Origin of the sequence: Pseudogracilibacillus sp. SE30717A (assembly GCF_037071985.1) — a bacterium.
Taxonomy (GTDB): domain Bacteria; phylum Bacillota; class Bacilli; order Bacillales; family Amphibacillaceae; genus Pseudogracilibacillus.
In genome coordinates this window covers 1-57,671 of record NZ_JAXHDF010000005.1, presented here as the reverse complement: position 1 = coordinate 57,671, position 57,671 = coordinate 1, and the positions used below count along the sequence as shown (strand labels likewise).

Sequence of the window (57,671 nt, the reverse complement as noted above, 5' to 3'; positions counted from 1 at the left end):
TTGAACGTTTCTGTAATACAAGTGAATTAGTGATTGGTGAACAGATAGAGGCACCAGAACAGTCAATGAGTGCAGTCATTACAGGAGCTGAAGTATTCTTGCCGCTAGAAGGGTTAATTGACTTTGATAAAGAAATTGCCCGTTTAGAAAATGAATTAGAAAAATGGAATAAAGAGGTTGCTTTAGTTCAAAAGAAACTTTCAAACAAAGGGTTTGTTGACAAAGCCCCTGAAAAGGTAGTAGAAGCCGAAAGGAAAAAAGAAGTTGAATATATTGAAAAGAGAGAAATGGTGGAGCAACGTTTGAAAGAATTAAAAGGTTAAATTAATAAGAGACAGGGACAAAAGTAGTTAATGCAAATGTGGCAATGTAAGAGATGTGTTAACGCTGCTCAAACAGTTATTGCCTATGGAAGAAGTGATTTCTTCATCTACCTTTGATTATCATTAATGTCCCTGCCTCTTATTTTTTTATAGAGCGATGAATTTATCCAACAAATGTCTTAGCTCTTTCTAATAAAGTGGTCTTGATAAATGCAATATATTTTTCCAGTAAGTTCACATCAGATACTTCACTTAATATGCGAGAACCAACGACATCCTCAATTTCATTAAATAATAATTCACCGTCTTTACTAATTAAAAAGTCAATTCCCACTAAACCAAAATCAAAATGATCGATTATCTTTTGAATCATAGATCTGTCTTTAGCGGAAAGTTGATAAGGTATAGCCTTTCCACCAAGTTTATAATTAGCTCTGAAATCTGTTTGATTCACTCGTAAAACGGCCTCAATAATTTCCTTTCCGATGACAAAGACACGGACATCTTTTCCTAGCTGAACAGGAGTAGATTGAATTAACAGGTCAGAAGAAGAAAGCGTAGCGATTGAATGATCCCATTGGTTTTCATTTTCTATATAAAAAACTTGTTTCCCACTTCTCCCGGTTGCTTCTTTTAAAATGAAAGGATATGGAAGTGGAGGGTGTTTTGGCAACATATGTTTATTATAAAAATAGGTTGGTGCCATAGGAATGTTAAGTTCGTTAATTTCTAGATGGGTTAACGATTTATGGTTACAAATTTGAGCAACTTCTAATGAATTAAAACAAATGATATGATTTTTTTTCATAAAAGATAGAAGAACCAGATCGATTGTACGATTGATAACAAATTCAGGTAACCTTATTTCCTCGTTTTGATAAAGTAACATATGTTTTTTACTAACGATTCCAATAGTTAAAAATTCACGTAGGACCAATTGTAATCGAATCCCTTGTTTATCTGCCTCTAAGATAAACCAATCAATGTAAGACTTGTTTTCTTTTGCAGCTTCCTCATCATAAATAAGCCATCCGTTCATGGTGTCACTTCCTTTAACTTCTGTTCAATATAATGGATGATATCATCAGCGGCATTTATTCCGGTACAATCCAATAAATTACGAAGATGTGCGTTTGAATTTATTTCACAAATAATAGGCGTATTATTTTTTCCGAACAATAAATCGACGCCTGCAAAGCCAGCACCAATTGCTTTGGTTGCTTTGATAGCAACTTCTTGTTCCAACTTTGTCGGTTGATAAGGTTGCATGGTTCCGCCTGAAGTCACATTTGCTCGAAAGTCATCCTGAGCTGTTCGTATCATCGCGGCAACCACTTTGTCTCCAACCACTTGTACTCGGATATCTTTCCCATAACTTGATTCGATGAACTCTTGAAAAACAAATGGTCGGTTGGAAATATTTTCACTAACCTTTTTCAATTCTTCCTCATTGTGAACGAGGTATACTTGTTCTCCAAAAGAGCCAAATGCCTCTTTAATAATGAAAGGGAAAGAAAATACATTCATTACTTGATTGAGGAACAATTCATCTTCGCGTATTGTTAACCCATATGTTTTTGGAGATATAATGGTTTTAGGGATTGGTAATTTTCTAGCTGAAAGGTATTGATACGTTAAAATTTTATCGTCAGAAATTTCAATTGCTCTTGAAGCATTAAATACTGGCAGACCTAAAAGTTCTAATTGTTTCGCTAAATAAATATCTTTATCCGTAAAAACGACATAATCAGGTAATGTTTTATGTGAATTGTTTAAAATGCTTAACTCGTTCGTTAATAAAGGTAATAAATCACTATTTTTATATAAAATTGCCTGATGTCCTCGTTTTATTGCAGCTTTTTGAAACATTTCCGCATAATCAATAAATTTATTACTTTTTAAAAACCCGTTATAAATGATCCAGCATGTAAGATTCAATGAGATAGTTCCTTTCCGAAAAATTGTTGAAGTGCGATTGTGTTGCTATAATTATTTTAGAGGAATTATGTTATTTTACAAGAAAAAGCGGTGATAATCGATGTTCCAATCCATCGAAGAGATAGAACTATTTTTAGAAGAAAGAAATAACTTAGGAATAAAGCCGGGACTTGAACGAGTTAACTATTTACTTGAGGAGCTAGGAAATCCCGAAAAAAAAGTAGCGACGATTCATGTTGCAGGGACAAATGGAAAAGGGTCAACGATTCAGTTTATTAATCAAGCACTTATAGCGAATGAATACAATGTAGGTATATTTACATCTCCGAGTTTTACAGGTATTCGTGGACATTTTATTAAAAATAATTCCGAGATGCCAAAAGCAGAGTTTATTAAGTTAATGAATATGTTGTTACCATTTGTTCTGCAGTTGGATAGTAACGACATGCAACCAACTCAATTTGAAATTATTACTGTTTTAGCATTTCTATACTTTAAAGATACCGTTGATATTCTATTAGTCGAGACAGGTATGGGAGGTCGGGAAGATACGACAAATTGTATTACCCCAATATTGTCCATTATAACAAATGTGGAAAAAGATCATATGCGTTTTTTAGGAAAAACATATGCAGAAATTGCTTCTCATAAAGCGGGGATCATTAAATACAATAGCCCAGTAATTTTAGGAAGAGTCAATGAAGTCAGTGAAGAAATAATCCATAAAGAAGCGATTGATAAATCAGCTGCTCTGTATCAGCTAGGTTCTGAATTCAACTATGATTTGGGCGGTAAAAATAAGTTTGTATGGGAAACTGTCGGAAAGAAATTAACTGTTGAACTGGACATGAAAGGTAGACATCAAATGGATAATGCATCTTTAGCTTTGATGGCTATTATTCTTATTGAGCGAACGGGCTTATCAATGAATTGGGAAAAGGTGCTAGAAACCATTAAGAAAACGAAATGTCCAGGTCGTTTTGAAACGATTTCGGATCATCCGACGATCATTTTAGATAGCGCCCATAATGTTGCAGGAATCCGTGCTTTTTTAAATACCGTACAAACTTATTATCCGTTTGAAGAGAAACATTTATTATTTGCAGGTTTTAAGGATAAACAACTAGACGAAATGTTAACAGAATTAAGAAAAGGTTTTTCGTATATTACTATTACAACATTCGAACATGAACGAGCAGCAACACTTGAAGATTTTCATTATTTTGATGTTGAATACGGTGACGAATATTCTCAAGATTGGCAAGAGACGCTGCAAAAAATAGTAAAAAGAGAAGAAGATCAAACTCTCTATTTTATAACAGGTTCGCTTCATTTTATAACATTAGTAAGAGAAAAATTGCTTAACAAAAAGATCGATTAATTTTATCGGTTTTTTTGTTGAATGTCTTCCGACAAAAGAATACGAATTTTTTATAGTAACTATGATATATTTTTGCTATTCTAGTATTCTTAAAAAGGTGCGTGTGTGTATGCATAATAATAGAAGGTGGTCGGAATTAAATGGAGAACAAAATAAACCAGTTACAATTAAGCAAAAACATCCGTTAACTTTTAGGCTCAGAAATCACCACCAATTTAAAAAGATAATCTTCGCCGTTTGTTCATCTTTATTAATTGGGTTAACATTCGGTTTTATTATCTTAAATATGCTCAAACAAGAGGATCCGGAGCAAGCAAGTATTCTTAACACTTCGACAGCAAATCAACAAGAAGATCAAGAAAATGGTGATACGAAACAGATTGATTCCGTTGAATTTTTTGTTGTTCAAGGTGGTGTTTTTAGTGAACAGGAAAATGCATTAAAATGGGCAGAATCATTTAATGACAACGGTTTTCCTGCTGTAGATTGGCAACGAGATGGGAACTACTATTTGTTTACCGGTGTATTTCAAACAGAAGAGAGCGCAAAGTTGGTTGCAAATCAAATGGACAAGCAGGGTCTTGATGCGTATGTAAAACAATGGGAAACATTAAACGGACAGCTTACGTTAACTGAGGCAGAAAATGCATTTTTACAATCGTTTATTGAGGCTTGGGATGAATCTTTACAATCTCTTGAAAAAGAGGGGGGTCTCTCCAATGAGAAATGGGAGGCTTTAATCAATACGGATCAAGCCTATTCACCTGAATTCAATCATTTTGTCGATCAGATTTCTACTGAAATAGAAATCGAAGGGAAAGAAGATAAGGAACGGTTTATTCTATTAAAATTGATAAAAGAATTTGAACAATTATTGGCAAGCTAAATTATGAGTGAAATTATAAAATCCTGTTTATATCCACCATTAAAATCAATAATTCATCTAGTGAATAATGATGTTTTTATGAACCTATTCGTATTTAAAATGCCATTTTGAACATTAGCAACCTTACTTGGAACGTCTTATGATAGAAGAAACAAAAGAAAGGGGAAGTATATTGACTAGCATTTCTATCAAAATGAGAGATGTTCCAAAAGAGGAACGACCAAGGGAAAGATTGATCAAATATGGGGAAAGTCATTTGTCGAACCAAGAACTACTAGCAATTTTGCTTGGCAGCGGCACCCAAAATGAATCTGTTATGGATTTATCCAATCGGGTATTAATGCACTTTGAAGGCTTGAAGCTGTTAAGCGATGCAACCATTGAAGAATTGACTTCAATCAAAGGAATAGGTAATGCAAAAGGCATTATTATTCTAGCAGCACTTGAATTAGGAAGGAGAATTAACCGTTACAAGCCGGAAGAAAAGTATATTATACGATCACCGGAAGATGGAGCAGATTATGTGATGGAGGAAATGCGTAATCTAAATCAAGAACATTTAGTTGTACTATTTTTAAATACAAAAAACCAGATTATTCATCGTCAAACTATCTTTATAGGAAGCTTAAACGCCTCAATTGTTCATCCAAGGGAAATCTTCAGAGAAGCAGTAAAACGCTCTGCAGCTTCAATCATATGTGCACATAATCATCCTTCAGGAGATCCTTCCCCTTCCAAAGAAGATATACATGTAACTCGAAGATTGGTTGAAGCGGGTAAAATTATGGGAATCGAATTATTAGACCATCTAGTTATTGGAAACAACTCCTTTACTTCCCTAAAAGAAAAAGGGTACTTATAATTAATTTTACTGGCTAAAAATGCTAAATAAACGTAAGGTTTCCTGTATTATTACACAATAGTTACAAGCCTATTAAAAATTTTTGCATCGATGGAAATCCTATCATTTTCTCTTTTTTTTTCGTATAATAAAAAGAGTGATTAAGGAAAAGCGCCATTTTTCTATTCATCCTATGGAAGTGGCGCTTTATAAATTTATGCACTTAATGCACTCACATAAATTATGATTTTTATGTAAAGCTATATAAAGCTCTATACATCATGAATTTCGGAAAGAGAAAGGAAGATTTTTCTTGGCAATGTTTCGATTAACTCAAGACTTAGGAATAGATTTAGGAACCGCAAATACGTTGGTATTTTTTAAGGGTAAAGGTGTTGTAGTCAGTGAACCATCTGTCGTTGCAATAAATAACGATACAGGAGATATAACAGCAGTTGGGAGCGATGCTAGAAATATGATTGGGAGAACTCCAGGTAATATAACTGTTATTCGCCCAATGAAAAATGGAGTGATCGCCGATTATGATACAACCGCTACAATGATGAAATATTACATACAAAAAGCGAGACATAAACGCTCTGGATTGGGCGCAAAACCTAATATCGTTGTTTGTGTACCATCTGGTATTACGAAAGTGGAAGAAAGAGCAGTAATTGATGCTACAAAATTAGCGGGTGCGAAAGAGGCATTCCCGATTGCTGAACCTTTTGCTGCAGCAATAGGTGCTGATTTACCTGTTTGGGAGCCAACTGGTAGTATGGTTGTTGATATAGGTGGTGGCACAACGGAAGTAGCAGTCATTTCCCTTGGCGGAATTGTTACAAGCAGATCAATTGGTGTAGCAGGAAATGATATGGATGAAGCGATTACTAATTATATTCGTAAAACATATAATTTAATGATTGGGGAACGAACAGCAGAAGCGATTAAAATTGAAATTGGTTCAGCTATTGAAACAGACGATATGGGTGAAATGGAAATTCGGGGCCGAAATTTATTGACCGGATTACCGGAGACAATTTCTATTTCTGGTAAAGAGATTTCAGTTGCTTTAAGTGAAAATATTGAGAAGATAGTACACGCAGTGAAAGTTACATTGGAAAAAACACCTCCAGAATTATCAGCAGATGTAATGAACCGCGGAATTGTTTTAACCGGTGGGGGAGCACTTTTAAATAATATAGATAAAGTAATAAGTGAAGAAACGGATATTCCAGTGTTTATAACAGAAAACCCATTGGAAAGTGTTGCAATCGGAACGGGTAAATCACTTGATTATATTCAACATTTTCGTGATCATCCCAATGTAGCTTCGCGTCCAACGATAGATTAAGTAGGTGTATATATGTCATTTTTTCGGAGGAAGTCTTTATTTATTTTATTAATAGGAATTATTGTCTTAGTTGTTTTGGTAGGTTATTCTTTATCAAATAATAATAATCTATCGACACCTGAGAAGTTTTTAAGCGATTCGGTAGGATGGGTGCAAAATTTTATTCATACGCCAGTAACCCTAGTTGTCAATTCAGTTTCAAATATAAAGGATATTAAAAACACGTATGAGGAGAACAAAATATTACGTGAAAAATTAGCTGAGTATAAGACGTTAGTATATGAAGTTCAGGAAATTGAAAAGGAAAATGAGGAACTGCGTAAAGCATTGGAAATCGTCGAATCGTCTAGAGATTTTGAACCAATAATTGCGAACGTTATATCCCGATCTCCAGAACGTTGGTTAGAACAAATAACAATAAATCAAGGCAGCAATGATGGGGTTAAGAAAAATATGGCAGTAATGACCGTTGATGGTATGATAGGGAAAGTAAAGTCTTTATCGACTTCAACAGCAACCGTCCAGTTAATTACAGGATTCGACCAATTAAATCGAATTTCGGCAACTGTATCAAGAGAAGATGCAGATAATATTTTCGGTTTAATAGAAGGGTATGATAAAGAAAAAGAGGCATTGATCTTTCGAATTATTGAACAATCTGATAAAGATTTAAAAGAAGGAGAACTAGTTGTTTCATCAAATATGGGGGGGCTATTCCCTTCTGGTCTTCCGATTGGTACAATAAAAGAAGTACAACCGGATCAATATGGATTAACGAAAACAGCTTATGTAACTCCATTAGCGAATATGTATGAAATTAATCATGTGATCGTCGTAGATCGTTCACTAAACGTGGATGACGATACAGATGAAAAAGAGGAAGAATAACGATGAAACGATTACTATTTCCGCTTATTCTATTTCTTTTGCTGGTGAGTGAAGGAGTTGCATTAGATCTGTTGCCCTCTTTCTTAACTTCAAGTGACACATTAATTGTTCCACATTGGGTTTTAATGTTTCTTATTCTAGTATGTTTATTTTATGATACAAGTGAAACTTTTTTTGCAATTGTATATGGCGTGTGCTTTGGATTGTTAGTGGATGTCGTCTATACTGGGGTATTAGGAGTATATATGTTCATATATCCGTTTTCTTTATATATTGTTCATTTATTAAAACGGTTTTTACAAACAAACTTATCGATGACGATTATTATTGCGTTTATTACCATTTCTATCACTGAGTTTTTATTGTTTTTTATCTTCACGATTGTAGATATTGTTGATGTTACGATGACGACTTTTTTATTACACCGTTTATTACCAACAATATTAGCGAATATTATTTTTTTAATACCGATATATTTGCTCTCTGTTAAACATTTACATAGGTGGAGCGATGAACATTTTGGTAAACATAGAATATAAGAAACGTCTAACAGCATACCAAGTTTAATATAGTAATTCTTCATTTGATAAGGAAATAAACCGTATAGTCTCTTAATGAGGTGAGTCGATTGAAGCAAAAGGAAATGCAATTAATAACAATTAAAGGAACAAAGGAAGGATTAACTTTCTACATAGAAGACGATAGTTCCTTTGGAGAAATAATAGAAGAGTTAGAAGAAAAATTAGCTGCCACACCTACAAGTGAAAAAAATGAAGAAGAACAGAGTCTCTCTGTTATTATTAAACTTGGTCATCGTTACATAACAAATGAACAAAAAAAACAATTAGAGAGCTTGATTGAAAAAGATAATCGTTTTTTTGTGGAACGTTATGAATCTGAAGTAATCGATAAGATCCAAGCAGAAACATGGATTGAACAAAGTGAAATAAAGACAATTAGTCGAATAATTCGTTCCGGACAAGTCGTAGAAGTAATAGGGGATCTTCTTCTTATCGGAGATGTGAATCCTGGCGGTCAAGTGAGGGCAACTGGTAACATTTTTGTGTTAGGTAATCTTCACGGTATTGCACACGCAGGAATTGATGGAGATGAGAATGCTGTTATTGCTGCATCATATATGAACCCAACTCAACTGCGAATTGCTAAGTACATAAGCAGATCACCCGATTACGAGTCTGAGGGAGTTTATATGGAATGTGGGTATTTTGATAAAGAAAAAGAAAAAATTATCATTGATCGACTTCAAGTATTACCCTATGTACGAAAAGAATTGCGGGGATTAGAGAGGAGAATTCTGAATGGGTGAGGCAATCGTTGTTACATCTGGAAAAGGTGGCGTTGGAAAAACTACTACAACTGCAAACCTAGGTACTGCACTCGCTTTAATGGATAAAAAAGTGTGTCTAATTGATACAGACATTGGTTTACGTAATTTGGATGTCATAATGGGCCTAGAAAACAGGATCATCTATGATATCGTTGACGTTGTCGAAGGTCGATGTAAACTTGCCCAAGCACTTATTCCAGATAAAAGATTTGAATCTTTATCTTTATTACCTGCAGCACAAACTAGTGATAAATCTGCGGTAACTAGAGAAGGTATGTTAGACATTATATCTGAACTAAAGCAAGATTATGACTATATTTTAATAGATTGTCCTGCAGGAATTGAGCAAGGATTTCAAAATGCGATTGCTGGAGCAGATGAAGCAATCGTTGTAACTACTCCTGAAAAATCGAGTGTAAGAGATGCAGATCGTATTATTGGACTTATTGAACAGAAAGAAATGAAACGTCCGCGACTTATTGTAAATCGAATTAGAAATCATATGATGAAACAAGGAGAAATGCTAGATATAGATCATATTGTACAAATGTTATCTATTGATCTATTAGGAATAGTTGTTGATAGTGACGATGTGATTAAAGCATCAAATAGCGGTGAACCTGTCGCACTTAATCCCAATAACAAAGCTTCTATAGCGTATCGTAATATCGCGCGAAGAATCCTAGGTGAAACCGTTCCGTTACAATCATTAGATGAAGAATCAGGCATGTTCAGTAAAGTTAAAAAATTCTTCGGAATAAAATCATAATGATTTATAAAAATAATATGGAGAAAAATGTTTTAGTCGAAGAGAAATCCGAACTGGTTCAGTTTGAATTTCTCTTTTCCTGTTTTAAAGACAAGGTTACAATGATATTTTCAAGTGGCCTTATATGTTATAATTTAGAAATTTGAATATTATTGATTATGTTTTCTATTCATAACTTGTCCTCCAAGCTCATATCTATTAAATAAATGACTTGTAAAGGATTGAAAATAATGGATAGAGGCATTCAAAAAGTAAGACAATCAATTAAACAACGTAAAAAAAACCGAGACCAACTTAATAAAGGCAAAATGAATCCTAACGTTTTACCTTTTACAGCTTCTGAAGAAGAAAAACATGGATTTTTTGATGTACCTGCATATGATATAAGCTCCAGCTTTAAAAAAGATAACCAAAAAACTATGTCTTTTAATATGTTTTTTAAAGCAGCTGCTTCTATCGGTTTATTTATTATCGTATCATTTTTAGCACAGACGAACTCCCAAAATTTTCACCAAGCTCAACAATGGACATATGAAGTATTACAGGAGGAGTTTCCCTTTGCGAAAGTAAATGAATGGTATGTTACAAAGTTTGGTTCTCCATTAGCCTTAACGCCACAAGACACTACAAAGCTGAATCATGAGGATACATCTGTATTACCGGTATTAGGTCCTATTGTGGAGACATTTTCATCTAATGGTACAGGAATTATGATATCTCCAACTGAAAAGACAAACGTGTCAGCGATTAGTAGGGGGGTTGTCATTTTTGCAGGGAATGATAAAAGCACAAACAAAACCATTATTGTCCAACATGCGGATGGAAGTAAAACTACATATGGTTTTTTAAGTTCAATCGATGTACATATTTATCAAAGTGTTCAGGCAAATCAAACGATCGGAACGTTTCAACCGTCAGAGAAAAATGAAATGGTTTATTTCTCAATTGAAAAAGATAATCAATTTATAGACCCTTCTCAGGTGATCCCGGTTGAAAATAGTCCTTAATTTTTTAAAACTTATCCACATACATCCGATCTTAGTTATTTTTATCTTTATATCTTTTATTACAGGTACATTTACTCAACTTTTTCTTATCTTTTTAATTGTTATTATTCATGAAGCAGGTCATTATTTAGCTGCATCCTTATATAAATGGCGCATTTATTCAATTGTTTTATGGATCTTTGGAGGAGTAATGAAAACAGATGAATCTAATAATCGAAAAATTAAAGAAGATATTATTGTAACTATTGCTGGTCCTTTACAACATATCTTCATTTTTTTATTACTGCTCTCGTTCGATTATTTAAATATTCTCCCAAAATCTGTTATAAGTCAGGGTCATTATTATAATGCTATGATTTTATTATTTAATCTTTTGCCTATCTATCCATTAGATGGCGGGAAACTGTTGTTTTATTTTTTATCGACAATTGTACCCTTCCGTAAGGCACATCAATTTACCATTGTCTTTTCTTTCTTAAGCTGTTTTTCACTTATACTCGTTCAAATAATTTTTTTCCCATTTACATTAAGTGCATTTTTATTAATCAGTTTTTTAATTTTTGAGAACTGGACAGAATGGCGTAATAAATACTATACATTTATGCGATTTTTGTTAAATCGTTTAAATCATCCACTGGAATGTAATAAGAGTGAAATACTTATTATTTCAGATGAATGCCGATTAATAGATGTATTTAAACAATTTAGACGAAATCGAATACATGAATTACAAATAGCAGAAAGTGAATATATATTGAGTGAAAATAAATGTTTGCGACTATACTTTAAGGAGAAGAAAGTAATGGAAACAATTGGAGAAATCATTCGGGAACCTTAACCTTATTTAACGAATAAGGGAATAGGTTGACAAGGAATTAAAAAGTATGCTATTATTTGAATGTTAAATGTAGCACCAAGCTACAACCGCACAGAACAGGTTATAAACTCTATTATGAGTACCTGTATGGCGAGTCTGAGTATTAGGAGGTGCAAGTGGAATGTATGCTATTATCGAAACTGGTGGAAAGCAAGTAAAAGTAACAGAAGGCCAAGAAATTTACGTTGAAAAAGTAAATGCAGAACTTGAAGAAACAGTTACTTTTGACAAAGTTTTGTTCGTTGGTGGAGATGACGTAAAAGTAGGTGCTCCTTACGTAGAGGGTGCAACTGTTGAAGCTAAAGTTGAAAAACAAGGCCGTCAAAAGAAAATTACTGTTTTCAAGTACAAGCCTAAGAAAAACTATAGCCGTAAACAAGGTCATCGTCAGCCTTATACGAAATTAGTCGTTGAAAAAATTAACTTTTAAGGATTGCTTGAATGATTAAAGTAAATGTATTTCGTAAAGATCGAGCAATACATCTCTTTGAAATAAGTGGCCATGCTAATAGTGGTCCATATGGATACGATTTAGTTTGTGCTGGAGTTTCGGCAGTATCTTTTGGTGCTGTTAATGCAGTCATTAAATTATGTGAGGTCGATTTGAAAATTGATCAGGGTGAGGATGGAGGATATTTATCTGTAGAAATTCCATCTTCATTATCTATAGAACAGTCGGAGCAAGTACAACTTATTTTAGAGGCAATGCTTATATCATTACAAACAATTGAACGTGAATATAGTAAGTTTATTCAGATTAAAGATTAGAAGGAGGTGCCTTTCAATGTTGAGACTTGATTTACAGTTTTTCGCTCAGAAAAAAGGTGCTGGTAGCACTAGAAACGGTCGTGATTCCCACGCTAAACGTTTAGGTGCAAAACGTGCTGATGGTCAATTTGTAACAGGGGGATCTATTCTATATCGTCAACGTGGAACAAAAATCTATCCTGGTGATAATGTAGGCCGTGGTAAAGATGATACTTTATATGCTAAAGTTGACGGTGTTGTTAGATTTGAAGCTTACGGACGCGATCGTAAGAAAGTTAGTGTCTATCCAGAGGCTTTAGAAGCGTAATTAAATATGCATAGTAAAAACTCCAATCCATTCATGGTTGGAGTTTTTTAATTACTTGTAAGTATTAGTGTAACTGGACAACTTTACTATTTACATATAAAAGGAATTATTATTTTAACTGGATATGATTAAATTTACGTTTAATATAAACACGATTTTCGTTTTAAATTATGCTTGAATAAATACAAATTTAGCTTCTTTTTGGGTGCATTTGTTAATGTAATTAGTAAAATCTAATGCGAGTGTAGTATAGTAACAAGAGGAAGGAAAGATGATATATTCAGGATCATTATTGCTTAAGTTTTCATTAACATCTTTTTAATTATTCGTACGCTATAGTATAGTAAAAGGTGTAAACAATAATTATTAACGATATGGTAAATCATTTATTTGAAAAAGTAAATGAAGTTGAAATAGAGGTGACACACAATGTTTGTTGATCAGGTGAATGTTTATGTAAAAGCAGGTGATGGGGGAAATGGTATTGCAGCCTTTCGGAGAGAGAAATATGTTCCGAAAGGTGGTCCAGCAGGTGGTGATGGAGGAAATGGAGGAGATATTATCTTCCGAGTTAATGAAGGATTGAATACCCTAATTGATTTTAGATATAATCGTCACTTCAAAGCTGAACGAGGCGAAAATGGAATGAGCAAAAGTAAGCATGGGAAAAATGCTGAGCCTTTAATTGTACCAGTACCACCAGGAACTACCGTTTATGATGCAGATACAGGCGAATTAATTGCTGATTTAACTGCACACGAACAACAGTCTGTTATTGTAAAAGGTGGAGCTGGGGGACGAGGTAACTTACGTTTTGCAACGTCAAGGAACCCAGCACCTAATTTAGCTGAAAATGGTGAACCAGGAGAAGAAAGAAATATTCGAGTTGAACTAAAGGTAATAGCAGATGTAGGTCTAGTTGGTTTTCCAAGTGTAGGAAAATCTACTTTATTATCTGTAGTTAGCTCAGCAAGACCTAAAATTGCGGAGTACCATTTCACTACGCTTTCTCCCAATCTAGGTGTTGTGGATACGGAAGATGGTCGAAGCTTTGTCATGGCAGATTTACCAGGTTTAATTGAAGGAGCTCATGAAGGAATAGGGTTAGGACATCAATTTTTAAGGCATATAGAACGAACAAGACTGATTGTACATTTAATAGACATGGCTAGTCTGGAAAGTAGAGATCCATATACAGATTATGTAAAAATAAATGAAGAATTAGTTCAATATGATAAGAAATTAATGGATAAACAACAGATTATTGTTGCAAATAAAATGGATATGCCTGATGCAGAAGAAAATTTACAATTATTCAAGGAAAAGCTACCAGAAGGTATTCGGGTTTATCCAATTTCTGCCCTTACAAGAGAAGGACTAAAAGAATTACTTTATGTAATTGCAGATACATTAGAGACGATACCAAAAACAGCAGAGACAGAAGAACAAGTTGTTATTCAACCAAAAGCAATTGGAGATTCATTTATAATAACGCGTGATGATGATGGTGCTTTTGTTTTATCAGGAAATAAGATTGAACGGTTATTTAAGATGACTGATTTTAATTCGGACGAAGGCACACAACGTTTTGCAAGACAACTTCGTCATCTAGGTGTAGACGATGCACTTCGTAAGCGTGGAGCTACAGATGGCGATACGGTCAGGCTATTAGATTTTGAGTTTGAATTTATTGATTAAGCCAAAACAGTGGCTATGCATACTTTAGTTTGATAATGTAGAATAGTATGTAAATAGAAATTTAAAAAAATTACTTTTATTTGGGTTTTATGCAAGGTTAGGGGGAACATAATTGTCAGACAAAATAGGATATTTAGGTCCAAAAGGAACTTTTACGAAATTAGCAGTTGATGCAGCATTTAATGGGGATGAAAAAGTTGCATTCAAAACAATTCCCCATTGTATAGATGCAGTAAATAACGAAGAAGTGAAAATCGGAGTTGTGCCGATTGAAAATGCAATAGAAGGTACTGTTCATTTAACGATAGATTATCTTGTTCATCAAGTTCGTTTACCAATTATTGCGGAGATCGTAGTTCCAATCCAACAAAATTTACTTGTTCATTCAAATTTTACCGGCTCCCTTTTAGATATCAAGGAAGTACATTCGCATCGACATGCAATTGCCCAATGCCAACAATATCTCCATAAAAACGTACCAAATGCTGAGATTCATTATTCAGATTCAACAGGAAGTGCGGCAGAAATGGTAAGTGCCAATGGCAATCCAATCGCAGCAATTGGGAATACTTTAGCAGCAAGGGAATATAACTTAACGGTATTTAAAGAAAACATACATGACTATCCTAACAATCATACACGATTTATTGTACTTACTAAAAATAAAGAAACTGTTCGTATCAATCACCCAGTTAAATTGGATAGGACAAGTTTATTAATAACTCTACCCGAAGATCGGGCAGGGGTTTTACATCAAGTATTATCGGCGTTTGCTTGGAGGAAAATGAATTTATCAAAAATTGAATCACGTCCAATGAAAACAGGCTTAGGAAATTACTTTTTCATCATTGATGTAGATGAACCTTATGATGATGCATTATTTCCAGGTGTGCAAGGAGAATTAGAAGCACTTGGATGTAATGTTACAATTTTAGGAACTTATCCTGTATACCAGTTTGAAGGAAACTAAATGAGAATATAGATATGATTAACGTCTTCAATTGAAGACGTTTTTCTCATTTAGACTGGGCGTTACCAGTGCTATCAATCGAGGGATGAATCGACTTTGATTAAAGGATAGCTTTAACTATTTCTGACGTATTATAATCTAGCTTAGTTACAAAATTCAGCTTAAAGCTGATTGGTATGGAGTGTTCGGTTTGTCGTACTCTCGAGATATGAATGCAAGCAAAAACACTTTAACCGAAGGTCTTAGATTATAAGCATAATCTTTAAAATAGAACCGTAAGGACTATGGGGATAGCTTGGTAAATAAGAGAAACCTCTGTTCTTGGTGTATGCTACTAAGGAGCAAACATGCTTTCTTCCCAAGAATCCCGTAACTTTAGTTGCAAGAAATTCATTCATATAATTTCATATTCAACAAGGACAACTTCTATGCATATCTTGTTAAGGAGACATATGCCTAATTTAACAGAAATGAAAGGAGTTTGTTTATTTTGAGAATTCACATCGTCCAAAAAGGTGATACTCTCTTTGATATCGCAAAAAAGTATAATGTAAACTTTGAGGATATTGTCAGGCTGAACTCGCAATTGTCAAGCCCTGATATGATAATGCCTGGGATGAAAATTAAAATTCCGTCCGAATCAAAACAAGTCCGCAGTGAAATGAGAGAGCCTAAGCAAAAAGAAGTAAGAACTCCAATGGCTTCAGAAGAAAAAAGTGGGCGTAAGGAGTTAAACGCACGGACGGCAGAGAGACCAATGGGGAGTACAGTTCGCCACGATGATAAAGAAAGAAGAGCAGTAAGACCGGAAATGCCAAAAAATATTGAACCACTGCTTCCGGCAACCCAGCCACCAAGAATGCCGACTAAACTTGAGACGGAAAAAGTTTTAAGTGAGGAAAAGAAAGGAACAGAATATAAGGCGACTCCACATAGGGAAAAAGAAGAAAGAAGAGAAGAAGTCCGGTCAGAAGTAAGGGAGGAAGTTCAATCAAAACCACATCATCGACCAATGGAGTGTCCAGAACCGATGTATATGACAAGTCCTGAAATGGGAATGGCTCCTTCCATGTGTAATAAAACTGAAATGTCAATGACAAGACCTATGGCAATGGGGATGGAATCTCCAATGTATGATCACAAGCCGATGCACCGTCCTATGCAGCAAGGAATGGAACAACCAATGTATAATCAAATGCAAATGCCGATGACTTCCCCAATGATGATGCCACAGCATATGCATTGTTGTTGCTGCTGTCATTCAAGAGAGCCAATGTTTGGTCCAAGACAACCATTTTCTCCAATGCCTTGGCAACGTAATTTCGAAAATAATAATATGTTTATGCCATAATGTTAAGTTGAATAATCGATGAAGAACGCCTTTAAATATTCCGGAAAAAATGAAAAAGTGTATAATGAAGGATGAAGAGACGATTTTTATGTTAAATCGTTCTCTTCCTGTTCTTCTTTCCACAACATATGAGAAAGTCTTCAAATTCGAGTAAAGGATGATAGTAATGGAGCATACTGTAAATACAATTACTAATTGGTTAAAAGATCAAGTAAAACAAACGAATGTGAAAGGATTAGTTGTTGGGGTAAGTGGCGGACTTGATTCCGCAGTAGTTGCGAATCTAATTAAACGAGCTTGTCCAGAACATTCACTAGGAGTCATTATGCCTATACAAAGTAATCCTGCCGATATTATTGATGCACAAAAAGTTGTCGACTCGTGTGGCTTGGCTAACTTAACAGTTGATTTAACAAATACGCATAAATTAATGTACGATAACATTCAAAAACAGATTAAAACTCGAAATGAGTGGCATGAAGAGCTAAATAGAATAGCGGATGCAAATCTAAGAGCGCGAATAAGAATGAGTACTCTTTATACAATAGCAACTATTTATCAATATTTAGTTGTTGGAACGGATAATGCGGCTGAATGGTATACAGGTTATTTTACCAAGTATGGGGATGGCGGTGTTGATTTACAACCGATTGTAGATTTAACGAAAGGCGAAGTAAGGGAGCTAGCTGCCTATTTAGAAATACCAGAAGAAGTAATTGCTAAACAACCTAGCGCAGATCTATGGATCGGACAAACTGATGAATCGGAAATGGGTACAACGTATGCAAATATTGATGCTTATGTAAAAGGTAAAGAAATTCCGGAACAAGATAAACAAATAATTGAGAAGTTACATGAGAGAACAGAGCATAAACGTAAGATTGCAACACAGTTGCGATTAAAATAAAACTAGAAAATAGTTGTTATCTTTTCTAATTGTAATTAGGAAGAATGAATGGCACATGTATTACTATCTTTAATAATAAGCGTTAATTTGCTATACTAAATAAGAATTTTCACAAGGAATTGAAAGAGGGGAACCATTATGGCAGGTCATTCAAAATGGCATAATATTCAACGACGCAAAGGAGCTCAAGATGCAAAAAGAGGAAAAATCTTCATGCATCATGCTAAATTTATTTATACTGCGGCAAAACAAGGCGGTGGAGATCCGGATATGAATCCGGCACTTAGATCTGCTATCGAAAAAGCAAAAGCAGACAATATGCCTAATGATAATATTGAACGTGCAATTAAAAAAGCAACGGGAACACTAGATGGAGCAAGTTATGAAGAAGTAACTTATGAAGGTTATGGACCAAACGGAGTCGCAGTAATTGTACATGTATTAACCGATAACCGTAATCGAACAGCTGCAGAAGTTCGTCATGCCTTTAGTAAGCATGGTGGAAATTTAGGTGAAACAGGCTGTGTTTCATTTATGTTTAATCGCAAAGGATATATCGTAATTGTTGATCAGGAAAATGCGATTGATGAAGATGAAATTACAATGGAAGCAATTGATGCGGGAGCTGATGATATACAAATAGAGAATGGTGTCTATGAAGTTTTCACTGGTCCCGATGATTTTGAACAAGTACGTCTTCATATGGAAGAACAAGGCTATACTATTGAAGAAGCGGAAATAACGTTAATCCCGGAAACATATAGTGAGCTTGACGAGGAACAATCAAGTAAAGTACTTCAGTTAATCGATATGTTAGAAGAAAATGAAGATGTACAAGATGTTCATCATAATTTGAAAGTGGAGTAGAGTGTGTAAAAGGGGAATACAATGATAGCTTATATAAAAGGAAAAGTTACTTTTATCCAGGAAGATTCAATCATTATAGATGTTCAAGGAATTGGATACGAAATTATTTGTCCAAATCCATTTGTTTTTCAATCTTATTTACAAAAAGAATTATTTATTTATACGTATCATCATGTACGAGAAGATATCCAATGTTTGTACGGGTTTAAAGATGAGGATGAAAAGCAACTGTTCACCCAGTTGATTTCTGTCTCAGGAATTGGACCAAAGAGCGCTATTGCTATTTTAGGAAGTGTCCATGTTCCGGATTTCGTCGCTGCTGTGGAAAGCGAAGATGAGAAGTATTTGACACAATTCCCAGGAGTTGGAAAAAAGACTGCTAGACAAATTATTCTCGATTTAAAAGGCAAACTTACTTCCATGTTCTTTATTGAAAATACAGTATCCGTATCAAATGAAGTAGCGGGTTCACATCATTTAGATGAAGCAAAAGAGGCATTAAAATCGTTAGGTTATTTGGAAAAAGAGATTAATCAAATAATGCCGACACTTCGGAACTCGAATATTCAAGAAGTAGATCATATGATACGGCATGCGTTATCATTATTAGTTAAAAATTAATAAATAGATTGTGAGGGGTCCTTCGTGGAAGAGCGCATTGTAACAGGCGAGCAGAGTGAAGAGGATTCTGTTGTAGAATTGAGCCTCCGTCCTACTATCTTAGCTGAATATATTGGACAAGATAAAGTAAAAGAAAATCTTAATATTTTTATACAAGCAGCTAGAATGCGTAATGAAGCTTTAGATCATGTTTTACTTTATGGCCCCCCTGGTCTTGGGAAAACAACATTAGCTGCAATTATTGCAAATGAAATGGGAGTTGCATTTCGGTCTACATCTGGTCCAGCGATAGAACGATCCGGTGATTTAGCTGCAATATTGTCTTCATTAGAACCTGGGGATGTGCTATTCATTGATGAAGTACATCGATTACCGCGGTCAGTAGAAGAGGTTCTCTATCCTGCAATGGAAGATTATTTTTTAGATATTGTTATTGGGACAGGACCGAGTGCAAGATCCGTACGAATTGATTTACCCCCATTTACTCTTGTAGGTGCCACAACTCGAGCTGGATTATTATCAGCTCCGTTACGTGATCGCTTTGGAGTGCTAAGTAGACTGGAGTTCTATGAAACAAAAGATTTATGTATGATTATAGAGCGAACCGCATCCATTTTTAATATGCCTATATCAAAGGAAGCGGCCCAGGAAATTGCTGGACGTTCAAGAGGAACACCTCGGATTGCAAATCGTTTACTTAAACGGATTCGAGATATCTCACAAGTTCGAGGCGAAAAAGAAATTTCAATTGAAACGACAAAATTAGCGTTAGATATGTTGCAAGTAGACCATGTAGGCCTTGATCATATCGATCATAAATTATTAAAAGGTATTATGCAGGATTTTGGTGGTGGACCAGTTGGTTTGGATACCATTGCGGCAACTATAGGAGAAGAACCCCAAACTATTGAAGATGTATATGAACCATATTTATTACAGATAGGATTTATTCAGCGAACGCCTAGAGGACGTGTAGCTACCGAAAAGGCATTCAATCATTTTGGGATTAAAAGGTGATTTTAGATGCATATTGGGAAAATGTTTTTATTAATAGGACTTATATTTATCATCATTGGAGCAATTTGGACGTTTATTGGTAAATTGCCCGGAGATATTAGTTTTAAAAAAGGAAATGTTTCTTTTCATTTTCCTATAATGACATCAATTGTTGTAAGTATTATATTAACTGCTATTTTTTATTTTATAGGTAGATTTCGATAAGAGAATAGGGAGAAGTAAACGAATGAGAATGGAAGATTATGATTATGACTTGCCAGAAAAGTTAATCGCTCAAACACCATTAAAAGATAGAACAGCATCAAAAATGCTCGTACTAGATCCCCAAACAAAAAACCTAAAACACGACGTCTTTTCAAATGTTGGAGATTACTTATCACCGGGCGATTGTCTTGTATTAAATAATTCACGAGTTATTCCCGTTCGACTTTTTGGGGTTAAAGCCGATACAAATGCAAAGATAGAAATTCTCCTACTGCATGAAATAGATAGTAATGTTTGGGAAGCTTTGGTTAAGCCAGCTAAAAAAGTAAAAAAGGGAACGAAAATTATATTTGGTGAAGGTAAGCTAATTGCAACATGTTTAGAAGAGAATGATGAAGGAGCACGTTTATTACAATTAGAATATGAAGGAATTTTTCTTGAAACATTAGAAGAATTAGGAGAAATGCCTTTACCGCCATATATAAAGGAACAGTTAGATGATGATAGCCGCTATCAAACTGTATATGCTAAGGAGAATGGTTCAGCAGCAGCTCCAACGGCTGGATTACACTTTACTAATGAACTGCTTAATGAATTAGAGAAAAAAGGGATACATATTGTCAATGTTACTCTTCATGTTGGTTTAGGTACATTTAGACCGGTAACAACTGATCGAATAGAAGATCATCATATGCACGCAGAATATTATCATTTATCAAAAGATAGTGCAGAAAAATTAAATGAAGTGAAAGCAATCGGCGGGAAAGTAATCGCTGTTGGAACTACATCTACAAGGGTTTTAGAAACAATTGCTAAAAAAAATGAGGGACAGTTTGAGTCTGCTTCCGGTTGGACTGATATTTTTATTTATCCACCATATACATTTCAAGCAATAGACGGATTAATAACTAACTTCCATTTACCTAAATCTACTTTACTTCTTTTAATCAGTGCACTTGCAGGTCGGGAAACTATTTTAGATGCTTACAGTATAGCAATTAAACATGAGTATCGTTTTTTTAGTTTTGGAGATGCAATGTTTATTTTACCAAAAAGGATGAACAATAAATGGCTATAACCTATGAATTAATAAAAACTTGTAAACAAACAGGTGCTAGGCTAGGGAAGGTACATACACCCCACGGTACATTTGATACACCGATGTTTATGCCGGTAGGAACATTGGCGACAGTAAAAACGATGAGTCCTGAGGAATTAGTTCAGATGGATGCACAAATTATTTTAGCGAACACATATCATCTATGGTTGCGTCCCGGAGAAGATATCGTAAAAGAAGCAGGAGGATTGCATACTTTTATGAATTGGGATCGACCTATTCTGACAGACTCAGGAGGCTTTCAAGTATTCAGCTTAAGTAAAATTCGAGAAATCAAAGAAGAGGGTGTGCATTTTCGCCATCATTTGAGTGGAGAAAAACTGTTCTTCTCGCCTGAGAAAGCAATGCAAGTTCAGAATGATTTAGGGCCTGATATTATGATGGTGTTGGATGAGTGTCCTCCGTATCCAGCCACGTATGAGTACATGCAAAAGTCAATAAGCCGTACATCACGATGGGCGGAAAGATGTTTAGAGGCACATCAGCGCAAAGAAGATCAAGCATTATTTGGAATTATTCAGGGAGGAGAATATAAAGACTTACGTAAACAAAGCGCCGAAGACCTTATTTCTTTGGATTTCCCTGGTTATGCAATTGGCGGTCTTTCTGTTGGTGAGCCAAAAGAAATAATGAATGATGTGCTGGAAGTGACGACGCCATTAATGCCAAGTAATAAGCCGAGATACTTGATGGGAGTAGGTTCTCCAGATTCATTAATTGACGGAGCAATGCGAGGAATTGATATGTTTGATTGCGTACTTCCGACTCGGATAGCCAGAAATGGTACATGTATGACCTCGAATGGTAGGCTTGTTGTTCGAAATGCTAAATATGCCCGTGACTTTACGCCAATCGATGAAAATTGTGATTGTTACACATGTAAAAATTATACCCGTGCATATATACGTCATTTAATAAATGCAAATGAAATATTTGGTTTTAGACTAACTACTTACCATAATCTTTATTTTCTGTTAGAATTAATGAAGCAAGTCCGAACTGCAATTAGTGAAGATCGACTTGGTGATTTCAGAGAAGCCTTTTTTGAACAGTACGGCTTCAATCAAGATAATCCGAAAAACTTTTAGAAAGGAGGAGAAATATGGATACGTTAATATCACTTTCACCAATTATTCTAATGTTTGTTATTTTTTACTTTTTACTGATCAGACCTCAGCAAAAAAGACAAAAACAAGTTAGAGACATGCAGACAGCACTCCAAAAAGGAGATGCAATTGTAACAATCGGCGGTTTACACGGTGTTGTTGATGCGATTGATGAGAACACAATTGTTATTAACTGTAATAATACGAAACTGACATTCGACCGAGCAGCGGTTCGTGAGGTAAAACAAGATTAATCCATGCAATACATAGGAAAAAAGCTATAAAATGACTAACGAAAATAATGAAAATGGTTTCTATCATTTTTGATGATAATAGAAACCATTTTTCCATTTTATTTAGTATTCAAGAATGTTATTTGTGGTGAAAATAATTCATTTTTTTAGATAGAAATAAGCAGTGATTCTTTCACAATTTTTAACTTAATAGGTGTTCTCTTTTTTAAGAAGCTCTATTATTAATAAAAAGATTTACACCGATAATACTGCCAATAATTGCTGCTAAGATATATGTTAAATGATAAATTATTTGTTGCGTTGAGAAAGCTTCATTAAATCCTAGGAATTGAATGAGGAAAGTTAATAGAGTGAATCCTCCACCTGTTAAAGCGCCAACAACCCATCCATTTTCTTTTCCTTTTAAACCCGCAATAATTCCTCCAATAAATAGGGTAACTAATCCGATGGTTAATGTAATATAAGATAGAGTGAACTCCGAGATGGTAGTAAATTTTACAACAAGTGATAAGAGTGAACTTGAAAATAAGATAAGTACTAGAATTGTGATCCAACCATAAATAATCGCTTTTAAAAATGAATTCATTAGACTTGACCCCCTTAACATATAACTATTCATTAGGTTAAAAAATAGACTTGTTTATCTTAATTTTTAATGAATTTATTTATATACGGTAATTGTTTCAATTCCTCTTTCGTGATAAATCTTAATAAGAAGAGTAGAAAGATATAAATAACAGATAAAATGACTAGAATAAAAATGAGACCGATAAAATCAGAATCTCCTTTAAATAACATTGTTTTTAATAAGATTCCAAAAGAGTAAGTTAGTATAAGTAGCGTAACCATTTTAATAATATCTTTGATTGGAATAGAAAAATTGACTGTTTTATGAAGCGTTGCTAAGTGTAACAAGGTTATTAGCACTACACTTATACTAATTGCAATAGCTACCCCCATTATTCCAATCTGTTTATTCGAAGCAAGTAAAATTAGGACAGCAAATTTAACAATAGAGCCGATTAAGCTATTCCACATGGCATATTTTGCTAAATCCATTGCAAACAATGCTGATTGCAAAGGAGACTGAATATATAGAAGGAGGAAAAAAGGTGCCATTAAAATGATATATTTACTTGCGTTACTTGTGTCATACATATATGTTAAAATAGGTACTGAAAACAAAACAAAAATAATTGTTGCAAGTGCCCCTGAGGCGAAGGAAATTCGTATCGCCTGATGAATTCTATAATGTACTAAGCGATCATCTCCATTTGCTTCTGCTTCAGAAATGGATGGTACTAACGCAATAGATAATGAGTTAGTAATAAATGTAGGTAAAAATAATAATGGCATCGCATAGCCTGTCAGCTCTCCGTATTGGCTTGTAGCAACCTTTGTAGTAATCCCGGCAAAGGCAAGACTTTGTGATACTAAAATAGGCTCTAAAAAGCCTGCAAAAGAGCTGATCAATTTACTGCCTGTATTTGGGAGTGCAATGGAGAATAACTGTTCTCTTATTGGTTTACTACCCTTTAAATAAGTGAAAAACCGATGTCGGACTTTGACTTTTTTGAGTTTTTTAAATGTATAAACTAAATAAAGTAGAGAGGCTAATTCTCCGATAACGACACTGATCATCGCACCTGTCGCAGCAAATTCCACTCCATAAGGTAGGAGAAGAGAAACAAGAAAATAAACAGCTGAAATCCGTATTACCTGTTCGATTACAATGGCAACACTTTGGGGTTTCATATTTTGCATCCCTTGAAAATACCCTTTTATGACAGATGTCATTGCGATAATTGGAACTACAGGACTTATAGCTAATAGAGGAAAAAGTGTACGCTCATCAGTTAGTAGATAATTTGAAACAACTGGAGCAAATGCAATCATACATGTAGTAAATACTATACTTGTACATGCTATAATAAGAAAAGATAATGTAATAATCTGTTTGATTTTATGTTTGTCATTCATTGCATTAGCTTCCGAAACCCTTTTAGAAATGGCAATTGGTAAACCAATTTGGGTTAAGGTGATGATTAAAAATAGAGAAGGCATGGCCATCATATACAGTCCTACACCTTCTTCACCCATTAATCGTGCGACAACAATTCGATTAATAAAACCTAATAATCTTGTTATCATCCCGGCGATAATCAGCACAATTGTTCCCTGGATAAAAGTTTGTTTTGTCAATATCATGCCCTACTTTCTAAATCATTAGATAGCTTTGTATTTATATATATGCTTGTATATCGTCCAAGCATGACAAGCAATATTTTATTATGATTGAGCTCTGTTTTTGAAAGAGATTTGGGATTGTATATAAATTGATTATTTTTCTGTTTGTAAATAAAACAGCAGGTAGACGTTTACTGGTGAAATGCATCCTGAAACTACGCCTACTTGACTAGCCGTAAACTATTTGTGCTCAATTAAGAAACGAATGTTGCTTTTTTAGAGTTTTGCTAAAAAGGTCGGCTAGAAAAAATTTGCTAAATAGAAATTTAATCATTTTTCGATTCATTTATAGAAATTTAGTGATAATATAGGAGGAGTGCCTGTGGAAGTAAAGACGGTAATGGAGTGGAAATCTCATGTAGCCCCTGCACTTGAGAGTAAGCAAAGTGAATTTAAATTAATCGGGTATCCGGAAGCAACTTTAGAAGAGATTTGGAAATGTTTAGAGGAAAAAGTATGGAAAGGAAACCCTCAAAAAAAAATACATGAGGTTGTCCAAGATATATTTCATTTACCGGCAACTACGTATATGAGTTTTATGACAATAAAGGCGCTTCAGGTAGAAGATGATGATTTAATGGCTTCTATTGAAGCGTTAACGAAACCGCATGATTGAAATAAATATTACTTAAAGAGAGGAAATGTTGTATGAAAAAAAGAGGTAGAATTATTGCCTTTCTGTTAATTGTTCTAATTTTTGCCGGAACAATAAGTACAACGGTTACGGGAATAAGTAAAAAAATAAATCTTGGTTTAGACCTTCAAGGTGGCTTTGAAATTTTATATGAAGTTGAACCAGTAGATAAAGATCAAAAAGTGGATAGGACTTTATTAGAGGCAACAGTTCAGACTTTAAATGATCGAGTAAACCGATTAGGTATTAGTGAGACAGTGATTGATATTGAAGGTGAAGATCGGATTCGTGTACAGCTAGCAGGTGTAGAGAATCAGGCAGAGGCACGTGAAATTCTTTCGACTTCAGCCCTTTTATCATTTAGAGATGTAAATGATAAAGAACATTTAAATGGTTCTGATATTAAAGAAGGTAGTGCAAGACAAGACTTTGATCCACAATCGAATCAGCCGATCGTTTCGTTACAGTTAAAAGATGCAAATAAATTCGGAGAAGTAACGACAGATATTATGAATATGGGGACACCAAATAATTTACTAGTTATTTGGATGGATTACCAAGAAGGTGATTCTTTTGCTGAGGAAGTACAGAAGGAAGAGCCTAAGTTTATCTCGGCACCTGCTGTGAGTGAACCACTATTTACAACAAATGTGCAAATTACTGGTAACTTTTCAGTAGAAGAGGCTCAAAGGCTTGCCGATATAATTAATTCGGGATCATTACCTGTTCACATGACAGAATTGTATTCTACTTCTGTTGGAGCACAATTTGGTGAAAAAGCGCTTAATCAAACGGTCTTTGCTGGAATTGTCGGTGCTATTATAATCTTTCTATTTATGATCGCCGTGTACCGGTTCCCAGGACTAATTGCTGGTATTAATATTGCAATTTATATTTATATTATCTTATTAGTATTTGAACTGATGAATGGGGTTCTTACACTTCCTGGAATTGCGGCGTTAATTTTAGGGGTTGGTATGGCTGTTGATGCCAATGTAATAACTTTTGAAAGAATAAAAGAAGAGCTTAAGAGCGGAAAATCTGTTTTAGCCTCGTTTAAGGCCGGAGGGAAGAATTCCCTTGTTACTATTTTAGATGCTAATTTAACTACATTACTTGCAGCAGCAGTATTATTTATATTTGGTACAAGTTCCATTAAAGGATTTGCTACCATGTTAATAGTAAGTATTTTAGTAAGTTTCTTAACCGCAGTTTATGGCACAAGGTTATTATTAGGTCTATGGGTAAATAGCGGATTTTTAACAAAACGTAAAAGCTGGTTTGGAGTCAAAAAAGAAGATATTCAAGATATCGCTTCAAATAAAGAAGTGGAACCAACGATTTTTAACCGCACAGTCGATATTGTTAAACATCGAAAAAAAATCTTTGTCACTACAATAAGTATTGTTATAATCGGTGCTTTGTCGCTAATCTTTTTACAACTTAATCCTGGTATAGATTTTACGAGTGGATCGAGAGTAGAAGTGTTATCAGATAATACTATATCTACAGAGGAACTCGAAGCGGATATTGAAAAACTTGGTTTTGAACCGAAGTCGATCGTTTTGTCGGGAGAGAACAATGAAATTGCTGTCCTGCGCTATGATACGATTTTGACCGAAAAAGATATTAATGAATTGAAAACAATTTTAATAGATAAATATCAGCATGAACCGAATATAAGTGTTGTATCGCCTATTGTAGGACAAGAGTTAGTGAAAAATGCTATTTATGCACTTGCCATTGCAGCAGTTGGTATGATTATTTATGTTACTTTACGATTTGAACTGTTTTTTGCTCTCACAGCGATTATTGCTTTGTTACATGACGTATTCTTCATGCTAGTAGTATTTAGTGTGACACGTATTGAATTTGACATTACAATTATCGCAGCGATATTAACAATTATTGGATATTCTATTAATAATACAATTGTTGTTTTTGACCGTATCAGAGAAAATATTCGAGCGAAAAATCGACTTGTAAAATCTTCAAAAGAATTGGCAGCAATAATTAATAAAAGTTTGATTCAGACATTTATGAGAAGTATTAATACAACAACAACAACATTAATTGCAGTTTTAGCGTTTTTAGTTTTGGGAGCTCAATCTATCTTTGGATTTGCAATCGCGTTAGTTATAGGATTAGTTGCTGGAACGTATTCATCGCTTTTCCTTGCCTCTCAATTATGGTTAGTATGGCGAGGCAAAAACCTGAATGAAAAGCCGATTGATTTTAGAAAGAAAAAGAGAGTTGAAGGACCACAAGTATAATAAGATAGGTGATGACCATGAAAGGACAATCGTATGTAATTCTAGCAATCGTATTTGTTATTTTAATATCCGTATTTGCGGTATTAAATGTAGGAGCTGTAGAAGTGAATTACTTGTTTTGGAGTGGCTCATCCCCACTTATTTTTGTCATTTTATTTTCCGTTTTATTGGGATGCCTTCTTACTACAGCTGTCGGTAGTAAAAAATACATTGGTTTAAAACGTAAAAACAAGCAACTGGAGAAACAAATTGAAACATTGACAATCGAGTTAGAGAGTAATACTGAATCACTCAATAGCGAAAATGAAAATGAACGTTAGACCTTGCTCTAAAACGTGAAAAATAGATACAGGGAGTGACCTTATGTTAAAGAGTAAGGCAACATGGAATTTAGAAGAAAGTGTTACAAAAAATTTGACTACTACCTCTATCATAGATCGTTTATTTCATGAAAGAGGTATTTATTCAAAAGAAGAACAGAAACAATTTTTGTATCCTAAATTAGAAGATGTTCAGAATCCGAAATATTTAGGAGATATGCAAAAAGTAAAAGAAAGAATTTTTCAAGCGATTGATAATGAAGAAAAAGTAATGGTGTATGGAGATTATGATGCGGACGGAGTTACCTCTACCGCTTTATTAGTAAGCGCATTAAGAGAGTTAGGTGTGAATTGTGACTATTATATCCCGAATCGTTTTTTAGAAGGGTATGGGTTACATAAAGAAGCACTTGAATCATTTTATTCAGCCGGAGTGTCGCTAGTAATCACTGTTGATAATGGAATAGCGAATGTGGTGGAAGCTGATTATGCAAAACGCTTAGGATTAGATTTGATTATTACCGATCACCACGAAGTTCAAAATGAAATTCCGGATGCCTATGCAATTATTCATCCAATTTTAGCTGAAACGTATTCATTTAAAAAATTAGCTGGGGTTGGAGTTGCATTTCAATTTGCTCATTATTTATTAGGTGAAATGCCAACTCATTTGCTAGAGCTTGTTGCGATTGGAACAATTGCTGACTTAGTTCCTTTAGTAAGTGAAAATCGTATATTTGTTTACCATGGTTTAAAAGAATTAGCTGAAAGTAGTAATATCGGCATTAATGCACTTAAGAAAAAATGTAACCTTGATGACAAAGAATTGACTGCACGGGATGTTGGATTTACCATTGCTCCACGACTTAACGCGGTAGGTAGGTTACAGAATGCAAGTCTGGCAGTGGAATTACTTTTAACAGAAGATGTAGAACACGCTCATCAGCTCGCCGAACAAATTGATGAGTTAAATGTTGAACGCCAGCAGATCGTCAATAAGATTGTGAAGGAAGCTGAAAAACAAGTAGACGAGGAAGACGGATTTATTATCCTTTTTGATGAAACTTGGCATGAGGGTGTATTAGGAATTGCTGCTTCCAGACTAGTGAGAAAATGGGATCGGCCAGTCATGATGCTTACGTATAAGAGAGAAACGAATGAATTAAAAGGATCGGCTAGGAGTATTCCAGCATTTAATATTTTTGAAAATGGTATGAAAATCAGGCATCTATTTACTGCATTTGGTGGACATTCACAAGCAGCTGGAATGACATTTCCATATGATAATCTTGAAGAAATCAAAACAATATTGAATCAGCAAATTTTTAATCAACTTACAGAAGAAGATTTTAACAAAGTCATTGATATTAGTAGTACTATAACAATGGAATTAATGACGGAAGAACTTGTTCAAAAAATATCCAGTTTTGCGCCTTTTGGTATGGGAAATGAGGAACCAAATTTCCATTTTAGACGAAAACCTGATCAAATCAGGCTAATTGGTCAAGATAACAAACATTTAAAGCTTCAATATTCCGGTACATCACGAATAGAAGCGATAGGATTTGGATTTGGCCATTTATATTATCGTCTCTCACCAAATTCTGAGATCGAAATCGTAGGAAAGTTACAGTTAAATGAGTGGAATGGTAATCGAACCGTTCAAATATTAATTGAAGATATGGCGGTAGAGGAGTTTCAATTACTTGATTTTAGGGGGAGAAACAGTGCCTCTACGATAAATCCGTATATTGATACATTTTCGAGTAATACAATTGTAGCTACTAATATGGAAAAAATTCAACAATTTATGAGTGATACAAAAAATATTCAACTTGTTTCTTATGACCAAGATCTAACAACTGTCACTGAAACGGACATTCTTTATATCCTCGATTTACCGGATCACATCGAAACGTTGAAAAAGATTATTGCAAAAACTAATCCAAACTTAATTCATACAAGTTATTCAATTACAGATGATGCATATTTACAATCGATTCCTAATCGAGAGGATTTTAAGTGGATGTACGCGTATTTATTTAAACATGCACCGATTCATTTAAATGTTGATTTGCCAACAATAATGCAAGTAAAACGCTGGACAAAGGATAAAATTGTTTTTATTTTAAAAGTATTTTTAGATTTAAAGTTTATTAATATTGTTGATAATGTAATTCGTATAAATGACGATGTCCCAAAAACGGAGTTATCGATGTCTAAAACATACCAACAAAGAATAGAAAAGGGTAAAATAGAGAAAGAATTATATTATTCTACATATGAGGAACTTAAACAATGGTTTGAAAAACACCTAAATGTTGGTGTCCCAATTAAGGAGGAAATTCCAAATGAATTATAAAGAACATATTACAATCGTAGATAATTGGCCTAAAGAAGGCGTTCAATTTAAAGATATTACACCTCTGATGGCAAATGGTGAAGCATTTAAATCAGCAGTTGATGAGATCAGTGCGTTTGCTAAAGAAAAAGAAGTAGATTTAATTGTAGGACCTGAAGCAAGAGGCTTTATTATTGGGTGTCCTGTGGCATACGAGTTAGAAGTAGGATTTATCCCGGTAAGAAAAGCAGGAAAATTACCTAGAGAAGTGATTCAAGTTGATTATGGTTTAGAGTACGGTAAAAACGTGCTTACCATTCACAAAGACGCAGTGAAAAAAGGACAGCGTGTTCTAATAACAGACGATTTACTGGCTACAGGTGGAACAATTGAAGCTACAATCAAATTAGTAGAGCAACTTGGTGGTATCGTTGTTGGTTGTGCATTTTTAATTGAACTGACGTATTTAGATGGAATAAGTAAACTTAATGATTATGATGTGTTAACATTAATGAAATATGAATAATTTTTCTGTGAATTAAGGTGATGACGTGTCAAAAGATAACAGAACAATTGAAGAAATTATTGCCAAGGCTGAAACGTATTTATCAGATGAAGAAGTTGAGTTTATTTATCATGCATATGAATTTGCAAAATTAGCACATGTCGACCAATACCGGAAGTCTGGCGAACCATATATTATCCATCCTATACAGGTTGCTGGAATATTAGTTGATTTAGAAATGGATCATGAAACTATCGCGGGTGGGTTATTACACGATGTAGTTGAAGACACGGATACAACATTAGATGAAATTGAAACTGCTTTTAATTCAGAAGTAGCTATGTTAGTAGATGGAGTTACCAAATTAGGGAAAATTAAATATAAATCAAAAGAAGTACTTCAAGCAGAAAACCATCGAAAAATGTTTGTAGCAATGGCAAAGGACATTCGCGTAATATTAATTAAGCTAGCCGACAGATTGCATAATATGCGTACACTGAAACATTTACCGGCAGAAAAGCAACGTAGAATCTCGAATGAAACACTTGAAATATTTGCGCCACTCGCTCATCGGCTTGGAATGTCAACGATAAAATGGGAACTGGAAGATACGGCTCTACGTTATTTAAATCCACAACAGTATTATCGAATTGTTCAGCTGATGAAACAGAAGCGAGATGAACGTGAATTTTATATTGACGAAGTAATGAATGCTATTGCCGAGGAATTAGCAAAAGTAAGAATCGAAGCTGAAATTTCTGGGCGCCCGAAACATATTTATAGTACGTATAGAAAAATGAAAACACAGAGCGTTGAATTTAATGAGATCTATGATTTACTAGCAGTTCGAGTAATTGTTGAAAGTATTAAAGATTGTTATGCTGTATTAGGAATCATCCATACGTATTGGAAACCGATGCCAGGTCGATTTAAAGACTATATTGCAATGCCGAAAGCTAATTTTTATCAATCGCTTCATACGACTGTTATTGGGCCAAAGGGAGACCCCTTAGAAGTTCAGATACGAACAAAAGAGATGCATAAACTAGCTGAATATGGAATTGCCGCACATTGGGCATATAAAGAAGGCAAAGAAGTAAAACCTCATGAAAAAACGTTTGTAGAAAAGTTATCATGGTTCCGAGAGATTTTAGATTGGCAAAATGATACGCACGATGCAGAGGAATTCGTTGAATCATTGAAAATAGACTTATTCTCAGATATGGTTTATGTTTTTACTCCTAAAGGTGACGTAATTGAATTACCTTCAGGTTCGATTCCACTTGATTTTGCATATCGCATTCATACGGAAATCGGTAATAAAACAGTTGGTGCACGTGTGAACGGAAAAATAGAGCCGTTAGATTATAAACTGAAAAATGGGGACATTGTCGAAATAATTACTTCTCGTCATTCGTACGGTCCCTCACAAGATTGGTTAAAAATTACTCAATCATCCCAAGCTAAGAACAAAATTAAACAATTTTTCAAGAAGCAAACAAAAGAAGAAAATATTGAAAAAGGCAAAGCGGAAATAGAAAAAGGGATTAAAGAGCTAGGCTTTACAGTAAAAGAAGTTTTAACGACTGAAAATATTAATAAAGTTTGTAAGAAATTTAACTTCGTTAACGAAGATGATTTATATGCTGCGGTCGGTTATCAAGGTATTACGGCAGCACAGATTGTTACTCGACTTACCGAACAGTTGCGAAAAGAAAAAGAAAATGAACAAAAATTGGAAGAGAAAATTGAAGAAGTACAGAGTAATGTCCAAAATAAATCCAATTCTCTTGTGAAAACAGATTCAGGAGTACAAGTAGAAGGAGTAGACAATGTATTAGTACGACTTTCTCGATGCTGTAATCCAGTTCCTAATGATGACATTGTCGGTTATATTACAAAAGGTCGCGGTGTTTCTGTTCATCGTAGTGATTGTCCGAACATCCAAAGTGATGAAGCAGAAGAACGTTTCTTGGAAGTAAAATGGAAAAATCCACACTATAGCAACAAAGAATATTATCTTGATTTAGAAATATCAGGGTATGATCGCAACGGATTATTGAATGAAGTTTTACAAGTAGTAAATGAAACGAATACGCAGATCAGCTCTGTCAGCGGCCGAGCGGACCGAAATAAAATAGCTCATATTCATATAACCGTTCTTATTAAAAATACAGATCATTTAAAACATGTAGTTGATCGTATAAAACAAGTTAAAGACATTTATGCGGTCACAAGGACAGTACATTAATTAAAGGAGTATTTTTCATTGAAAGCTGTTATCCAACGTGTAAAACATGCAAGTGTAAAAGTAAACGATAAAACTGTTGGAGAAATTCAACAAGGTTTGCTTATCTTACTAGGTGTCAGCCAAACTGACACTGAAAAAGATATTGAGGCTTTGGTTCAAAAAATTATTCATTTACGGATATTTGAAGATGAGAAAAATAAAATGAATAATTCTTTAATAGATGAGAAAGGCGATATCTTATCGGTTTCGCAATTTACTTTGTATGGTGATGTTCGAAAAGGTCGTCGTCCTAATTTTATGCAAGCAGCAGACCCGGAGTATGCTAATGAATTATATGAACTATTCAATGAGAAAATAAAAGAAGCTGGAGTTCATGTAGAAACTGGTGAATTTGGTGCAATGATGAATATTGAACTAATAAATGATGGTCCCGTTACTATTATTATGGAAACGATTGACGGGAAGATTATATAAATATACTTAGCTTGACATTCTTCAAATTTATCCTTATGATTATATCGATAAATTTTAAATAGTATATCCATTGAAGGAAAGAGTAGTTAGTACCACAATGAAAAGAGAGATAATAGCTTGGCTGAGACTATTATTGCATTTGTGCCTAATGAAGGACATTCTTGAGGATCTATATTGAAACATAGTAAATATAGACGTAAACGGCGTTAACGTTTAAGCGAATGCAGTAACTTGCATTAATCAGGGTGGCAACGCGGGTAAATCTCGTCCCTTAATTGAATTTGGAAATTAGGGACGGGATTTTTTTATTTACCGAATGAAAACATCAATAATTTGACAATAAGCTCAAATTTTCTAATTATATTTGGAGGTAGATAACATGAAAATGAAAGCCCCTCGGGGAACAGTTGACTTATTACCGGAACAAACAAGAAGATGGCAATATGTGGAACAAGTATTACGAAATCTAAGTAAATCCTTTAATTACGAAGAAATTAGAACTCCGCTTTTTGAACATACCGAAGTTTTTCAACGCGGAGTAGGAGATACAACGGATATTGTTCAAAAAGAAATGTACACATTTGACGATCGTGGAGGCCGAAGTATTACTTTACGTCCTGAAGGAACGGCTCCTGTCGTTCGAGCATATATCGAAAATAAATTATTCGGTTCACCTATTCAACCAACCAAATTGTATTATTTTGCCCAGATGTTTCGTTATGAACGACCTCAGCATGGCCGGATGAGACAGTTAAATCAATTTGGTGTAGAAGTATTAGGAAGTGCTGATCCAGCTGTAGATGCTGAAGTTATCGCTTTGGCGATGACAGCTTATCAAAAGCTAGGTTTACGTTCTATCAAATTAGTTATTAATAGTCTTGGTGATACGGAAAGTAGAAATGCACATAGACAGGCATTGATTAAACATTTTACACCACATATTGATGAGTTGTGTTCAGACTGTACCAATCGATTAACGAAAAATCCATTAAGAATTTTAGATTGTAAAGCAGACCGTGATCATCCTGCAATGAAAAATGCTCCTTCTGTACTCGATTATTTAAATGAAGAATCTGATGAATATTTTACTAAAGTAAAAACATATTTAGATGTGATGGATATTCCTTATACGGTTGATCCTACATTAGTAAGAGGGCTAGACTATTATAATCATACTGCATTTGAAATTATGAGCGAAGCAGAAGGATTTGGAGCAATCACGACACTGTTAGGCGGCGGTCGATATAATGGTTTAGCAGAACAATTAGGTGGGCCAAATACACCTGGAATTGGTTTTGGAATGGGGTTAGAGCGATTGCTATTAGCCTTAGAAAGTGAGAATATTGAACTTCCCGTTAAAAGAGAATTAGATGTATTTGTCGTATCTATTGGAGAAAACACTCAAACAGAAGTGGTCAAAATCGTTCAGCAAATGCGACTTGAAGGACTGAAAGTGGATAAAGATTATCAAGATCGTAAAATTAAAGCGCAATTTAAAGCAGCAGATCGATACCATGCAAAATATGTTGTCATTTTAGGAGAAGAGGAATTAGAAAATAAAATTGTTAAATTGAAATCGATGGACACAGGAGAAGAGACAGAAATATCGATTGATCAATTAGTATTAACAATGAAAGAAAAGTGTGGAGGTAATCAAAAATGAATGAAAGAAAGAATGCAGGAACATTACGTTTAGAACATGTGGATGAGACCGTTACTCTAAAAGGCTGGGTTCATCGACGTAGAGATTTAGGTGAGCTAATATTTATCGATTTACGTGATCATTCAGGAATTGTTCAAATTGTTTTTAATCCTGACTATTCAAAAGAGGCATTACAAATTGCTGAAACATTACGAAGCGAATTTGTAATTGAAGTGCATGGTAAGGTAATTAAACGAGACGAGTCAACAGTTAATCCTAATCTTCAAACTGGTGAAGTTGAAGTTACTGTTTCAGAAGTGACGATACTAAATAAATCTAAAAACTTACCTTTCCTCATTCATGAAGCACAAGATGTATCTGAGGATTTACGTCTTAAATATCGTTATATAGATTTAAGAAGAGAAGATATGCAACGTACATTTAAAATCCGCCATCAAATCACTCAGTCTGTACGTAACTTTTTAAATGAAAATGAGTTCTTAGAAATGGAAACACCTATTTTAACAAAAAGTACACCAGAAGGAGCTCGAGACTATTTAGTGCCTAGTCGTGTACATCAAGGAGAATTTTATGCATTACCACAATCTCCGCAACTTTTTAAGCAATTACTCATGATGAGTGGATTTGAAAAATATTATCAAATAGCTCGTTGTTTCCGTGATGAAGATCTTCGTGCGGATAGACAACCTGAATTTACTCAAATCGATATTGAAACAGCTTTTCTAACGAGTGAGGATGTTATTAAGTTAGTAGAACAAATGATGCAACGTATCATGAAAGATGTTTTAGATATTGAAATTAAAACACCATTTATTCGATTAAGTTACAATGAAGCTATGAATCGTTTTGGTTCTGATAAACCAGATACTCGTTTTGGAATGGAGTTAATTCATGTATCTGATATTGTAGAGAATATGGAATTTAAAGTATTTAGTGGCGCAGTAAAAAATGGTGGTAAAGTTGCTCTGTTAAACGTTAAAGGAAAGGCAGATCAATTTACAAGAAAGGATATCGATGCTGGCTTAACTGAATATGTTGCCACATATGGAGCAAAAGGATTGGCTTGGATCAAAATCGCTGAAGGAGATTTAACTGGACCGATTGCTAAGTTTTTCTCAGAAGAGGAAAGAGCCCAATTGATCGAACGATCAGAAGCGGAAGATGGAGACTTGCTGTTGTTCGTTGCTGATAAGTCAAAAGTTGTTTTTGACAGTTTAGGTGCACTCCGTTTGAAGCTAGGAAAAGATTTAGGCTTAATTGACGAATCACTTTATAATTTCTTATGGGTTGTTGACTGGCCATTATTAGAGTATGACGAAGAGGCAAAGCGTTATACAGCGGCTCACCATCCGTTTACCTCTCCAATTGTGGAAGACGTGGAAAAGCTAAAGAGCGATCCTGCATCTGTTCGTGCTAATGCTTATGATATTGTGCTAAATGGTTATGAATTAGGTGGAGGATCGATTCGAATCAATCAAAGTGAGCTACAAGATACAATGTTCGAAGTTCTTGGCTTTACAAAGGAATCCGCACGTGAACAATTTGGATTTTTACTCGATGCATTAGAGTACGGTGCTCCTCCACATGGTGGTGTTGCTCTTGGCTTAGATCGGATTGTTATGCTACTTGCAGGGAAATCAAATATTCGTGATACGATTTTATTCCCGAAGACAGCGTCTGCATCAGACTTATTAACTGATGCACCAAGCGAAGTAAGTGAAGCTCAATTAGAAGAATTAAACATTGAATTGGTAAATGACGAAGAATAAGCATACAAAAGAATTTTTAAATTAATACTCAACAGATAAATAAAGCATAGGAGTGTTAGGGAGTGGAGATTAATCCACTTCCTTAATTTACTTCGAAAGTTTGTATACAACTAATATTCCAAGGTCTTTTTAAAGTTGCATTTGATATAAACTACACAGTAACTACAATTTATGGATAAGCTGATTAACCGCTGCGGAAATATGTTTCGCTTTCCATGGGCGACTGGTCAGCCTCCTTGTGCTACGCACTTCGTAGTCTCACCTAGGCCTATGCTCCCATAGGAGTCTCCACATATTTCCTTCGCTAGGATGGTAACTGTTGACTCAATTTAGGAGCCGACTTTATTTCTATTGGATAAAATTCACATGCTAGCGTAGGGAAAATACGAAGAGTCCTGCAGGAACAGCATATGGTTCTCGATGGGACGAACGATAGTGGCAGTCCCACGAGTCCGAAGATCCCTGTATCTTCTTGTAAACGAGGAAGCTACAGAAGCAGATCGCCGTGCCTGCGGTAAAGGAGACACTGTGAAAGCAAGAGGTAGTGTTGCTTGAGCAGATGTCGCGCTTATGCCCGTGGTGAAAGCGAAATATTTTTCCGAAGCGACTTCCGGAAATTATAAAGTTGAGCCATTGCTGCACAGTTTATATCTGTTGTGCAAAACTGCTTTATCATGTTCAAGGTTGTCTAGGAGTGATTGGAAACATTCCCCGGTTTACCAGAGCATCTGTTTGAACTCACTTGGTTAAGTAAATAAGAATAAAAACATGAGAATCTACAAGGTCCTGCTGGTTAGAATACTACGTAAATCTCTGAGAATTTTGATGATTTACAGATAACTAGGGGATATCGAGTAGATTCTTTCTGTATAAAGTTCATAACAAAAATAAAATTCGACAACTTCTCCATTGATTAAAGCGCTTTCATGTGTTAGGATGATATTAGATTAATCATTAATCCTAATTTGTGCGTTAGATAAATCATTTTGACCTAACAGTCGGATATAGGGAGTTTGAAATTTTTGTATGGAGGTTATTGTCCTTCGAATCTGAAAAAAGATTTGCTCGTGACAATAATGCATACAGAATAAAGCACCCACCTGCAATATGCGGGTTCAAAATCGATGTTGGACGGCAGCATTGGGATTAATGATTCTTGGTTTTTATGGAATAGTCAAATCTTCTACCTAATGGTAGGAGATTATTTTTTTAAGTAATCGCGTTTAGCAGGGAAGTATATACTTTATAGATTTAAAGCGTAATTGACTTTTGAGACGAATAACTCTCTAGAATTTCCAATATTAAATCATGAAAAAAATACGTAGAACGTTCCTTCTAATACGTTACAAAATAATAAAAGAAAAACCCGAAGAATTATATTACTTCGGATTTTTCTATGACTAGAAACACATTGTTCTTATGTTAATTTGAAGAGCCATGTGCGAACTGTTCGAGATTACCGTTTTTATCCATTTTAAAGGTTGGAGAATTAATTGATCCTTGATCTTCTAGAACAGTCATTTTTCTCGCTCGCTCCATTATTTGAATGAAGGTTTTATAGTCCTCTTCTACGGTTGTTAATTTTTTCTTTGTAATACTCAATTCTCTTTCTAAAGCTATTATTTGCTCTCTTAATTCATTGTTTTCAGATTGAATTTTCTCTGCTCTTTTAATTGATTGATTGGAAGCATAATAGTCTTGTTGTAAATTTTGCAAAAAATGAACCACATGATCTATTGTTAATTCAGTTGTTTCGGGTGGTTCCATAACGAGTGACGATCTAGTTTCTGCAGGTTTTGAGAATGTCCTTGGTGAAGGATTCTTTTTCATTTGTACTGCTTGTGCACGTTTTCGTTCTTTCCTCTGTCTCTTAGCCAATTCAATCGCATCTATATATTTATTACGTACTTCGGCATTCCAACGAAATCCACAAGCGGCAGAAGTTCGATTCAGTTCATCACCCACTTCTTCAAAAGCATTTAATTGTGTACTTCCTTCTCTTATATGGCGTAAAACTGTTTCTGCTAATAATAAATCATCTTCGTGTGACCACGCATCTTGTCTTACTTTAGCCATCTCTTCAACTCCTTTTACCAAACGATCTTTTTAATAGAATTTAATAAAATTGCTTAGTAGTAGTCATGATATGTCTATCAGCTACATTATTTATTAAAGTTCTCCTGGTGTAGATTACATTACATTGAGGAATTAACAACTTGTTACGTATTATGACCGTTAGAAAAAGGAATTATACTTTTGTAAGCAAATCTTTTAAATAAAATTAAAATATATTAATAATATTAGAATAGATCAATATAGATTCACGGTATGCTTTGGATGACTTATTTGCTTTTATTTACTATATTCTCATATACGGTTTTTAAGGCACGCTCAAATTTACTATTTTCATTTGGTTTAAAATATTTTTTATCTTTTATTTCATTTGGTAGGTATTGTTGTTTAATCCAATTGCCCTCATAGTTATGTGGATATTTGTAATTCACTCCCCTGCCAAGCTTTGAAGCACCTTTATAATGAGCATCTTTAAGATGCAATGGTACGTCTCCTGTAGGTCGAGTTCTTATATCATTTAAAGCTTCATCAAGTGCTTTATAAGCAGTATTTGATTTTGGAGATAGCGCAAGTTCGGAAACGGCAACAGCTAATGGAATTCTTGCTTCAGGAAAACCGAGACGTTCAGCAGCTTCCACGGCTGCTACAGCCCGAGGTCCTGCTTGAGGGTTTGCTAGACCGATATCTTCATAGGCTATCACAATTAATCGCCTTCCAATGCTATCTAGGTCAGCCGCTTCAATTAATCGTCCTAAATAATGCAAGGAAGCATTCACATCACTACCACGGATCGATTTTTGGAACGCGGATAAAACGTCATAATGTGCATCCCCATCTTTATCATGTGTGAAGCTCTTTTTTTGCATACACTCTTCCGCAATTTCTAAAGTAATGTGGATGACATCTTCTTGATCAGGAGGCGTGGAGCTTACAGCTAACTCCAATCCATTTAAAACGGCACGTAAATCTCCGTTTGTGCTATAAGCAAAATGGTTGATTGCTTCATCAGTTATAAAAATATTTTTAGTACCATAACCTTTTTCTTTATCTTGTAATGTTTTTTGAATTGCATCTTTTATTTGCTCTGCGGTAAGTGGAAATAATTCAAATAAATGACAGCGACTTCGGATTGCCGGGTTAATCGAATGATAAGGATTACTTGTTGTACAACCGATTAATGTGATTAAATTATCTTCTAAATGGGGGAGAAGAAAATCTTGTCTAGCTTTATCCAGACGATGAACCTCATCTAAAATTAATACGATAGATCCAGTCATTTTTGCTTCTTCCACTACAATTTCCATGTCTTTCTTTTTGTTAATAACTGCATTTAATTTTCGGACAGGGAGTGATAAACTTTTAGCAATCGCAAAAGCCATCGAAGTTTTACCTGTTCCAGGCGGGCCAAATAAGATCATGGAAGCAATATTACCTGCTTCAACCATTCTTCTAATAATTTTTCCATTTCCCACCAAGTGTTCCTGTCCAATTATTTCATCAATATGGCTTGGTCTCATTTTAGCTGCAAGTGGTGTTTTAATCATTCATAATCGTCCTTTATGTGAATTTATAACAATTTTTAATTTAATAAAATTTTTGGTTCACATTTAAGCGTATGCATAAATGCGATAAAATGCAAGAATGACAATGTTCATGTTATAATTATTTGTGTATGACTTATTTTATTAATGAATCAAATACTAGAACATAATGAGAAATAAGGATAGAGTTTATTAAATGAGGTGTGTATATTGAAAATATCTACAAAAGGGCGTTATGGACTTACTGTAATGATTGAATTGGCGAGAAAATATGGTGAAGGCCCTGTCTCATTAAAATCAATTGCAGAAGATAAAAACTTGTCAGCCCATTATTTAGAGCAATTGGCTGCTCCACTTAGAAATGCTGGACTTGTAAGAAGTGTGCGTGGTGCATATGGGGGATATATATTAGCTGATGAACCTGAAAATATTACGGCTGGAGACATTATTCGAGTTTTAGAGGGTCCGATTACTCCTGTGGAAGGAATTGAAGAAGAAGAAGCGGCACAGCAAGCATTGTGGATGAGGATTCGTGACGTTGTTAAAGACGTTTTAGACACGACGACTCTGAAAGACTTAATTATAAATGATCATAAAGAACCACAAAAAGAGTATATGTTTTATATTTAAGATGGAAGGAAGATGGATGTGATCTACCTTGATCATGCAGCAACGACTCCAGTTCATGAAGAAGCCTTAGAAAAAATGTATGAATTAGAAAAAGAAGTATACGGCAATCCTTCCAGCATACATTCATTTGGAAGAAGAGCAAAATATTATTTGGATGAAGCGAGAAGATTTTTAGCTAAAAGTATCAATGCTAATGAGAATGAAATTATTTTTACTAGCGGTGGTACAGAAGCGAATAATTTAGCAATTATTGGCACAGCGCTTGAAAATGAATATAACGGAAATCATATCATTACATCTGCACAAGAACATCATGCTATTCTTCATATTATGCAATATTTACAAAGATTGGGCTTCCATGTAACTTATTTGCCTGTTAATAAGAATGGACAAGTTAATGTAGCAGATGTTGAGAGAACGTTAACTGATCAAACAATTTTAGTTTCCGTAATGACAGCGAATAATGAAACGGGAATTATTCAACCAATTGAGCAAATTGCCTCGTTGCTAAGGGATCATCAAGCATACTTTCATACTGATGCAGTTCAAGCGTACAGCATGTTGGATATAGATGTGAAAAAATCTGGTATTGATCTTTTAACAACTTCAGGCCATAAACTTAATGGGCCTAAAGGCATTGGGTTTTTATATGCTCGTGAAGATGTTCCCTTAAAGCAATTACAATATGGCGGATTACAAGAAAAAACAAAACGACCGGGTACAGAGAACTTAAGAGGTGCTGTAGGTTATTATACAGCAGCGAAAATCGCTATGGAAAATAAGCAACAAAATCGAGAAATATATTCTTTATATAAGCAAGCATTTTTAGATGCATTGAGAGAAGCAGAAATTGACTTTGATGTGAATGGGGATATTGAGTTGTCAATCCCTACAATTGTTAATATCAGCTTTCCTGGGACCAAAGTAGATGTCATGTTAACGAACTTGGATTTAGAGGGTGTAGCAGCTTCTAGTGGCAGTGCTTGTACAGCGGGTTCGTTAGAGCCTTCCCATGTATTAAAAGCAATGTTTAGCAGTCGTGATGAACGGATGTATAATTCGATACGTTTTAGTTTTGGCTCGGCAAATACGTTAGAGAATGTAAAAGACGCTGCGGAACGAGTTGTAAAAGTAGTGAAAAGGCTAACTGAATAGAAAAGAGGATTCGTATGAAAGAAAAAACTAGAGTTGTTATTGGAATGAGTGGAGGAGTAGATTCTTCCGTAGCAGCTCTATTATTAAAAGAGCAAGGATATGAAGTTATTGGAGTATTCATGAAAAATTGGGACGATACGGATGAATTTGGTGTCTGTACCGCAACAAAAGATTATGAAGATGTTATTCGAGTTTGTAATCAAATCGGCATTCCATATTACTCAGTAAATTTTGAAAAAGAGTATTGGGATAAGGTTTTCACATATTTTCTTGATGAATATCGTTCAGGGAGAACACCTAACCCGGATGTGATGTGTAACAAGGAAATAAAGTTTAAAGCATTTATGGATTATGCACTATCTATCGGGGCGGACTATGTCGCGACCGGACATTATGCACAAATTAGACGAGAAAACGGAAAAGTAGAATTATTACGTGGTGTGGACACTAATAAAGATCAAACATATTTTCTCAACCAATTGTCAGCGGAAGTCCTGGAAAAAGTACTTTTTCCTTTGGGACATTTAGAGAAACAGGAAGTTCGAAAAATTGCAAGGGAAAATGATTTGGCTACTGCGTCTAAAAAGGATAGTACAGGAATTTGTTTTATTGGCGAGAAAAACTTTAAACAATTTTTAAGTGAGTATCTACCAGCACAACCAGGAATTATGCAAACTCTTCAAGGAGAAATAAAAGGCAAGCATGATGGATTAATGTATTATACGATTGGACAACGGCATGGATTAGGAATTGGCGGAGAAGGTGACCCATGGTTTGTCGTCGGGAAAGATTTAAAAGAAAATATTTTATTCGTTGAGCAAGGCGACTCAAACGAATATTTATATTCAGATGCGCTTATCGCGACGAATTTAAATTGGATTAATGAAGTAAGTTCCTCATTCACATGTACTGCTAAATTTAGATATCGTCAAAAAGATAGCCAGGTCCATGTAACTGTGCTTGAAAACAATCAAGTTCGCGTTGATTTTAAGGGAGAAGAAAGAGCAGTGACACCAGGTCAAGCTGTTGTTTTTTACCAAGGTGAAGTTTGTCTTGGCGGAGGCATAATCGATCAAGTATTAAAAGCAAATGAAAGATTAGAGTATGTTGGTTAAAAAGACTATGTTAAGGGATCTTAAGATAGTCTTTTCATCATGTAAGGAGTTTGGAAATTGACAAAACAAGAAATTGCGATTCAATTTATCAAAGATAAGCAATATGAGGAAGCTGCAAAGTTATTAGTAGAATTAATCGAGGATCAACCAGAAGATCCAATTAACTATATTAATTTCGGTAATTTGTTGGAAATAACTAACCAGATAGAAGAGGCAGAAAGATTTTTTTTAAAAGCAATTGAATTAGATGAAAATTCTGCAACAGCTTTTGTCAGTTTAGGTAACTTATATTTCAATCAAAAGTTGTATGATCAAGCAGAGAAGATGCTGAAACATGCTATTCATTTAGGTGTAAATGATGGGGAAACTTTTTACTTACTTGGTATGGTGTACTATAAGCAAAAGCAACTGATGTTATCCATTCCATTTTTGCAGCGTGCAGTTGAGCTTACGGACGATGTGGAGAAAATGTTTCAATATGGGTTAGCTTTAGCACAGGTCAATTACCTTAAAGAAGCAAAAGAAGTCTTTGTCAAAGTGATTGATAAAGAGCATTCTCATGCGGATGCAAATTATAATCTAGGAATAATTTATGTACGTGAAGAAAAATGGGAAGAAGCTTTAGAATATTTAAATCGAGCATTAGTACACCAACCCGATCATAAAATGGCAAAGCAAGCAAGAGAAAATGTGTTAACCATGATAGATAGATAGCGAGGTTTTAGGATGGAAACAGACCAAAATAAAGACCATGGTTTTATTAAAGGTGAGATTATGTTTACGATTTATGAGAGTGTTTCTGATTATTTCTCAATCGTAAAAATAAAAGTACATGATACGAATGAAACGTTTTCTGAAAAAGAAATTGTCGGGAAAGGTTATTTTAGTAATTTACAACCTGGAGTGACATATCAATTTTTTGGTCAGTTAGTGACCCATCCAAAATTCGGTTTACAATACGATATAACTGCATATCAAACGTTTGTTCCAGAAACAAAAGAAGCTGTTATCTCCTATCTATCTAGTGATTTATTTTATGGCATTGGGAAACGGACAGCTGAGTCGATCGTCGAGAAACTTGGTGAAAATGCAGTAACCAAAATTTTAGAAGATCCGGATTGCTTAAATTCGATTCCTAATATTAATAAGAAAACTGTTCAAACTTTAGTAAACACATTACTGGAAAATCAAGGATTTGAACAAATCGCTGTTCAATTAACGAGATATGGAATCAGTCTTAAAATGGCGCAATTATTGTACAAGACATATAAAGAAGAAACATTGTCATTATTAAAAGAAAATCCATATCAGTTTATTTATGATATTGAAGGTTTTGGGTTTTTAACAGCCGATAAAATTGCGGATATAAATGGAATTAAAAAAACGGATGATAATAGATTACGTGCTAGTTGTATTTATGCTCTACAATTAAGTATCCTTGATGGACATGTATTTTTACCAATAGATGATTGCATTAAAAGTATGCAAGAAATTTTAAACATAAAGACACTTACCTATGAGGAATTGGTTAGCATTCTAGAGGAATTAGCGGGAGAGAAAAAAATAATCCTTAAAGAAGGCAACGTTTATTTACCAAGTCTATATTACGCAGAAGATCAATTCAGTTCTCATATTAAGCGGATAATGGAAAAGAAAATTGAGACGGAAACAACAGATGCAGAATTAATGAAACTCATCGGTGAAATTGAAGAAGAAGAAATATTAAATTACGGAGAAGAACAATTTTCAGCAATTAAACAAGCAATTCATTCAAAATTAATGATCTTAACAGGTGGACCTGGTACCGGGAAAACAACCGTAATTAAAGGAATTTTGAAGGTTTATGCTGATATTCATGGATTATCAATGAATCGACATGATTACGATAATGCGGCTGACTATCCGTTTGTTTTAACCGCCCCGACAGGTAGAGCTGCCAAAAGACTACAAGAATCTACTGGTATTAAAGCGATGACGATTCACCGCTTGTTAGGTTGGGATGGACATAATAGTTTTGAAAAAAATGAATATGAAAAACTTACCGGAAAATATTTAGTTATTGATGAATTTTCTATGGTGGATACATGGCTTGCAAATCATCTCTTTAAAGCAATTCCGAATGATATGCAAATTTTATTAGTTGGGGATGAAGATCAACTTCCATCTGTTGGTCCTGGTCAAGTACTGTCTGATCTATTAAGCAGTAATTTAATTCCTTATGTAAAATTAACGGAAGTATATCGGCAACAAGAAGGGTCTAAAATCATACAGCTTGCCCACCTAATAAAAAATGATCTTTGTAAACCTGTAGATTTAGAAAAAGATAAAGATTTCAGCTTTATTCCATGTAAAACAAATCAACTAATTGATGTAGTCACAACGGTATTTAAAAAGGCGATTGATAAAGGACTTCCAATAAATGATATCCAAATTTTGGCGCCAATGTATCGAACTGAAGCCGGGATTAATGCGATTAATAAAAACATTCAATCATTAGTCAATCCTAAATCTAAGAAAAAAAGAGAAAGATTTATAAATGATGCAACGTATCGTGTAGGAGATCGTGTAATCCAACTCGTTAATCAACCTGAAGATGGTGTATACAATGGAGATATTGGTGAAATTATACAGATCTTTCATGCAAAAGAAACGGAAGACAAGCAAGAGCAAATATTAATTGGATTTGATGAAAGAGAAGTATTGTATACCCGATCTAATTATCTTAATTTTATGCACGCGTATTGTATTTCGATTCATAAATCGCAAGGAAGCGAGTTCCCTATTGTTGTAATGCCAGTTGTTTCAGCTTATCGAAGAATGCTTAGGAAGAACTTACTTTATACGGCCATTACAAGAAGTAAACAGTCGCTTATTATTTGTGGGGAAACAGATGCTTTTATGCAAGGTATTCAAACGTTAGATACGGATAAGCGTTTTACAACCTTACAAAAACAATTGCAGCTAAAAATGGGTGATGGCGACCAAGGAGAAATAGTGGATCAAGAAGAGCTCCCTGTTCCCGAAGAAACCGAAGAACTCTCTCCATATGATTTTATGTAATACGTATATAACCTCCCTCGTTACGAATAATACAAAGGTACGAGGGAGGAGCCAGGATGAAAGTTCAAAAGAAAACTATTTATATATCACTTTGCATCATTTTAATTATTATATTATTATACTTACTCGTTAAATTATTTCCTATTTATAAAATTGTACTTTTTTTTATCGGACGGATCATAGCACCTTTCCTTATTGCTGCGTTTATTAGCTATTTACTATATCCGATTATACTAAAATTAAATCAATTTAAAATTAGTAAAGGTTTTGCAGTTCTCATTATTTATTTTCTGTTCTTTACATCTGTAACGCTTCTATTTTACAAAAGCTTTCCAGTTTTTGTGCATCAACTACAAGATTTGAGTGAACATCTCCCTCAATTTGTCTATATGTATGAGGAAATAATTTATTCTTTATATGAATCAACTTCTTTCTTACCTGAAATTGTTCACGATAAAATGGATGAATTAATAGTACGGATAGAAACATCAGTAGAAAAACAAATTGAAAACATATTAGAAAGAGTCGCTAATCTTTTTGATTTTATTATTACGATCACAATTATTCCAGTACTTGTTTTTTATTTTTTAAAAGACTTTACATTAATGAAGAGTTCTTTACAAAAAATAATACCACCGAAACAGTTCAGTAAGTTTGAAACAATCTTGTTAGCAATTGATGAAAGCTTAGGAGGCTATGTAAGAGGGCAATTAATTATTTCTTCTGCAGTGATGTTTATTGCATACGTTGTTTTTCATACATTTCAATTAAAATATGGTTTGGTGTTAGCAGTGATCATGGGGTTAATGAATCTTATCCCATATTTTGGACCGATCATCGGAACAGTTCCAGCTGTCGCTGTCGCTATGACCGTATCTTGGAAATTAGTTATCGTTGTCCTTGTTACTACAGTAATTGTACAAACATTAGAGAATAGTTTTTTATCACCATATGTTATGGGTAAAAATGTTAAGATCCATCCAGTATTCATTATTTTAACTTTAATCGTTGGAGCTGAAGTTGGCGGAATTATAGGAATGATTCTTGCTGTTCCTACCATAACAATTTTAAAAGCAATCATCGTTCAAATTTATTTAAATCGACTACATTGCGATTGACAATTTCTTAACAGTTCCTTATACTATTTTTAACTTTATATAATAAAACGTTGAAAGTGAAAAGTACATAGTCACTCATGTTAAAGAGAGGAATTTAATTTGCTGTGATAAATTCTAACATGATATTATGGAAAGCTATACTTGAGTACGGTTAATCCCCGTCGGTTTACAGACCGTTATGATGACGAAGAGATGAATTACTTGTTAATTCATAATTAGGGTGGTACCGCGAAATAAGATCTCGTCCCTGCAGATGCAGAGAGGAGTTTTTTTATTGTTTAGTAAAAATGGAGGCAGATCAAAATGAAAAAATTATCTTCATCCGAAGTAAGAGAATTGTTTTTGCAGTTTTTTAAAGAGAACGGGCATAAGATTGAGCAAAGTGTTTCTTTAGTTCCTAAAGATGATCCAAGTTTGCTTTGGATAAATAGTGGGGTAGCAACGTTAAAGAAATATTTTGACGGTACGATTATTCCTGAAAACCCACGAATTGTTAATGTGCAAAAATCTATTCGTACAAATGATATTGAGAACGTTGGCTTTACAGCACGTCATCATACTTTTTTTGAAATGCTAGGAAATTTTTCTATCGGTGATTATTTTAAAAAAGAGGCGATCATTTGGGCTTGGGAATTTTTAACGAGTGAAAAGTGGATTGGCTTTGATCCAGATTTGCTCTCTGTCACTGTACATCCTGAAGATGATGAAGCTTATAACATTTGGTTAAATGAAATAAAACTTCCAGAATCACGTATTATTCGTTTGGAAGAAAATTTTTGGGATATTGGAGAAGGACCAAGTGGACCGAATACCGAAATATTTTATGACCGTGGAGAAAGTTATGGAAATGACCCTAACGATACAGAACTTTATCCCGGCGGAGAGAATGAACGGTATTTAGAAGTTTGGAATCTTGTTTTTTCTCAATTTAACCATAATCCTGACGATACGTATACACCGCTTCCAAACAAAAATATTGATACAGGTATGGGACTTGAACGTCTAGTATCCATATTACAGAATGCAGAAACAAATTTTGACACAGATTTATTCGTCCCGATTATTGAAAAAACAGAAGAGTTTACATCTATTAAATATGGGAAATCAAAAGAAACGGATACCGCATTTAAAATAATTGCTGATCATATTAGGACTGTAGCGTTTGCTGTTGGTGATCACGCGTTACCTTCAAATGAAGGAAGAGGGTATATCTTACGCAGATTAATTAGACGTGCCGTTCGATATGCAAAGAATTTAGGCATAGAAAAACCATTTATGTATAAACTAGTTCCCACGGTTGGCAATATAATGAAATCGTACTACCCGGAAGTTAGTGAACAGGAGGAATATATCTCTAATATTATTCAAGTTGAAGAAGAACGATTTAATGAAACATTAAACGAGGGACTTGAACGATTACATGATATTATTGATAAAGAAAAAATTCGTGGAAATAAAATAATTCCAGGAGTAGAAGTTTTTAAACTGTATGATACGTATGGATTTCCTAAAGAACTTACAGAAGAGTATGTTGAAGAATTTGGTTTCTCGATTGATGAAAAAGGTTTTGAGAGTGAGATGGAAAAGCAGCGTAAAAGAGCGAGAGAAGCGAGAGTACAATCCTCTTCTATGCATGTCCAAGATGATGTACTTGCTCAGATTACAGAAGAGAGTCGTTTTTTAGGTTATGACGAGCAAAAAGTGGAAACTGAGGTTATTTATATTATTGGAGAACATGGTATAATAGATGAAGCATTTGTAGGAAATAGCGTTTCCGTTATCCTGCGAGAGACACCATTTTATGCTGAAAGCGGTGGGCAAGTAGCTGATATTGGCTGGATTTATACAGACGATGTTAGAGCGAAAGTCATCGATGTTCAAAAAGCACCTAATGGGCAACATATCCATCAGTTGGAAATTCAACAGGGATCCATTCAAAAAAACGTAAAAGTGACAGCGGTCATCGATGATATCTTCCGTAAGCAGGTCGTTAAAAATCATACAGCTACCCATTTATTACATCAAGCACTGCGAGATGTGTTAGGTGAACATATTCATCAAGCAGGATCACTCGTGACCCCTGATCGATTACGATTTGACTTTACTCATTTTGAAGCAACCAAAGAAGTAGACTTAGAAAAAATTGAGCGCATTGTAAATGAGAAAGTATGGGCAGGAATCCAGGTATTCATTGAAAACATGAAACAAGACGATGCGAAGAAAATGGGTGCGATGGCTTTATTTGGAGAAAAATACGGAGATATTGTCCGTGTTGTTCAAATTGGAGATTATAGTACGGAACTCTGCGGAGGATGCCATGTTGAAAATAGTGCTGAAATCGGTTTGTTTAAGATTGTATCTGAAAGTGGAATTGGCGCAGGTGTAAGAAGAATTGAAGCACTTACGAGTGAACAAGCATTTAATTGGCTGGAAGAGAGACTACGTTTATTAACTGGCACTGCAGAATTACTAAAGACAAAAGAAGAAAAAATTATTAGTAAAGTTGATTCTATACTTGACCACATTAAAGAAATTGAAAAAGAGAATGAATCTTTACAGACCAAATTGTCGAATCAAGAAACAGAAGAGTTATTAGCTAAAGTCAAAACAATTCATAATGTTCATGTATTAAGTGAAAAAGTAACAAGTAAAGATATGAATCAATTAAGAAATATGGTTGATTATATAAAGCAAAAGATGACATCTGGTGTTATACTATTAGCAGCAGAAAACAATGGCAAAGTTCTTTTAATCGCTGGAGTTTCAGACGATTTAATTAAAAGAAATCTTCATGCAGGTAAACTAGTTAGTCAAGCGGCTAACGTTTGTGGTGGAGGCGGTGGTGGAAGACCGGATATGGCACAAGCTGGAGGAAAAGACACATCTAAAATTAGTGAAGCGTTAAAAGTTACTGAAGAATATATTGAGGAGAATCTTAAATAAATTTTCCTAAAACATCGTGAAAAAAATGGAAAAAATTATTCGAAACGATGTAAACATGGTAAAATATAGACAAGCTAATAATGGAACGGGGTGTGTTATTGATGAGTTCAATAGATAAAACAATGAAATTCAACTTTCCAGAAGAATCGTTTGATCAAGATATTAAGGAAACGTTATTAACGATTCACGAAGCATTAAAAGAAAAAGGCTATAATCCGATTAATCAAATTGTCGGCTATCTAATCTCAGGAGACCCAGCTTATATTCCAAGATACAAAGATGCTAGAAACCTCATCCGAAAAATTGAAAGGGACGAGGTCATTGAAGAATTAGTAAAATTTTATTTAGCAGAGTTAAAAAAGGTAAATGAATGAGAATATTAGGATTAGATGTTGGATCCAAGACAATCGGTGTAGCTTTAAGTGACGCTTTGAAGCTCACTGCTCAAGGCGTTACGACGCTTGCTTGGTCAGAACACGATATGTCTTCAGCTGATAAAGAACTCCAAAACATAATTGAAGAATTCGATGTATCGGAAATCGTTGTCGGATTGCCTAAACATATGAATGGAACGATAGGTGAACGAGGCGAACTATCGAAAATTTATAGCAAACGTTTAGAGAGAAAATTCCATTTGCCCGTTCATTTATATGACGAAAGATTAACTACAGTTGCAGCTGAACGTGCCTTGCTAGAAGCAGATGTAAGCAGAAATAAAAGAAAAAAAGTTATTGATAAAATGGCGGCCGTAATGATTTTGCAAAGTTTTTTAAATCAGAATCAATAGGAGGATTTATATGAGTATCGAAGAACAAGAACGGATCATAATTCCTGACGAAAATGGAGAAGAACATTTATTTGAAGTTTTGTTTACATTTGATGTAGATGAAACAGGTCATTCATATATAGCACTTACTCCAGTCGAGCAGAGTGAAGAAGAAGAGGTAGACGTATATGCATTTCGTTTCGAAGATGATGGAGATGAAAATGAAAGTGATTTAAAATTATTCTCTATTGAATCTGATGAAGAATGGGATATTATTGAGGAGATGCTTTATACTCTAACAGAAGAAGAAGAGAATTAGTAAATCAAGCTGATTTTATCTGTCTGTTAGCAGGTAAAAGGAGATATTCGTTATGACAAAAGATAAAGAATCAACTGATCGTTTATCAACTCTAGAAATGAGAGCAAACGACGCTAAGATAGTTCGGAAAATCGTATTAATTATTTTGAGTTCCTTTACACTTATATTTGTGATTGGAATTATTTCCGGCTATTTCTATGTTAAATCAGCTATCGAGCCAGTTGATCCAGGGAGTAAAGAGAAAATAGAAGTAGAAATTCCAATGGGATCATCGACAAGTGAAATAGCTAGCATATTGGAAGACAATGGAATAATTAAGAACAGTAAGGTTTTCCGGTTCTATATTAAATTTAAGAACCATTCAGATTTTCAAGCGGGTGAATATACGCTTACACCTTCTCTCTCGCTAGCTGACATTGTAAAAGAATTACAGAGTGGTAAAGTTATGGAAGAACCTATTTATCGGATTACGATACCAGAGGGCAAGACAATTGAACAAATTGCCGATATATTGGCAAATAAACTGTCTTTCACACAAGAAAGTTTTTTAAAAACCGTAAATGATGATGAGTTTATTAATGAACTGATGAATCATTATCCTGATTTATTAACAGATGAAGTTTTAAATGAGGAATTATACATGCCGTTAGAAGGTTATTTATTTGCAGGTACATATGATATATATGAAGAGGAACCTTCTGTTAAGGCTGTCATAGATATGATGGTGCAAAGAACTGACCAAATCATTAAGTCAAAGAAAGGAGAAGTTGAGGAAAGCGGACTAACTGTCCACGAAATATTGACCTTAGCTTCTGTAATTGAAAGAGAATCTAAGTTTTCCAAAGATCGTCCTAAAGTCGCTCAAGTTTACTTTAATCGGATTGAAAATAATATGAAGTTACAGAGTGATATTACTGCATTTTATGGATTGAAAAATCTAAAACATAAAGCTGTAGTAACCTATGATGATATAGAAGTTAAAACACCATATAATACGTATGTCGTAGATGGATTACCGATAGGACCAATCGATTCACCAAGCGAAGAGTCTATAGACGGTGTATTAAATCCCGAAGGCAAAGATTTTACTAAATTGTACTATTTTTCAAGACCTAATGGAGAAACATTTTATTCAGATACATTGGATGAACATAACCAAATTAAAGAAGAATACCGCCATGAGTGGTATGAATTAGAAAACGAAAAATCAGAATCATAAAGAAACAGATATATATTTTGGAGATAGAACATATGGATAGTGTAAATCAATATTTATTAACATCAATTCCTCAACAGGAAAAGTGGATTCTTACTCTTGAGGAGTTTGCTCAAACACATCGCGTACCAATCATGGAACCAATAAGTATGAACTTTTTAACACAATTAGTCAGAATAAAAAAGCCGAAGTCTATATTAGAAATAGGTACAGCTATCGGATATTCGGCTTTACGTATGCATCAGGCATATCCGTTGACTAAAATTACAACGATTGAGAAAAACCATGAAATGTATGAGTATGCAAGTAAACATATTTTTGAACAACAGAAAAGTGAACATATTCAGCTTATTTTAGGGGATGCATTAGAAGCAATAAATGACTTAGGATCTCAAGGAAAAATGTTCGATTTTATATTTATCGATGCTGCAAAAGGGCAGTATAAAAACTTTTTTGAACTTGTACAACCATTGCTTCGAGACGAAGGAATCATTGTCTGTGATAATGTATTATTTAAAGGATATGTTGCTAATGAGAATAAAGCGGATAATATCCGCTTGAAAAAAATGGCTAATAAGATTCGGAGTTTTAATGAATGGTTGTTAAATCAAAAAGATTATCATACATCGATTATTCCAATTGGTGATGGGATTTCTATAAGTACTAAAATAATTTAATAATATACTATTAAAGACGTACTCCTTAGCGAGTGTGTCATTTTTATATGGTAGAATTCATATTTTTAAGGAGTGTTTAGAAAATGACAGAAGAAAAAAGTTATTATATGACTGAAGAAGGAAAAGAAAAATTAGAAAATGAATTGCATATTTTAAAAACTGAAAAGAGAAAAGAAATTGTTGAAAGAATTAAGATTGCTCGTGACTTTGGTGATTTATCCGAGAACTCAGAATATGATTCTGCAAAGGAAGAGCAAGCATTTGTTGAGACAAGAATCGCTCAATTAGAAAAAATGATCAGAAATGCAGTAATTATAGAAAATGACGAAAATAATGTAGACGTTGTCAGTCTTGGAAAAAAAGTAACATTTATTGAACTACCAGACGGAGAAGAAGAAACATATACAATTGTAGGTAGTGCGGAAGCAGATCCATTTGAAGGAAAGATTTCCAATGATTCACCAATGGCAAAAAGTTTGCTAGGACAAGAAAAAGGTACAGAGGTAATGGTGCCAACACCTGGTGGGGAAATAAAGGTAAAAATAATAGACGTTCATTAATAAAAGGAAGAAATGAGTTAATACTCGTTTCTTTTTTTAGCAGATGAATTTTTCGTTATAATGGGTAATGAGAGATTAAATCAATTATTAAGACAGAAGTTTAAAATCCGTTCCGAGGAGGGGAAAGACTTGAGAGAGAACAGAACGTTATCACGTACTGATCGCCATCAGAAACGTCGAGACAATAAAAGGAAATTAATATTCTTTTCACTATTAGCTGTTGTTTTTATTATTATATTATTTTCTTTAATTGCATTTGGGAACAACGATAAAACAAATAATAAAAATGTAGCTGAGGATGAAGCTAAAAATACGGAAGAAATAGACTTAACAGATGATAATGCAGAGGACTCGCAAGACGGCAATGATGAAAATGAAAACAACGAAGAAAATGAAGAGGAATATGATTTGGAAAGTGACGTGGATGTACAACAAGTTGAATCGGCCGACGATAATGTAATTGTTGCATATACGGGAAATTGGCTTCCTATCGGAACATCACAAGAAGGCCCCCACACCACAAATTATAGTGACGGATCAAATGACAGAATTGAAATAAAAAGAGCTGTTTCTAACGTCACTGGTATTGCAGAAGATGATATGATTGAATGGCGTGTTGAAAATGGTGGAGAGCAAAAAGTTGTCTCAATTATATCTAATAAAGAGAAAAGTGAATATTATCGATCTTACTTAACCTGGATAGATAATGAGGGCTGGCAAGTTATAAAAGTAGAGAGAATTAAAGAGTACTAACAGAATGTAAGCTGACCGGAGGTATATAATGAAGTTTGGTATAATTGGAGCAATGGATGAAGAAATTCAATTTTTAAAAGAGATAATGACTGATAAGAAGGAAACTACTATTGCAAATGTTCTTTTTGTTGAAGGGAAGATAGATGGAAAAGATACCGTTCTATTGAAGTCCGGGATTGGAAAAGTAAATGCTGCAATGGCGACATCAATTTTAATGGAAAGATTTAAGCCGACATTGGTTATTAATACTGGTTCAGCAGGAGGATTCAGTAAAGATCTAAACGTTGGGGATGTTGTAGTAGGTGAACAGGTTGTACATCATGATGTAGATGTTACCGCTTTTGATTACGAATATGGTCAAGTACCTCAAATGCCACCAGTATTTGAAGCAGATCAAAAATTAATTGCTAAAACGAAAGAAATCCTCAAGAATTTAGCGATAAACAGCGAAGTAGGACTAATCGCTACAGGGGATTCATTTATGAGTGATCCTGAAAGAGTGCAATTTGTTCGAAAGAAATTCCCTAAGATGTTAGCCGCGGAAATGGAAGGAGCTGCAATTGCTCAAATATGTTTTCAATACGATGTTCCATTTGTGATTATTAGAGCATTATCTGATATAGCAGGTGTAGAATCGTCTATTTCCTTTAATGAGTTTTTAGGACTTGCTGCACGAAACGCTGCAAATCTAATTACACAAATTATTAAAAGCAGTTAAAGAGATTGGTTTTATAAATCTAACCTAAAAGCCGTATGGAGATTGAGTCCATGCGGCTTTTGTTTCTGGTTTAATAATAACTCAACTATTGCATCGTGAAATAGATAAATAAGCCTTGGATGTTGATTCACTTGCTTAGTTGTATTTTAAATTAACTGGTTGCTTGAGAATACAGCTATATTCCAAGATATTTCAATGTAGTAACTGCATCGTTGATTTCCGCCTTCGGGCAGTTCGCTTTCACCCCAGGCATAAGAGCGACATCAGTGAAAGCAAGGTTACCGCTTGCTTTCACTGTGTCTCCTTTACCGTGGGCACGGCCTCAGCTATCAGGGATCTTCGGACTCGTGGGACTGCCACTATCGTTCGTCCCATCGAGAACCATTTACTGTTCCTGCAGGAGTCTTCGGATTTTTCCTACACTAGCATATAAATTTTATTCAATAGAAAGAATGCATTATTGTTGTCGGCTCCTAAATTCAGTCAACAGTGACCATCCTAGCGGAGGAAATATGTGGAGACTCCTATAGGAGCGTAGGCCTAGATGAGACTACGCAGTGCATAGCAGGAAGGGAGGCCGGGCAGCCGCCCATAGGAAGCGAAACATATTTCCGCAGCGGTTAATCAGTTCATTCCTAAATTTTTGTTACTGCACAGTTTAATTTTTTGTTCAAAACAGTTTTATCATGATAAGGTTGTCGTGATATCAAATGGAAACATTTTGCGATCATTACAGGATTTGGTCTTGGAGTAGCTGTATTTATTGTCGGTCTAATTGGAAAAGGGTTTATTATTGACCTGTTTCTCGAGTTAATCCACGTTCTGTTTAAACCCACTCTGGGTGTGAAAGATGAGTAATAATTATATATTTGAAGAAATATTATTTTTGAATAACTATATTTGATTTAAGACTGCTATTTTATCCTGATTAATTTTGGGATGAGTTTTGTTTTTCTTTGTTAAAATAAGCACGAAACACTTTCATTAACGCTCTTTTCTCGATTCTGGATACATAGCTACGTGAGATATTTAACAACTTTGCTATTTCTTTTTGTGTTAATTCTTTATTATTACTTAACCCATATCGATAAACTAATACAGTTCTTTCTCTTTCGTCAAGTACTTTAAAATGTTCACGCATTTTGTTTATTTGCATATTGAGTTGTAGATATTCAATTATATTTTCAGATTCGGCTTCTATAATATCAAGTAAACTTATTTCGTTACCTTCTTGATCTTGGCCTATTGGGCTATGTAAGGATACATCTTTACGTGTCTTTTTTAATGTTCTTAAATACATTAATATTTCATTTTCAATACACCTTGCAGCATATGTTGCAAGTTTTGTACCTTTTCCAACTTTAAAACTTTCAACTCCTTTAATTAAACCTATTGTACCAATTGATATTAAATCCTCGGTGTATTCTCCTGTATTATCAAATTTCTTTACGATATGGGCAACGAGCCGTAAATTATGTTCGATCAATTTATTGCGGGCATCTTCGTCACCTTCTTGCATTAACAACAGATATTTATCTTCTTCTTCTTTGGAAAGGGGTTGAGGGAATGTGTTATTTTTTACATAAGATACAAAGAATAATGTTTCTTTAATCAGTACAGTTAAAATAGATAAGAACGTTGACACGATATTCACCTCCATTAATAAGTCTATATCTACATCCTTATGTTTGGAAAATGAAAATCGTGTCTGTCCACGGAATAAAAAAGAAGACTTATAAAATAAGTCTTCT

The 57,671-nt window shown here is 34.5% G+C and carries 56 protein-coding genes, 1 other RNA gene and 3 other annotated features (1 of these 60 running past the window's edge); of the genes, 50 read left to right on the top strand and 7 right to left on the bottom strand.

From position 1 onward, the window contains the following. On the top strand, positions 1-323 hold the 3' portion of the coding sequence (locus tag SPD48_RS09050) for a valine--tRNA ligase (RefSeq protein ID WP_336257778.1). Its footprint begins 2,323 nt before the window's first position; only the last 323 of its 2,646 coding nucleotides appear in the window; its start codon lies beyond the left edge, outside the window; its stop codon occupies positions 321-323. Between the two features lie 163 nt (positions 324-486). Here the strand turns inward: SPD48_RS09050 and SPD48_RS09045 are convergent, their stop codons facing one another. Continuing rightward, positions 487-1,362, bottom strand: a complete 876-nt coding sequence (locus SPD48_RS09045; RefSeq protein ID WP_336257777.1) for an ATP-grasp domain-containing protein — start codon at positions 1,360-1,362, stop codon at positions 487-489. Then, the gene (locus tag SPD48_RS09040; RefSeq protein ID WP_336257776.1) at positions 1,359-2,261 is read right to left on the bottom strand and encodes an ATP-grasp domain-containing protein; all 903 of its coding nucleotides are present in this window, start codon (positions 2,259-2,261) and stop codon (positions 1,359-1,361) included. The genes SPD48_RS09045 and SPD48_RS09040 overlap by 4 nt, the downstream gene beginning before the upstream one ends. A 100-nt stretch (positions 2,262-2,361) precedes the next feature. Between SPD48_RS09040 and SPD48_RS09035 the strand changes: the two genes are divergently transcribed. The 24 genes from SPD48_RS09035 to yajC all read left to right on the top strand — a co-directional run bounded on the left by SPD48_RS09035 (position 2,362) and on the right by yajC (position 22,799). Continuing rightward, on the top strand, positions 2,362-3,642 hold the full coding sequence (locus SPD48_RS09035) for a bifunctional folylpolyglutamate synthase/dihydrofolate synthase (protein WP_336257775.1): 1,281 nt from the start codon (positions 2,362-2,364) through the stop codon (positions 3,640-3,642). A gap of 109 nt (positions 3,643-3,751) precedes the next feature. Next, on the top strand, positions 3,752-4,528 hold the full coding sequence (locus SPD48_RS09030) for an SPOR domain-containing protein (protein WP_336257774.1): 777 nt from the start codon (positions 3,752-3,754) through the stop codon (positions 4,526-4,528). A gap of 193 nt (positions 4,529-4,721) precedes the next feature. Further along, positions 4,722-5,390, top strand: coding sequence for a RadC family protein (gene radC, locus SPD48_RS09025; protein ID WP_442962140.1), 669 nt, complete (start codon positions 4,722-4,724; stop codon positions 5,388-5,390). A gap of 298 nt (positions 5,391-5,688) precedes the next feature. Next, positions 5,689-6,723, top strand: a complete 1,035-nt coding sequence (locus SPD48_RS09020; RefSeq protein ID WP_442962139.1) for a rod shape-determining protein — start codon at positions 5,689-5,691, stop codon at positions 6,721-6,723. A gap of 12 nt (positions 6,724-6,735) precedes the next feature. Beyond that, positions 6,736-7,611, top strand: coding sequence for a rod shape-determining protein MreC (gene mreC / locus SPD48_RS09015; RefSeq protein WP_336257771.1), 876 nt, complete (start codon positions 6,736-6,738; stop codon positions 7,609-7,611). Positions 7,612-7,613: 2 nt separating this feature from the next. Further along, positions 7,614-8,150, top strand: a complete 537-nt coding sequence (mreD, locus tag SPD48_RS09010) for a rod shape-determining protein MreD (RefSeq protein ID WP_336257770.1) — start codon at positions 7,614-7,616, stop codon at positions 8,148-8,150. Positions 8,151-8,239: 89 nt separating this feature from the next. Continuing rightward, positions 8,240-8,938 (top strand): septum site-determining protein MinC, encoded by a 699-nt coding sequence (gene minC, locus SPD48_RS09005; protein WP_336257769.1) that lies wholly within the window; start codon positions 8,240-8,242, stop codon positions 8,936-8,938. After that, positions 8,931-9,728, top strand: a complete 798-nt coding sequence (gene minD / locus SPD48_RS09000; protein ID WP_336257768.1) for a septum site-determining protein MinD — start codon at positions 8,931-8,933, stop codon at positions 9,726-9,728. Before minC ends, minD begins: the two co-directional genes overlap by 8 nt. Positions 9,729-9,958: 230 nt before the next feature. Continuing rightward, positions 9,959-10,735: a M23 family metallopeptidase gene (locus SPD48_RS08995; protein WP_336257767.1), complete on the top strand. Its 777-nt coding sequence runs from the start codon at positions 9,959-9,961 to the stop codon at positions 10,733-10,735. Next, positions 10,719-11,573, top strand: coding sequence for a M50 family metallopeptidase (locus SPD48_RS08990; protein WP_336257766.1), 855 nt, complete (start codon positions 10,719-10,721; stop codon positions 11,571-11,573). The genes SPD48_RS08995 and SPD48_RS08990 overlap by 17 nt, the downstream gene beginning before the upstream one ends. A gap of 74 nt (positions 11,574-11,647) precedes the next feature. Continuing rightward, positions 11,648-11,720: a sequence feature (ribosomal protein L21 leader region), on the top strand. 13 nt (positions 11,721-11,733) lie between these two features. Beyond that, positions 11,734-12,042: a 50S ribosomal protein L21 gene (gene rplU / locus SPD48_RS08985; protein ID WP_336257765.1), complete on the top strand. Its 309-nt coding sequence runs from the start codon at positions 11,734-11,736 to the stop codon at positions 12,040-12,042. Positions 12,043-12,053: 11 nt separating this feature from the next. After that, positions 12,054-12,380, top strand: a complete 327-nt coding sequence (locus SPD48_RS08980; protein WP_336257764.1) for a ribosomal-processing cysteine protease Prp — start codon at positions 12,054-12,056, stop codon at positions 12,378-12,380. A gap of 16 nt (positions 12,381-12,396) precedes the next feature. Beyond that, positions 12,397-12,687 (top strand): 50S ribosomal protein L27, encoded by a 291-nt coding sequence (gene rpmA / locus SPD48_RS08975; RefSeq protein ID WP_336257763.1) that lies wholly within the window; start codon positions 12,397-12,399, stop codon positions 12,685-12,687. Between the two features lie 429 nt (positions 12,688-13,116). After that, the gene (gene obgE, locus SPD48_RS08970; RefSeq protein ID WP_336257762.1) at positions 13,117-14,385 is read left to right on the top strand and encodes a GTPase ObgE; all 1,269 of its coding nucleotides are present in this window, start codon (positions 13,117-13,119) and stop codon (positions 14,383-14,385) included. Positions 14,386-14,497: 112 nt separating this feature from the next. Further along, positions 14,498-15,355, top strand: a complete 858-nt coding sequence (gene pheA / locus SPD48_RS08965) for a prephenate dehydratase (protein ID WP_336257761.1) — start codon at positions 14,498-14,500, stop codon at positions 15,353-15,355. A gap of 490 nt (positions 15,356-15,845) precedes the next feature. Next, positions 15,846-16,706: a SafA/ExsA family spore coat assembly protein gene (gene safA, locus SPD48_RS08960; RefSeq protein WP_336257760.1), complete on the top strand. Its 861-nt coding sequence runs from the start codon at positions 15,846-15,848 to the stop codon at positions 16,704-16,706. A gap of 166 nt (positions 16,707-16,872) precedes the next feature. Then, positions 16,873-17,613: an NAD(+) synthase gene (nadE, locus tag SPD48_RS08955; protein WP_336257759.1), complete on the top strand. Its 741-nt coding sequence runs from the start codon at positions 16,873-16,875 to the stop codon at positions 17,611-17,613. 138 nt (positions 17,614-17,751) lie between these two features. After that, on the top strand, positions 17,752-18,480 hold the full coding sequence (locus SPD48_RS08950; RefSeq protein ID WP_336257758.1) for a YebC/PmpR family DNA-binding transcriptional regulator: 729 nt from the start codon (positions 17,752-17,754) through the stop codon (positions 18,478-18,480). 21 nt (positions 18,481-18,501) lie between these two features. Beyond that, complete coding sequence (gene ruvA / locus SPD48_RS08945; RefSeq protein WP_336257757.1) at positions 18,502-19,101, top strand: Holliday junction branch migration protein RuvA; 600 nt, start codon at positions 18,502-18,504, stop codon at positions 19,099-19,101. A 24-nt stretch (positions 19,102-19,125) separates the two neighbouring features. Next, positions 19,126-20,118 carry a Holliday junction branch migration DNA helicase RuvB gene (ruvB, locus tag SPD48_RS08940; protein ID WP_336257756.1) on the top strand — a complete coding sequence of 331 codons (993 nt, stop codon included), beginning with the start codon at positions 19,126-19,128 and terminating at the stop codon, positions 20,116-20,118. A gap of 6 nt (positions 20,119-20,124) precedes the next feature. Further along, positions 20,125-20,322 (top strand): DUF2905 domain-containing protein, encoded by a 198-nt coding sequence (locus SPD48_RS08935; RefSeq protein WP_336257755.1) that lies wholly within the window; start codon positions 20,125-20,127, stop codon positions 20,320-20,322. A 22-nt stretch (positions 20,323-20,344) separates the two neighbouring features. Continuing rightward, positions 20,345-21,400: a tRNA preQ1(34) S-adenosylmethionine ribosyltransferase-isomerase QueA gene (queA, locus tag SPD48_RS08930; RefSeq protein ID WP_336257754.1), complete on the top strand. Its 1,056-nt coding sequence runs from the start codon at positions 20,345-20,347 to the stop codon at positions 21,398-21,400. Beyond that, complete coding sequence (gene tgt, locus SPD48_RS08925) at positions 21,391-22,527, top strand: tRNA guanosine(34) transglycosylase Tgt (protein ID WP_336257753.1); 1,137 nt, start codon at positions 21,391-21,393, stop codon at positions 22,525-22,527. The genes queA and tgt overlap by 10 nt, the downstream gene beginning before the upstream one ends. A gap of 14 nt (positions 22,528-22,541) precedes the next feature. Then, a complete protein-coding gene (gene yajC, locus SPD48_RS08920) occupies positions 22,542-22,799 on the top strand; it encodes a preprotein translocase subunit YajC (RefSeq protein WP_336257752.1) in 258 nt (85 codons plus the stop codon). Positions 22,800-23,004: 205 nt separating this feature from the next. Here the strand turns inward: yajC and SPD48_RS08915 are convergent, their stop codons facing one another. Together SPD48_RS08915 and spoVB are read right to left on the bottom strand one after the other, a co-directional pair. Further along, a complete protein-coding gene (locus SPD48_RS08915) occupies positions 23,005-23,385 on the bottom strand; it encodes a TIGR04086 family membrane protein (RefSeq protein ID WP_336257751.1) in 381 nt (126 codons plus the stop codon). Between the two features lie 59 nt (positions 23,386-23,444). Further along, positions 23,445-25,001 (bottom strand): stage V sporulation protein B, encoded by a 1,557-nt coding sequence (gene spoVB / locus SPD48_RS08910; protein ID WP_336257750.1) that lies wholly within the window; start codon positions 24,999-25,001, stop codon positions 23,445-23,447. A 367-nt stretch (positions 25,002-25,368) separates the two neighbouring features. Here spoVB and SPD48_RS08905 point away from each other — a divergent pair, with 367 nt between their 5' ends. The 10 genes from SPD48_RS08905 to ssrS all read left to right on the top strand — a co-directional run bounded on the left by SPD48_RS08905 (position 25,369) and on the right by ssrS (position 38,427). After that, positions 25,369-25,662 carry a post-transcriptional regulator gene (locus tag SPD48_RS08905; RefSeq protein WP_336257749.1) on the top strand — a complete coding sequence of 98 codons (294 nt, stop codon included), beginning with the start codon at positions 25,369-25,371 and terminating at the stop codon, positions 25,660-25,662. A gap of 32 nt (positions 25,663-25,694) precedes the next feature. Continuing rightward, entirely contained in the window at positions 25,695-27,953 is a 2,259-nt protein-coding gene (gene secDF / locus SPD48_RS08900) for a protein translocase subunit SecDF (protein WP_336257748.1), read from the top strand. A gap of 17 nt (positions 27,954-27,970) precedes the next feature. Continuing rightward, positions 27,971-28,273 (top strand): LapA family protein, encoded by a 303-nt coding sequence (locus SPD48_RS08895; RefSeq protein ID WP_336257747.1) that lies wholly within the window; start codon positions 27,971-27,973, stop codon positions 28,271-28,273. 43 nt (positions 28,274-28,316) lie between these two features. Next, complete coding sequence (gene recJ, locus SPD48_RS08890) at positions 28,317-30,635, top strand: single-stranded-DNA-specific exonuclease RecJ (protein ID WP_336257746.1); 2,319 nt, start codon at positions 28,317-28,319, stop codon at positions 30,633-30,635. After that, on the top strand, positions 30,625-31,140 hold the full coding sequence (locus SPD48_RS08885) for an adenine phosphoribosyltransferase (protein ID WP_336257745.1): 516 nt from the start codon (positions 30,625-30,627) through the stop codon (positions 31,138-31,140). The genes recJ and SPD48_RS08885 overlap by 11 nt, the downstream gene beginning before the upstream one ends. A 25-nt stretch (positions 31,141-31,165) precedes the next feature. Next, positions 31,166-33,370, top strand: coding sequence for a RelA/SpoT family protein (locus tag SPD48_RS08880; RefSeq protein ID WP_336257744.1), 2,205 nt, complete (start codon positions 31,166-31,168; stop codon positions 33,368-33,370). Positions 33,371-33,388: 18 nt separating this feature from the next. Continuing rightward, complete coding sequence (gene dtd, locus SPD48_RS08875; RefSeq protein WP_336257743.1) at positions 33,389-33,844, top strand: D-aminoacyl-tRNA deacylase; 456 nt, start codon at positions 33,389-33,391, stop codon at positions 33,842-33,844. Positions 33,845-33,905: 61 nt separating this feature from the next. Continuing rightward, positions 33,906-34,119, top strand: a binding site (T-box leader). A gap of 104 nt (positions 34,120-34,223) precedes the next feature. Next, positions 34,224-35,507: a histidine--tRNA ligase gene (gene hisS / locus SPD48_RS08870; protein ID WP_336257742.1), complete on the top strand. Its 1,284-nt coding sequence runs from the start codon at positions 34,224-34,226 to the stop codon at positions 35,505-35,507. Then, complete coding sequence (gene aspS, locus SPD48_RS08865) at positions 35,504-37,276, top strand: aspartate--tRNA ligase (RefSeq protein WP_336257741.1); 1,773 nt, start codon at positions 35,504-35,506, stop codon at positions 37,274-37,276. The genes hisS and aspS overlap by 4 nt, the downstream gene beginning before the upstream one ends. A 954-nt stretch (positions 37,277-38,230) precedes the next feature. Next, positions 38,231-38,427, top strand: a non-coding RNA gene (gene ssrS, locus SPD48_RS08860) — 6S RNA. 271 nt (positions 38,428-38,698) lie between these two features. On the opposite strand, the gene SPD48_RS08855 is transcribed toward ssrS, so the two are convergent. Beyond that, positions 38,699-39,352, bottom strand: coding sequence for an RsfA family transcriptional regulator (locus tag SPD48_RS08855; RefSeq protein ID WP_336257740.1), 654 nt, complete (start codon positions 39,350-39,352; stop codon positions 38,699-38,701). A gap of 266 nt (positions 39,353-39,618) precedes the next feature. Then, the gene (locus tag SPD48_RS08850; RefSeq protein WP_336257739.1) at positions 39,619-40,893 is read right to left on the bottom strand and encodes a replication-associated recombination protein A; all 1,275 of its coding nucleotides are present in this window, start codon (positions 40,891-40,893) and stop codon (positions 39,619-39,621) included. Positions 40,894-41,100: 207 nt separating this feature from the next. Here SPD48_RS08850 and cymR point away from each other — a divergent pair, with 207 nt between their 5' ends. The 15 genes from cymR to mtnN all read left to right on the top strand — a co-directional run bounded on the left by cymR (position 41,101) and on the right by mtnN (position 55,920). Next, a complete protein-coding gene (cymR, locus tag SPD48_RS08845) occupies positions 41,101-41,520 on the top strand; it encodes a cysteine metabolism transcriptional regulator CymR (RefSeq protein ID WP_336257738.1) in 420 nt (139 codons plus the stop codon). Positions 41,521-41,532: 12 nt separating this feature from the next. Continuing rightward, on the top strand, positions 41,533-42,675 hold the full coding sequence (locus SPD48_RS08840) for a cysteine desulfurase family protein (RefSeq protein WP_336257737.1): 1,143 nt from the start codon (positions 41,533-41,535) through the stop codon (positions 42,673-42,675). A gap of 8 nt (positions 42,676-42,683) precedes the next feature. Further along, positions 42,684-43,790 carry a tRNA 2-thiouridine(34) synthase MnmA gene (gene mnmA / locus SPD48_RS08835; protein ID WP_336258069.1) on the top strand — a complete coding sequence of 369 codons (1,107 nt, stop codon included), beginning with the start codon at positions 42,684-42,686 and terminating at the stop codon, positions 43,788-43,790. Between the two features lie 57 nt (positions 43,791-43,847). Beyond that, positions 43,848-44,504, top strand: a complete 657-nt coding sequence (locus SPD48_RS08830) for a tetratricopeptide repeat protein (RefSeq protein ID WP_336257736.1) — start codon at positions 43,848-43,850, stop codon at positions 44,502-44,504. Positions 44,505-44,516: 12 nt separating this feature from the next. Then, entirely contained in the window at positions 44,517-46,850 is a 2,334-nt protein-coding gene (gene recD2 / locus SPD48_RS08825; RefSeq protein WP_336257735.1) for an SF1B family DNA helicase RecD2, read from the top strand. 56 nt (positions 46,851-46,906) lie between these two features. Further along, the gene (locus SPD48_RS08820; RefSeq protein ID WP_336257734.1) at positions 46,907-47,968 is read left to right on the top strand and encodes an AI-2E family transporter; all 1,062 of its coding nucleotides are present in this window, start codon (positions 46,907-46,909) and stop codon (positions 47,966-47,968) included. A gap of 41 nt (positions 47,969-48,009) precedes the next feature. Next, positions 48,010-48,220: a binding site (T-box leader), on the top strand. 51 nt (positions 48,221-48,271) lie between these two features. Next, positions 48,272-50,911 (top strand): alanine--tRNA ligase, encoded by a 2,640-nt coding sequence (gene alaS / locus SPD48_RS08815; protein ID WP_336257733.1) that lies wholly within the window; start codon positions 48,272-48,274, stop codon positions 50,909-50,911. A 101-nt stretch (positions 50,912-51,012) separates the two neighbouring features. Beyond that, positions 51,013-51,285: an IreB family regulatory phosphoprotein gene (locus tag SPD48_RS08810; protein WP_336257732.1), complete on the top strand. Its 273-nt coding sequence runs from the start codon at positions 51,013-51,015 to the stop codon at positions 51,283-51,285. Further along, positions 51,282-51,698, top strand: a complete 417-nt coding sequence (gene ruvX / locus SPD48_RS08805; RefSeq protein ID WP_336257731.1) for a Holliday junction resolvase RuvX — start codon at positions 51,282-51,284, stop codon at positions 51,696-51,698. The genes SPD48_RS08810 and ruvX overlap by 4 nt, the downstream gene beginning before the upstream one ends. 10 nt (positions 51,699-51,708) lie before the next feature. Then, complete coding sequence (locus SPD48_RS08800) at positions 51,709-51,996, top strand: DUF1292 domain-containing protein (protein WP_336257730.1); 288 nt, start codon at positions 51,709-51,711, stop codon at positions 51,994-51,996. 52 nt (positions 51,997-52,048) lie between these two features. After that, entirely contained in the window at positions 52,049-53,215 is a 1,167-nt protein-coding gene (gene mltG / locus SPD48_RS08795; protein WP_336257729.1) for an endolytic transglycosylase MltG, read from the top strand. 32 nt (positions 53,216-53,247) lie between these two features. After that, entirely contained in the window at positions 53,248-53,889 is a 642-nt protein-coding gene (locus SPD48_RS08790; RefSeq protein WP_336257728.1) for an O-methyltransferase, read from the top strand. 83 nt (positions 53,890-53,972) lie between these two features. After that, positions 53,973-54,449, top strand: a complete 477-nt coding sequence (gene greA / locus SPD48_RS08785; RefSeq protein WP_336257727.1) for a transcription elongation factor GreA — start codon at positions 53,973-53,975, stop codon at positions 54,447-54,449. A 129-nt stretch (positions 54,450-54,578) separates the two neighbouring features. Next, on the top strand, positions 54,579-55,202 hold the full coding sequence (locus SPD48_RS08780) for a YrrS family protein (RefSeq protein WP_336257726.1): 624 nt from the start codon (positions 54,579-54,581) through the stop codon (positions 55,200-55,202). A 28-nt stretch (positions 55,203-55,230) separates the two neighbouring features. Next, positions 55,231-55,920, top strand: coding sequence for a 5'-methylthioadenosine/S-adenosylhomocysteine nucleosidase (mtnN, locus tag SPD48_RS08775; RefSeq protein WP_336257725.1), 690 nt, complete (start codon positions 55,231-55,233; stop codon positions 55,918-55,920). Between the two features lie 928 nt (positions 55,921-56,848). Here mtnN and sigK read toward each other — a convergent pair. Next, positions 56,849-57,565: an RNA polymerase sporulation sigma factor SigK gene (gene sigK, locus SPD48_RS08770; RefSeq protein ID WP_336258068.1), complete on the bottom strand. Its 717-nt coding sequence runs from the start codon at positions 57,563-57,565 to the stop codon at positions 56,849-56,851. Positions 57,566-57,671: the final 106 nt, after the last annotated feature.

Excerpts from the sequence above, each read along its gene's own strand:
- nadE (WP_336257759.1), top strand. The coding sequence starts at position 16,873 with ATGGAGCATACTGTAAATACAATTACTAATTGGTTAAAAGATCAAGTA.
- ruvX (WP_336257731.1), top strand. The coding sequence starts at position 51,282 with ATGAGAATATTAGGATTAGATGTTGGATCCAAGACAATCGGTGTAGCT.
- ruvA (WP_336257757.1), top strand. The coding sequence starts at position 18,502 with ATGATAGCTTATATAAAAGGAAAAGTTACTTTTATCCAGGAAGATTCA.
- mtnN (WP_336257725.1), top strand. The coding sequence starts at position 55,231 with ATGAAGTTTGGTATAATTGGAGCAATGGATGAAGAAATTCAATTTTTA.
- mreC (WP_336257771.1), top strand. The coding sequence starts at position 6,736 with ATGTCATTTTTTCGGAGGAAGTCTTTATTTATTTTATTAATAGGAATT.
- SPD48_RS08855 (WP_336257740.1), bottom strand. The coding sequence starts at position 39,352 with ATGGCTAAAGTAAGACAAGATGCGTGGTCACACGAAGATGATTTATTA.
- rpmA (WP_336257763.1), top strand. The coding sequence starts at position 12,397 with ATGTTGAGACTTGATTTACAGTTTTTCGCTCAGAAAAAAGGTGCTGGT.
- minD (WP_336257768.1), top strand. The coding sequence starts at position 8,931 with ATGGGTGAGGCAATCGTTGTTACATCTGGAAAAGGTGGCGTTGGAAAA.
- yajC (WP_336257752.1), top strand. The coding sequence starts at position 22,542 with ATGGATACGTTAATATCACTTTCACCAATTATTCTAATGTTTGTTATT.
- SPD48_RS08995 (WP_336257767.1), top strand. The coding sequence starts at position 9,959 with ATGGATAGAGGCATTCAAAAAGTAAGACAATCAATTAAACAACGTAAA.
- SPD48_RS09045 (WP_336257777.1), bottom strand. The coding sequence starts at position 1,362 with ATGAACGGATGGCTTATTTATGATGAGGAAGCTGCAAAAGAAAACAAG.
- greA (WP_336257727.1), top strand. The coding sequence starts at position 53,973 with ATGACAGAAGAAAAAAGTTATTATATGACTGAAGAAGGAAAAGAAAAA.
- hisS (WP_336257742.1), top strand. The coding sequence starts at position 34,224 with ATGAAAATGAAAGCCCCTCGGGGAACAGTTGACTTATTACCGGAACAA.
- secDF (WP_336257748.1), top strand. The coding sequence starts at position 25,695 with ATGAAAAAAAGAGGTAGAATTATTGCCTTTCTGTTAATTGTTCTAATT.
- SPD48_RS08840 (WP_336257737.1), top strand. The coding sequence starts at position 41,533 with ATGGATGTGATCTACCTTGATCATGCAGCAACGACTCCAGTTCATGAA.
- rplU (WP_336257765.1), top strand. The coding sequence starts at position 11,734 with ATGTATGCTATTATCGAAACTGGTGGAAAGCAAGTAAAAGTAACAGAA.
- SPD48_RS08895 (WP_336257747.1), top strand. The coding sequence starts at position 27,971 with ATGAAAGGACAATCGTATGTAATTCTAGCAATCGTATTTGTTATTTTA.
- SPD48_RS09035 (WP_336257775.1), top strand. The coding sequence starts at position 2,362 with ATGTTCCAATCCATCGAAGAGATAGAACTATTTTTAGAAGAAAGAAAT.
- radC (WP_442962140.1), top strand. The coding sequence starts at position 4,722 with ATGAGAGATGTTCCAAAAGAGGAACGACCAAGGGAAAGATTGATCAAA.
- queA (WP_336257754.1), top strand. The coding sequence starts at position 20,345 with ATGAGAATGGAAGATTATGATTATGACTTGCCAGAAAAGTTAATCGCT.
- mreD (WP_336257770.1), top strand. The coding sequence starts at position 7,614 with ATGAAACGATTACTATTTCCGCTTATTCTATTTCTTTTGCTGGTGAGT.
- SPD48_RS08810 (WP_336257732.1), top strand. The coding sequence starts at position 51,013 with ATGAGTTCAATAGATAAAACAATGAAATTCAACTTTCCAGAAGAATCG.
- SPD48_RS08950 (WP_336257758.1), top strand. The coding sequence starts at position 17,752 with ATGGCAGGTCATTCAAAATGGCATAATATTCAACGACGCAAAGGAGCT.
- alaS (WP_336257733.1), top strand. The coding sequence starts at position 48,272 with ATGAAAAAATTATCTTCATCCGAAGTAAGAGAATTGTTTTTGCAGTTT.
- SPD48_RS08820 (WP_336257734.1), top strand. The coding sequence starts at position 46,907 with ATGAAAGTTCAAAAGAAAACTATTTATATATCACTTTGCATCATTTTA.
- SPD48_RS09030 (WP_336257774.1), top strand. The coding sequence starts at position 3,752 with ATGCATAATAATAGAAGGTGGTCGGAATTAAATGGAGAACAAAATAAA.
- obgE (WP_336257762.1), top strand. The coding sequence starts at position 13,117 with ATGTTTGTTGATCAGGTGAATGTTTATGTAAAAGCAGGTGATGGGGGA.
- SPD48_RS08800 (WP_336257730.1), top strand. The coding sequence starts at position 51,709 with ATGAGTATCGAAGAACAAGAACGGATCATAATTCCTGACGAAAATGGA.
- recD2 (WP_336257735.1), top strand. The coding sequence starts at position 44,517 with ATGGAAACAGACCAAAATAAAGACCATGGTTTTATTAAAGGTGAGATT.
- recJ (WP_336257746.1), top strand. The coding sequence starts at position 28,317 with ATGTTAAAGAGTAAGGCAACATGGAATTTAGAAGAAAGTGTTACAAAA.
- mltG (WP_336257729.1), top strand. The coding sequence starts at position 52,049 with ATGACAAAAGATAAAGAATCAACTGATCGTTTATCAACTCTAGAAATG.
- SPD48_RS08935 (WP_336257755.1), top strand. The coding sequence starts at position 20,125 with ATGCATATTGGGAAAATGTTTTTATTAATAGGACTTATATTTATCATC.
- tgt (WP_336257753.1), top strand. The coding sequence starts at position 21,391 with ATGGCTATAACCTATGAATTAATAAAAACTTGTAAACAAACAGGTGCT.
- SPD48_RS08790 (WP_336257728.1), top strand. The coding sequence starts at position 53,248 with ATGGATAGTGTAAATCAATATTTATTAACATCAATTCCTCAACAGGAA.
- SPD48_RS08885 (WP_336257745.1), top strand. The coding sequence starts at position 30,625 with ATGAATTATAAAGAACATATTACAATCGTAGATAATTGGCCTAAAGAA.
- SPD48_RS08980 (WP_336257764.1), top strand. The coding sequence starts at position 12,054 with ATGATTAAAGTAAATGTATTTCGTAAAGATCGAGCAATACATCTCTTT.
- SPD48_RS08850 (WP_336257739.1), bottom strand. The coding sequence starts at position 40,893 with ATGATTAAAACACCACTTGCAGCTAAAATGAGACCAAGCCATATTGAT.
- SPD48_RS09020 (WP_442962139.1), top strand. The coding sequence starts at position 5,689 with ATGTTTCGATTAACTCAAGACTTAGGAATAGATTTAGGAACCGCAAAT.
- aspS (WP_336257741.1), top strand. The coding sequence starts at position 35,504 with ATGAATGAAAGAAAGAATGCAGGAACATTACGTTTAGAACATGTGGAT.
- SPD48_RS08915 (WP_336257751.1), bottom strand. The coding sequence starts at position 23,385 with ATGAATTCATTTTTAAAAGCGATTATTTATGGTTGGATCACAATTCTA.